Origin of the sequence: Thioclava sp. DLFJ4-1 (genome assembly GCF_002020145.1) — a bacterium.
Classification (GTDB): Bacteria; Pseudomonadota; Alphaproteobacteria; order Rhodobacterales; family Rhodobacteraceae; genus Thioclava; species Thioclava sediminum.
Map to the genome: position 1 here is coordinate 113,105 of NZ_MPZT01000004.1, position 56,281 is coordinate 169,385.

54 protein-coding genes and 3 tRNA genes (2 of these 57 cut by a window edge) are annotated in these 56,281 nt (G+C 65.4%); 36 read left to right on the forward strand and 21 right to left on the reverse strand.

Going from position 1 to position 56,281, the window contains the following annotated elements; genetic code table 11:
* The 6 genes from BMI85_RS13475 to BMI85_RS13500 all read right to left on the reverse strand — a co-directional run.
* Positions 1-404 carry the 5' portion of an MBL fold metallo-hydrolase gene (locus BMI85_RS13475; RefSeq protein WP_078601659.1) on the reverse strand. Its footprint begins 400 nt before the window's first position, so the window shows 404 of its 804 coding nt (coding positions 1-404); the start codon lies at positions 402-404; the stop codon falls past the left edge of the window.
* Positions 401-1,219: a TatD family hydrolase gene (locus BMI85_RS13480; protein ID WP_078601660.1), complete on the reverse strand. Its 819-nt coding sequence runs from the start codon at positions 1,217-1,219 to the stop codon at positions 401-403. Before BMI85_RS13480 ends, BMI85_RS13475 begins: the two co-directional genes overlap by 4 nt.
* Before the next feature lie 22 nt (positions 1,220-1,241).
* A complete protein-coding gene (locus BMI85_RS13485) occupies positions 1,242-2,366 on the reverse strand; it encodes a DNA polymerase III subunit delta' (protein WP_078601661.1) in 1,125 nt (374 codons plus the stop codon).
* A 215-nt stretch (positions 2,367-2,581) separates the two neighbouring features.
* Entirely contained in the window at positions 2,582-3,196 is a 615-nt protein-coding gene (tmk, locus tag BMI85_RS13490) for a dTMP kinase (RefSeq protein WP_078601662.1), read from the reverse strand.
* A gap of 6 nt (positions 3,197-3,202) precedes the next feature.
* Positions 3,203-4,378 carry a D-alanyl-D-alanine carboxypeptidase family protein gene (locus BMI85_RS13495; RefSeq protein WP_078520229.1) on the reverse strand — a complete coding sequence of 392 codons (1,176 nt, stop codon included), beginning with the start codon at positions 4,376-4,378 and terminating at the stop codon, positions 3,203-3,205.
* 15 nt (positions 4,379-4,393) lie between these two features.
* On the reverse strand, positions 4,394-5,359 hold the full coding sequence (locus BMI85_RS13500; RefSeq protein WP_078601872.1) for an SPOR domain-containing protein: 966 nt from the start codon (positions 5,357-5,359) through the stop codon (positions 4,394-4,396).
* Between the two features lie 182 nt (positions 5,360-5,541).
* Here BMI85_RS13500 and BMI85_RS13505 point away from each other — a divergent pair.
* The 10 genes from BMI85_RS13505 (at position 5,542) to BMI85_RS13550 (ending at position 15,377) form a co-directional block, all read left to right on the forward strand.
* A tRNA-Ser gene (locus tag BMI85_RS13505) sits at positions 5,542-5,631 on the forward strand.
* A 372-nt stretch (positions 5,632-6,003) separates the two neighbouring features.
* Complete coding sequence (locus BMI85_RS13510) at positions 6,004-7,164, forward strand: transporter substrate-binding domain-containing protein (RefSeq protein ID WP_078601663.1); 1,161 nt, start codon at positions 6,004-6,006, stop codon at positions 7,162-7,164.
* Positions 7,161-7,817 (forward strand): ANTAR domain-containing protein, encoded by a 657-nt coding sequence (locus tag BMI85_RS13515; protein ID WP_078601664.1) that lies wholly within the window; start codon positions 7,161-7,163, stop codon positions 7,815-7,817. The genes BMI85_RS13510 and BMI85_RS13515 overlap by 4 nt, the downstream gene beginning before the upstream one ends.
* Positions 7,818-7,858: 41 nt before the next feature.
* Positions 7,859-9,094, forward strand: coding sequence for an urea ABC transporter substrate-binding protein (locus tag BMI85_RS13520; RefSeq protein WP_078520575.1), 1,236 nt, complete (start codon positions 7,859-7,861; stop codon positions 9,092-9,094).
* 105 nt (positions 9,095-9,199) lie between these two features.
* Positions 9,200-10,072, forward strand: coding sequence for a branched-chain amino acid ABC transporter permease (locus tag BMI85_RS13525; RefSeq protein ID WP_078520226.1), 873 nt, complete (start codon positions 9,200-9,202; stop codon positions 10,070-10,072).
* 1 nt (position 10,073) lies between these two features.
* Entirely contained in the window at positions 10,074-11,144 is a 1,071-nt protein-coding gene (locus BMI85_RS13530; RefSeq protein WP_078520225.1) for an ABC transporter permease, read from the forward strand.
* A complete protein-coding gene (locus tag BMI85_RS13535) occupies positions 11,144-11,860 on the forward strand; it encodes an ABC transporter ATP-binding protein (RefSeq protein ID WP_078520224.1) in 717 nt (238 codons plus the stop codon). Before BMI85_RS13530 ends, BMI85_RS13535 begins: the two co-directional genes overlap by 1 nt.
* The gene (locus BMI85_RS13540) at positions 11,853-12,566 is read left to right on the forward strand and encodes an ABC transporter ATP-binding protein (RefSeq protein WP_078520223.1); all 714 of its coding nucleotides are present in this window, start codon (positions 11,853-11,855) and stop codon (positions 12,564-12,566) included. Before BMI85_RS13535 ends, BMI85_RS13540 begins: the two co-directional genes overlap by 8 nt.
* 45 nt (positions 12,567-12,611) lie before the next feature.
* Positions 12,612-13,610, forward strand: a complete 999-nt coding sequence (locus BMI85_RS13545; protein WP_078601665.1) for an acetamidase/formamidase family protein — start codon at positions 12,612-12,614, stop codon at positions 13,608-13,610.
* Between the two features lie 228 nt (positions 13,611-13,838).
* A complete protein-coding gene (locus tag BMI85_RS13550; protein WP_078601666.1) occupies positions 13,839-15,377 on the forward strand; it encodes an amidase in 1,539 nt (512 codons plus the stop codon).
* A gap of 79 nt (positions 15,378-15,456) precedes the next feature.
* Here the strand turns inward: BMI85_RS13550 and BMI85_RS13555 are convergent, their stop codons facing one another.
* The 5 genes from BMI85_RS13555 to BMI85_RS13575 form a co-directional block, all read right to left on the reverse strand.
* Positions 15,457-16,533 (reverse strand): alcohol dehydrogenase family protein, encoded by a 1,077-nt coding sequence (locus tag BMI85_RS13555; RefSeq protein ID WP_246832561.1) that lies wholly within the window; start codon positions 16,531-16,533, stop codon positions 15,457-15,459.
* 107 nt (positions 16,534-16,640) lie between these two features.
* On the reverse strand, positions 16,641-18,935 hold the full coding sequence (locus tag BMI85_RS13560) for an arginine/lysine/ornithine decarboxylase (RefSeq protein ID WP_078601667.1): 2,295 nt from the start codon (positions 18,933-18,935) through the stop codon (positions 16,641-16,643).
* A gap of 130 nt (positions 18,936-19,065) precedes the next feature.
* Positions 19,066-19,797, reverse strand: a complete 732-nt coding sequence (locus BMI85_RS13565; RefSeq protein ID WP_078601668.1) for an anti-sigma factor — start codon at positions 19,795-19,797, stop codon at positions 19,066-19,068.
* Positions 19,794-20,348, reverse strand: coding sequence for a sigma-70 family RNA polymerase sigma factor (locus BMI85_RS13570; RefSeq protein WP_078601669.1), 555 nt, complete (start codon positions 20,346-20,348; stop codon positions 19,794-19,796). The genes BMI85_RS13565 and BMI85_RS13570 overlap by 4 nt, the downstream gene beginning before the upstream one ends.
* 143 nt (positions 20,349-20,491) lie before the next feature.
* Entirely contained in the window at positions 20,492-21,379 is an 888-nt protein-coding gene (locus BMI85_RS13575; protein WP_078601670.1) for a LysR family transcriptional regulator, read from the reverse strand.
* 102 nt (positions 21,380-21,481) lie between these two features.
* On the opposite strand from BMI85_RS13575, the gene BMI85_RS13580 reads away from it, so the two are divergent.
* The 7 genes from BMI85_RS13580 to minE all read left to right on the forward strand — a co-directional run bounded on the left by BMI85_RS13580 (position 21,482) and on the right by minE (position 27,439).
* On the forward strand, positions 21,482-21,979 hold the full coding sequence (locus tag BMI85_RS13580) for a lactoylglutathione lyase family protein (protein ID WP_078601671.1): 498 nt from the start codon (positions 21,482-21,484) through the stop codon (positions 21,977-21,979).
* Between the two features lie 179 nt (positions 21,980-22,158).
* On the forward strand, positions 22,159-22,938 hold the full coding sequence (locus BMI85_RS13585) for a DUF4394 domain-containing protein (protein WP_143595086.1): 780 nt from the start codon (positions 22,159-22,161) through the stop codon (positions 22,936-22,938).
* 220 nt (positions 22,939-23,158) lie between these two features.
* Positions 23,159-24,475, forward strand: coding sequence for a hypothetical protein (locus BMI85_RS13590; protein ID WP_078541783.1), 1,317 nt, complete (start codon positions 23,159-23,161; stop codon positions 24,473-24,475).
* Between the two features lie 3 nt (positions 24,476-24,478).
* The gene (locus tag BMI85_RS13595) at positions 24,479-25,288 is read left to right on the forward strand and encodes a hypothetical protein (protein WP_078601672.1); all 810 of its coding nucleotides are present in this window, start codon (positions 24,479-24,481) and stop codon (positions 25,286-25,288) included.
* A 230-nt stretch (positions 25,289-25,518) separates the two neighbouring features.
* Entirely contained in the window at positions 25,519-26,283 is a 765-nt protein-coding gene (gene minC / locus BMI85_RS13600) for a septum site-determining protein MinC (RefSeq protein WP_078547897.1), read from the forward strand.
* Positions 26,280-27,122, forward strand: a complete 843-nt coding sequence (minD, locus tag BMI85_RS13605; RefSeq protein ID WP_078520208.1) for a septum site-determining protein MinD — start codon at positions 26,280-26,282, stop codon at positions 27,120-27,122. Before minC ends, minD begins: the two co-directional genes overlap by 4 nt.
* On the forward strand, positions 27,119-27,439 hold the full coding sequence (minE, locus tag BMI85_RS13610; RefSeq protein ID WP_198453191.1) for a cell division topological specificity factor MinE: 321 nt from the start codon (positions 27,119-27,121) through the stop codon (positions 27,437-27,439). Before minD ends, minE begins: the two co-directional genes overlap by 4 nt.
* A gap of 6 nt (positions 27,440-27,445) precedes the next feature.
* Here the strand turns inward: minE and BMI85_RS13615 are convergent, their stop codons facing one another.
* From BMI85_RS13615 to BMI85_RS13625, 4 genes are all read right to left on the reverse strand, one after another.
* Entirely contained in the window at positions 27,446-28,357 is a 912-nt protein-coding gene (locus tag BMI85_RS13615) for a DMT family transporter (RefSeq protein ID WP_078601673.1), read from the reverse strand.
* A gap of 134 nt (positions 28,358-28,491) precedes the next feature.
* On the reverse strand, positions 28,492-28,656 hold the full coding sequence (locus tag BMI85_RS21440; protein WP_167376014.1) for a hypothetical protein: 165 nt from the start codon (positions 28,654-28,656) through the stop codon (positions 28,492-28,494).
* Positions 28,653-29,783, reverse strand: a complete 1,131-nt coding sequence (locus tag BMI85_RS13620; protein ID WP_143595087.1) for a YeeE/YedE family protein — start codon at positions 29,781-29,783, stop codon at positions 28,653-28,655. The genes BMI85_RS21440 and BMI85_RS13620 overlap by 4 nt, the downstream gene beginning before the upstream one ends.
* Before the next feature lie 2 nt (positions 29,784-29,785).
* The gene (locus tag BMI85_RS13625) at positions 29,786-30,727 is read right to left on the reverse strand and encodes a rhodanese-like domain-containing protein (protein ID WP_078601674.1); all 942 of its coding nucleotides are present in this window, start codon (positions 30,725-30,727) and stop codon (positions 29,786-29,788) included.
* Positions 30,728-31,077: 350 nt separating this feature from the next.
* Between BMI85_RS13625 and BMI85_RS13630 the strand changes: the two genes are divergently transcribed.
* The 10 genes from BMI85_RS13630 (at position 31,078) to BMI85_RS13675 (ending at position 43,872) form a co-directional block, all read left to right on the forward strand.
* Positions 31,078-32,706, forward strand: coding sequence for an FGGY-family carbohydrate kinase (locus BMI85_RS13630; RefSeq protein ID WP_078601675.1), 1,629 nt, complete (start codon positions 31,078-31,080; stop codon positions 32,704-32,706).
* A 134-nt stretch (positions 32,707-32,840) separates the two neighbouring features.
* Positions 32,841-33,575, forward strand: a complete 735-nt coding sequence (locus BMI85_RS13635; protein WP_078601676.1) for a DeoR/GlpR family DNA-binding transcription regulator — start codon at positions 32,841-32,843, stop codon at positions 33,573-33,575.
* A 132-nt stretch (positions 33,576-33,707) separates the two neighbouring features.
* On the forward strand, positions 33,708-34,763 hold the full coding sequence (locus BMI85_RS13640) for an autoinducer 2 ABC transporter substrate-binding protein (RefSeq protein ID WP_078601677.1): 1,056 nt from the start codon (positions 33,708-33,710) through the stop codon (positions 34,761-34,763).
* Positions 34,764-34,839: 76 nt separating this feature from the next.
* Positions 34,840-36,354, forward strand: a complete 1,515-nt coding sequence (locus BMI85_RS13645) for a sugar ABC transporter ATP-binding protein (protein ID WP_078601678.1) — start codon at positions 34,840-34,842, stop codon at positions 36,352-36,354.
* Positions 36,351-37,328, forward strand: coding sequence for an ABC transporter permease (locus BMI85_RS13650; RefSeq protein ID WP_078520201.1), 978 nt, complete (start codon positions 36,351-36,353; stop codon positions 37,326-37,328). Before BMI85_RS13645 ends, BMI85_RS13650 begins: the two co-directional genes overlap by 4 nt.
* Positions 37,329-37,344: 16 nt before the next feature.
* Entirely contained in the window at positions 37,345-38,367 is a 1,023-nt protein-coding gene (locus BMI85_RS13655; RefSeq protein WP_078570183.1) for an ABC transporter permease, read from the forward strand.
* Between the two features lies 1 nt (position 38,368).
* Positions 38,369-39,463 carry a DUF4432 family protein gene (locus tag BMI85_RS13660; protein ID WP_078601679.1) on the forward strand — a complete coding sequence of 365 codons (1,095 nt, stop codon included), beginning with the start codon at positions 38,369-38,371 and terminating at the stop codon, positions 39,461-39,463.
* Positions 39,456-40,388: a ribokinase gene (gene rbsK / locus BMI85_RS13665; RefSeq protein ID WP_078520199.1), complete on the forward strand. Its 933-nt coding sequence runs from the start codon at positions 39,456-39,458 to the stop codon at positions 40,386-40,388. Before BMI85_RS13660 ends, rbsK begins: the two co-directional genes overlap by 8 nt.
* 182 nt (positions 40,389-40,570) lie before the next feature.
* Positions 40,571-41,500 (forward strand): deoxyribose-phosphate aldolase, encoded by a 930-nt coding sequence (gene deoC, locus BMI85_RS13670; RefSeq protein ID WP_093477036.1) that lies wholly within the window; start codon positions 40,571-40,573, stop codon positions 41,498-41,500.
* A gap of 11 nt (positions 41,501-41,511) precedes the next feature.
* On the forward strand, positions 41,512-43,872 hold the full coding sequence (locus BMI85_RS13675) for an aldehyde dehydrogenase family protein (protein ID WP_210402360.1): 2,361 nt from the start codon (positions 41,512-41,514) through the stop codon (positions 43,870-43,872).
* A gap of 148 nt (positions 43,873-44,020) precedes the next feature.
* On the opposite strand, the gene BMI85_RS13680 is transcribed toward BMI85_RS13675, so the two are convergent.
* From BMI85_RS13680 to BMI85_RS13695, 4 genes are all read right to left on the reverse strand, one after another.
* A tRNA-Glu gene (locus BMI85_RS13680) sits at positions 44,021-44,095 on the reverse strand.
* 27 nt (positions 44,096-44,122) lie between these two features.
* Positions 44,123-44,197: transfer RNA gene (locus tag BMI85_RS13685), tRNA-Glu, on the reverse strand.
* 171 nt (positions 44,198-44,368) lie between these two features.
* The gene (gene recJ / locus BMI85_RS13690; RefSeq protein WP_078547871.1) at positions 44,369-46,111 is read right to left on the reverse strand and encodes a single-stranded-DNA-specific exonuclease RecJ; all 1,743 of its coding nucleotides are present in this window, start codon (positions 46,109-46,111) and stop codon (positions 44,369-44,371) included.
* A 54-nt stretch (positions 46,112-46,165) separates the two neighbouring features.
* Positions 46,166-46,864, reverse strand: a complete 699-nt coding sequence (locus BMI85_RS13695; protein WP_246832059.1) for a DUF599 domain-containing protein — start codon at positions 46,862-46,864, stop codon at positions 46,166-46,168.
* 84 nt (positions 46,865-46,948) lie between these two features.
* Here BMI85_RS13695 and BMI85_RS13700 point away from each other — a divergent pair, with 84 nt between their 5' ends.
* The 6 genes from BMI85_RS13700 to BMI85_RS13725 all read left to right on the forward strand — a co-directional run bounded on the left by BMI85_RS13700 (position 46,949) and on the right by BMI85_RS13725 (position 53,210).
* Complete coding sequence (locus tag BMI85_RS13700) at positions 46,949-48,382, forward strand: FAD-linked oxidase C-terminal domain-containing protein (RefSeq protein WP_078601680.1); 1,434 nt, start codon at positions 46,949-46,951, stop codon at positions 48,380-48,382.
* Positions 48,383-48,469: 87 nt separating this feature from the next.
* Complete coding sequence (locus tag BMI85_RS13705; RefSeq protein WP_078542781.1) at positions 48,470-49,549, forward strand: FAD-binding protein; 1,080 nt, start codon at positions 48,470-48,472, stop codon at positions 49,547-49,549.
* Positions 49,549-50,826 carry a glycolate oxidase subunit GlcF gene (glcF, locus tag BMI85_RS13710; protein WP_078601681.1) on the forward strand — a complete coding sequence of 426 codons (1,278 nt, stop codon included), beginning with the start codon at positions 49,549-49,551 and terminating at the stop codon, positions 50,824-50,826. Before BMI85_RS13705 ends, glcF begins: the two co-directional genes overlap by 1 nt.
* 69 nt (positions 50,827-50,895) lie before the next feature.
* Complete coding sequence (locus BMI85_RS13715; protein ID WP_078601682.1) at positions 50,896-51,693, forward strand: S1 family peptidase; 798 nt, start codon at positions 50,896-50,898, stop codon at positions 51,691-51,693.
* 5 nt (positions 51,694-51,698) lie between these two features.
* Complete coding sequence (locus BMI85_RS13720; protein WP_078601683.1) at positions 51,699-52,592, forward strand: serine protease; 894 nt, start codon at positions 51,699-51,701, stop codon at positions 52,590-52,592.
* 153 nt (positions 52,593-52,745) lie between these two features.
* Positions 52,746-53,210, forward strand: a complete 465-nt coding sequence (locus BMI85_RS13725; RefSeq protein WP_078601684.1) for an Hsp20 family protein — start codon at positions 52,746-52,748, stop codon at positions 53,208-53,210.
* 70 nt (positions 53,211-53,280) lie between these two features.
* Here BMI85_RS13725 and BMI85_RS13730 read toward each other — a convergent pair whose 3' ends face one another.
* Together BMI85_RS13730 and BMI85_RS13735 are read right to left on the reverse strand one after the other, a co-directional pair.
* On the reverse strand, positions 53,281-53,745 hold the full coding sequence (locus tag BMI85_RS13730; RefSeq protein WP_143595088.1) for a hypothetical protein: 465 nt from the start codon (positions 53,743-53,745) through the stop codon (positions 53,281-53,283).
* Positions 53,746-53,831: 86 nt separating this feature from the next.
* Positions 53,832-54,173, reverse strand: coding sequence for a LysR family transcriptional regulator (locus tag BMI85_RS13735; RefSeq protein ID WP_232621626.1), 342 nt, complete (start codon positions 54,171-54,173; stop codon positions 53,832-53,834).
* A gap of 173 nt (positions 54,174-54,346) precedes the next feature.
* Between BMI85_RS13735 and BMI85_RS13740 the strand changes: the two genes are divergently transcribed.
* The 3 genes from BMI85_RS13740 to BMI85_RS13750 form a co-directional block, all read left to right on the forward strand.
* The gene (locus BMI85_RS13740) at positions 54,347-55,537 is read left to right on the forward strand and encodes an MFS transporter (RefSeq protein WP_078601686.1); all 1,191 of its coding nucleotides are present in this window, start codon (positions 54,347-54,349) and stop codon (positions 55,535-55,537) included.
* A gap of 9 nt (positions 55,538-55,546) precedes the next feature.
* On the forward strand, positions 55,547-56,161 hold the full coding sequence (locus BMI85_RS13745; protein ID WP_078601687.1) for a glycosyltransferase family 29 protein: 615 nt from the start codon (positions 55,547-55,549) through the stop codon (positions 56,159-56,161).
* A 75-nt stretch (positions 56,162-56,236) separates the two neighbouring features.
* A protein-coding gene (locus BMI85_RS13750; protein ID WP_078601688.1) for an aspartate-semialdehyde dehydrogenase crosses the window boundary here: on the forward strand, positions 56,237-56,281 show its start. It continues 978 nt past the right edge of the window; only the first 45 of its 1,023 coding nucleotides appear in the window; it begins with the start codon at positions 56,237-56,239; its stop codon lies off the right edge, out of view.

Here is a 56,281-nt window from a genome sequence, read left to right on the forward strand (position 1 = left end):
ATCGGTTTGTAATTGCTGTCCGAGGGCTGGACGAAGGCATAGGCGAAACGGTCCAGAAGCGCGGCCTCGGTATCAGCATCGGCCCAGACGGGCAGGCGGGTGCGCATGTTGAAGACGATCTGGCGCAGATCGTCGAGCCCGTGGACGTGATCGGCATGGCTATGGGTGTAGACCACCGCATCCAGCTCGCCGACGCCCGCGGTCAGCAGCTGCTGGCGCATGTCGGGCGTGGTGTCGATCAGGACCCGCGTCGTGCCCGATTGCGAGACCCGCTCGACCAGCATCGAACAGCGCAGCCGGTGGTTCTTCGGGTTCGCCGGGTCGCACTCGCCCCAGTTATTGCCAAGGCGCGGCACTCCCCCCGAGGAGCCGCAACCGAGGATCGTGAAGCGCATCCGACTCATGCAGCGATGCTCCCGCGCTCGCCATGTTCGGCGGCTTTCCAGAACAGGCGGTCGAAATTGGCCTGCGTCGCGGCGGCGAATTCCTCCAGCGGCAGGCCGAAGACATCGGCGCCGACCTTGGCGGTGTGGGCGGTATAGGCGGGCTCGTTGCGCTTGCCGCGATAGGGCGGCGGCGCGAGATAGGGGCTGTCGGTTTCCACGAGGATCCGCTCGAGCGGCGCGGCGGCGAAGATGTCGCGCACTTCCTGGCTTTTCGGGAAGGTCGCGATGCCCGACATCGACAGGTAAAAGCCAAGATCGACCGAGACCTGCGCGAGGCGCGGCCCCGACGAATAGCAATGCATGACGCAAGTATAGGGCTTGGCTTTCATCCCCTCGGTCAGGATTGCTTCCATGTCCTCATCGGCATCGCGCGAATGGATGACCAGCGGCAGGCCGGTCTCTTGGGCTGCTTCGATATGCAGGCGCAGAGAGGTTTTCTGCACCTCGGCGCTCTCGGCGGTGTAGTGATAGTCGAGGCCGGTCTCGCCGATGCCGACGAATTTCGGGTGTTTCGCCAGTGCCACCAGCTCGTCCACCGTGGCCATCGGTTCTTCGGCCACGCTCATCGGGTGGGTGCCTGCAGCGTAGAAGACGCCGCGATGCGCCTCGGCGATGGCACGCACGGATGGCTCGTTCTTCAGCTTGGTGCAGATCGTCACCATCCGCGTCACTCCGGCGGCATTGGCGCGGGCGATGATATCATCGCGCTCACCGTCGAAATCCGGGAAATCGAGATGGCAATGGCTGTCTGTGATCTCGGGCGGGAGGGTCAAAATCGGCTCCTTTCGCGCCGCATCAGGAAGCGGCGGCTGTGATCTCCAAGACGATATCCATCACGAGCGCGGCAGGGTCAAGGTTGACCGCCCGACCGTGGGCGGCACGTGCCCCCATGCTCTGATGGAGGGCAGCCCATTTCATCGCTGCCTGATCGTCAGGCGACAATCGTGCGAGAAGCTGCGCCTCGCCGGGCGCCGCTTCGGGATGCGCCGGGCCCAACACACCCGCGCGCGCGGTACGCGAGAGAAAGAGGTCGATCAGGTTCAGGACGAGGATGAAGCGGTTCTCGTTCGCCTTGCCGACACAGCTTTCGGCCAGCGCCAACGCGCCCAGACGGTCGAGTCGGGGCAGGGTGCCCATCAGATCGACGAGCTTGGCATAGGTCGTCATGCCGTCCTGATTGATCAGCCGGATCGCGGCGCCCACGGATCCACCCGACAGCGCGGCCAGCGCGTGGTGGTCGAGATCTGGCGGCTCGCCTTCCTCTTCGGCGGCGGCAATGGCGGCTTCCATCTGATCGGGTGTGAGCGTGCCCAGCCGCAATTCGCGGCACCGCGAGCGGATCGTCGGCAGGAGCCGCGCGGGCTGATGCGCTATCAGCAGGAAGGTGACGCGCGGCGGCGGCTCTTCGAGCAGTTTCAGCACCGCGTTGGCGGCCTGGGTGTTCATCTCGTCGGCGGCGTCAATGATCACCACGCGCCGCCCGCCCTCGGCGGCAGACAGATGCAGGAAGGAGCGCAGCTTGCGCACCTCATCGACGCGAATGTCCTGTGACAGCGCGGATTCGGTGGCGTTCGCGCCGCGCTTGAGCACGAAGATGCCCGGCTCCGATCCGGCGTGGATACGGCTGAGCGCCGGGTGGTTCGGATCGGGATCGAGGCTGGTGGGTTGTTCCGGCTCGCCGAACAGGCCAGGCCCATTGTCCTCCGGCTGGGTCATCAGGAAGCGGGTGATCCGCCAAGCGAGCGTCGCCTTGCCCACACCGCGCGGCCCGGTCAGCAGCCAGCCGTGATGCAGCCGCCCCATGTTGAACGCGTCGAGGAAATCCTCTTCGGCCCGCGTCTGACCGACCAGACGCAGCGTGTCGCGCGGGTGTCGCGCACCTGGCGCAAGGGTTGGATCGGGAAGGTCGGCGAGGCTCATGGCGGCACTCTAGTTGCGCGCGCGGGCGGTTTCCAGCGGGGTTTTTGCGGAATGCTGTCGGCGCGGGGCGACCAGCCCCGGGCCGCGCCCGACCCTCCCACCGGGAGGGCGCATTGGCGATGACATCGAGGGCACGCGGGTTTTCCTGGGCTTTCGAGATAAAACGCCAAGCCACCAACGTTGCGAAGCGCCCACCCGAGGGTCTGGCGCTGCCCTTAGCTCTGCAGTTCCGCCTGCACGGCACTCAGCACATCGGCGGCAATCGCGTCGGCCTCGCGCGCGCCGTCGATTACGCGGAAGCGGGGCGCAAATTCTTTCGCCAGCGACAGGAAGCCCGCGCGCATCTTTTCCTGCAGGCCGACGCCGAAATCCTCGAACCGCTCTTCGGTGCCTTGCCGCCCCTTGGCGCGCGACAGCCCCACAGCGGGGTCGATGTCGATCAGCACGGTCAGGTCCGGCTCGCGCCCGATCATCAGGGCGTGCAGCTGATCGACCACCGCGCGCAGATCGCCGCGCGAGAGGCCCTGATACATCCGCGTGGAATCCGCGAAACGGTCGCAGATCACCACCTTGCCTGCGGCGAGCGCTGGTTCGATCACGCGCTCCAGATGGTCGCGGCGGGCGGCGGTGAACAGAAGGATCTCGGTCTCCGCGGACCAGCGGTCGGGATCGCCCTCAAGCACCAGACGGCGGATTTCCTCGGCCCCGGGAGAGCCACCGGGTTCGCGCGTCAGAACGACCTCGCGCCCCGCGTCCCGCAGGGTTTCGGCCAGCATCCGCGCCTGTGTGGATTTACCCGATCCGTCGATCCCCTCGAAGCTGATGAACATGCGCGCTTAGCTGTTCACCCGTTCCATCGCCGCCTCGAACGCCTTGCCCGACAGCCGTGCCAGCGCCGCTTTCACGCGCACGACAAAGCCGCCTTTCTTGACGTCCTCGGTGGCGACGAGCGGCACTTCGTTGGCATTGTCGAGGCCCGGCACGGTGATCACCAGCTTGCCGACTTCCTGACCCTGCTTGATCGGGGCCTGCAGCGGACCTTTGAACACGGCCTCGGCAGTCACCTTGTCCTTCGAACCCGCGGGGACCAGCAGCGACAGGTCGGTTTTCGGCGCAAGGCCGACGGTGGATTTGCCGCCCAGCCAGACCGGCGCTTCGGCGAGCTGGGTGCCCGCCTTCGCCACGTCCTTCATCACGAACTGACGGAAGGCCCAGTTCGCGACCGCTTCGCCTTCCGATCGGCGCGACTGCTCGGAGGGCATGCCTGCCAGCACGAAGACGATGCGGCGCTCGCCCATCACCGCGGAGCCTACGAGACCGTAGCCCGCTTCCTGCGTGTGGCCGGTCTTCATGCCATCGGCCTTCCAGTCGGCGGCGCGGATGTCCAGCAGAGGATTGCGGTTCTCGGCATTGGCCGGGGCGCGATCCTTATAGTTGAAATGGGTCTCGCTGAAGAAGTGATAATATTGCGGGAAATGGGTGATGATCCGGCTCGCGACGATGCCGAGATCATGAACCGACATGCGCTGGCCGGGGTCGGGCCAGCCGTTCGAGTTGGCGAACATCGAGTTCTTCATGCCCAGCTCATGCGCGCGCTCGGTCATCAGGTCGGCGAAGGAGGACTCGGATCCCGCCAGCCCCTCGGCCACCACGACGCAGGCGTCGTTGCCGGAGTTGATGATGATGCCCTGGATCAGATCGCGCACGGTGGGGCGGTCGGTCGTGTTGAGGAACATCGTCGAGCCGCCCATCGACTGCGCGTGTTCCGAGACCGGGAAGGTCGTGTCCATCGTGACCCGGCCGTCTTCCAGCGCCTCGAACAGCAGATCGAGCGTCATCAGCTTCGACATCGACGCCGGGGGCAGCGGGATGTCCGCGTTCTTCGCCATCAAAACGGTCTTGGTCGACAGGTCATAGACCCAAGCCGCATGGGCCTTGGTGTCGAAGGCGGCGGCGGGCAGGGCGAACAGGCAGGCTGCAAGCGTGGCGGCGATCAGGCGAATGAAGGTCATATCTTCTGCGTAGTCCTATTTCGAGACGGGGTAGGCGTCGGGATAGCCCAGCCCGTGAATTTTGGTCTTGAGCGCGTCGAGGTCGGATTTCGTGGGCGCAGGGCCCGCGATCACGCGCCAGAAGGTCTTGGAATGGCTCTGTTCCTTCTTGATCTCGGCGATAACGCCCGCCTTGGCCATCTGGCTCTGGGCGCGTTTCGCATTCGCCTCGACGGAGAAGATGCCGATCTGGATATAGCCCGCGCCGGTGCTCATTTTCGGCGTGCTCGGCTGCGGAGTTGCCGCAGCTACCGGGGCTGCGGGGGCGGGCGCCGGGGCAGGGGCCGCACCGATTGCGGGCTTGACTGGTTTCGCTGCGGGCTTCGGCGTGCCTTGGGCCTTGGCGATGCCGGCCGCTGCGGTCGAGGTTACCTCGTCGAGCGATTTCTGCTCCACCTCTTCAGGGGCCGCGATCACCGGCTTGTCGACGAGCGGCGCGGGCTTGTCTTCCTTGACCGGAACCGTCTCGCGGCGCAGCGCCACGACGGAGAGCTCGGTCGGCGCGCCCGCCAGCAGCCCCAGCGCATCGGCCGCATCCGAGCTGACCTGCAGTTTCGGCCCGGGATTGTCGGTCTCGCGCTTGAACAGCGCCCCGATCACGAATTTGCCGTTCGACGGGTTGCGGATGATCACCCGCTCGGGGTCTTTCACGTTCGGATGCGCGACCCAGACGCCGCCCAGCGAGGGACGCCCGTCCCAGAGGCCCTTTTCGTCGACCGAGAAGACCTGCGGCGCTTCGACGTCGCGCTCGATCATCTTCTGGCCGTTTTCGGTGACGGTCTCGGCGTCGCCGGGGCTTACGGTCTCGTCCGCAGGCTTCTTCTTGAACATCCCGAACGGGGAGCCGCCGCTTTCCTGACAGCCTGCCAGCGCGATCCCCGCGCCCAGCATCAGGGCAAAGCCCGTCACCCGCTTGCGCGTCATCTTCTTCTGCTCAGTCATCCTGTGCCCCTTTTCGCGCGGTTTGCCCGCCTCTTGCCTGCGCGTCAGCACCGCTTGCGCCATGCGTTACGCGCGATCCTAGCGATTTGCAGAGCCCGTGAAAAGCTGCCCCAACGCCCACGCGCGGAAAACGGCGCGCAAGACTTTCAGAATCGCGTGAAGCGGTCTAAGCGAAGCCGGTCGGAGGAGTGGCAGAGTGGTTTAATGCACCGGTCTTGAAAACCGACGTAGGTGAAAGCCTACCGTGGGTTCGAATCCCACCTCCTCCGCCAGCGCATCGCTTCCATGCCCAAGAACGATCCCGTCGTATGCCGGGAAAGCCTCCGCCAGCAGGGGGTGAGGGCTCATTCTCAGAACATCACACCTCGAAGGAGGGCGAGACCTGCCTGAGCATCCGGGTTGCGCTCAATTTGCGGGCAGTCTGCTTTGGGAACAGCTTCAATAACGTGCATGTGTGGGCATGAGAGGGGGGCGGCCACTGCGAAGTAACATGTCTATTGACACCTTCGTGATCGATTCCCTAGCTTGAGGTAAGCGCCGAGCAAATGTGCTCGTCATGGCGCGTTGAACCCTCAGATATGTCGGCAATTCCGCCTCCAAAGCAGTTTCTGCTTCTGGGGGTTTTTGTCGTTGGAAGATCGAAAATGACACGTCTCGACCTACAGATCGGCCTGCTTTTCTCGACCACCGGCGCATACGGTAGAGTTGCGCATACGCAGCTCAACGGCGCGCAGCTTGCCTGCGACGAGATCAATGCGGATCCGAGCGCGGCGGTCACGTTCCATCCCATCCATATCGACCCCGAGAGTGATCTGCACAAATACGCGCCGGCGGTGCAGAGCATGTTCGACCAAGGCATCCGCCATATCTGCGGGTGCTACACCTCGTCGAGCCGCAAGGAAGTGATCCCGCTCTTCGAGAAGCATGACGCGCTGCTGTGGTATCCGACCCATTACGAAGGCTTCGAGAGCTCGACCAACGTCATCTACACCGGTGCGGCCCCGAACCATCACATGTCGCCGCTCATCGATTTCCTCTGCGCCCGCTTCGGTCGCCGCGCCTATTGCATCGGCTCGAACTATATCTGGGGCTGGGAAAGCAACCGGGTGATGCGCGAAGAGCTGCAGCGGCGTCGCGGCGAAGTGGTGGCGGAGCGGTATCTGCCGGTCGGCGAGACCGATATGGCCGCCATCATCGAGGAGATCCTCGAGACCAAGCCCGATTTCGTGTTCAACGCGCTGATCGGCGAGTCCTCTTACGCGTTCTTCCGGGCGTTCCGGGAGACCTGCGAGGCGCGCGGGATCGAGCAGACCACGCGCTTCCCCATCGCGAGCTGTAACCTGTCGGAGCCCGAACTTCGCGCGATCGGCCCGGTCGGGGCCGATGGGCAGATCAGCTCCAGCGTCTATTTCTCGTCCCTCGCGGGCGAGCGCAACAAGCGCTTCGTCGAGGCCTATGGCAAAGCCTTCCCCGAGGGACCTGTCGTTTCCGCCGAAGCCGAAGCCGCTTATGTCGCCATTCATATGCTCGCGAAATCCATCGCCGATGCGGGCACCGCGTCGGTGGGGGCGGTTCTCGAAGCGGCTGCGGGTCAGGTGTTCGACGCGCCGCAAGGCCGGGTCACGATCGACCCTGAAACCTACCATGCCTCGCTCACGCCCCGCATCGGGCTGTCGCGCGCGGATTTCGAGTTCGACATCCTGCTCGAAGCGCCCGAACCCATTGCGGCCGACCCTTACCTTGTGTCCTCGACGACGACCTTCGAGCCGGCGGAGCGGCGCAGGAACGTGAGGGTGGTTCAATGAAGACACCCCGGATCGCGCAAAACTTCCGCGGCCGCAGGGCCGTCATCTTTACCACCGAGGGCCGCTCGCTGGGCATTCTCGAAACGACATTGCGTCGGTTGGGGCTGGAGCCGGATACCCGTCCCGTCTCGCCGCGCCAGGTTTTCGAACTGCCCGAAGACATGAGCCCGGAGTCCGACCTCGTCATCATCGACGGCGACCTGAACCTTCCGCAGGCCTGGCCCGAGAGTTACAATCTGTCGCCCCAGCATGCGCCGTGTCCGACGGTCGGGCTGGTCGGAACGGAAGCGCCGAGCCGTCTCAAGGCGATGCTCCAGCTCGGGGCCGCGTCCTTCCTGCAAAAACCGATCCATAGCGGCGCCGTCTATTCCGCTCTCTATCTGGGCGTGAACGCGTTCGAGCAAATCGACGGCCTCAAGGCGAGCCTCGACGATATGGGCGAACGCCGCCGCAAACGGATTTACGTCATCAAGGCTGTCGCTGCGCTCATGCGCCAGCGCGGGCTTAACGAAGATGCCGCATATGACCTTCTGAGAAAGGAGAGCATGCGCGCGCGCGTCAGCGTCGAGGACCACTGCGAGTCCCTGATGCTGGCAAACCCGGACAGCGATCTCGATCGCGGTGAAACGAAAAAGAGGTGTCAGGCGCGCTAGCCCAGCAAGGCACCCGGAAAAACCTCAACAAGGAGTTGAAAATGACCAGGAAACTGATCAGCACCGCTTCGGTGCTCGCTACCCTATTGTCTTTTGCAGGGCCCGTGATGGCTCAGGACGCCGAGCCGATCAAGATCGGTGTCCTCGAAGACCAGTCGGGGGATTTCGCCCTCGCGACCATCGGCAAGGTGCATGGCATCCAGCTGGCCACCAAGGAAATCAACGACGCGGGTGGTATCGCCGGTCGTCCGATCGAACTGGTGACCTACGACACACAGTCGGACAACACGCGCTATCAGGAATTCATGCGCCGCGTGCTGCAGCGCGACAAGGTGGACGTGGTCTTCGCGGGCTTCTCCTCGGCCTCGCGTGAAGCCTATCGCCCGATCGTCAACCAGTTCGACGGGCTGGCCTTCTACAACAACCAGTATGAAGGCGGCGTCTGCGACGCGAACATGATTGTCACCGGCGCGGTGCCGGAGCAGCAGTTCTCGACGCTGATCCCCTACATGATGGAGAAGTACGGCAAGAACGTCTACACCATCGCCGCCGACTACAACTTCGGTCAGATCTCGGCCGAATGGGTGCGCAACATCGTCAAGGACAATGGCGGCGAGATGGTGGGCGAAGAGTTCATCCCGCTCGGCGTGTCGCAGTTCTCGCAGACCATCCAGAACATCCAGGCGGCCAAGCCCGACTTCGTGGTGACGCTGCTGGTGGGCACGGCGCAGTCGTCCTATTACGAGCAGGCCGGTTCGGCGAATGTTGACCTGCCGATGGCGTCGTCCGTGAACGTGGGCCAGGGCTACGAGCATAAGCGCTTCACGCCCCCGAGCCTGAAGGACATGTATGCGACGGTGAACTATGTCGAGGAAATCGACACGCCGGAAAGCAAGGCCTTCGTCGAGAAGTTCCACGCGATGTTCCCCGACGAGCCCTACATCAACCAGGAAGCCGAGAACTCCTACGCGGCGGTCTATCTCTACAAGGAGATGGTCGAGAAAGCCGGCGGGTCCACCGCTCTGGAAGATGTGCGCGCGACGCTTGCCGATGGCAACCTGTGCTACGACGCGCCCGAGGGCGAGATGTGCATCGATCCGAAGAGCCAGCACACCTCGCACACGATCTATCTGGCCCATGTGCTCGAAGATCACTCGATCGAGTTCCCGAAGAAATGGGATGACATCAAGCCCTACTGGCTGGGCGATGTCGGCTGCGATCTGACCCAGAACGACCCGAGCGACCAGTACACCCCGTCGCACCTGCCGACGGAGTAATCCGACGCGTCGCGGATGCGGGGCCCCTTGGCTCCGCATCCGTCCCCTCCCGGATTTTCCTGCCCGGATTTCCCTGAACGACGGCCACCAAGAAAGGGACGGTCTATGGAGTTCCTCTACTCTCTTTTCAGCTTCTTCTATCAGTTCGGAGACGCGTTCGCCTTCCTCGTGCTCAGCGCCTGCGGCCTCGCGGTGATCTTCGGCATGATGGGCGTGATCAACCTCGCGCATGGCGAGTTCATCCTCTGCGGCGCCTATGTCTCGACGAGCGCCACCCATATGGGCGTGCCCCTTCCGATCGCGATCGCGCTGGGCTCTCTGGCCGCCGGTATCGCCGGGATGATCGTCGAGGTCGTGGTGATCCGCCCGCTCTACAAACGTCCCCTCGATACGATCGTGGCCACTTGGGGGATCTCGATGATCGTCACCCAAGGCACGCTGATCGTGCTGGGCACGACGATGGCCGGCAGCGGCACGCCCTTCGGCAGCTTCACCGTCGGCGACTATTCCTATTCGATCTATCGCATCGTGCTCGTGGTGATGGCGCTCGCGACGCTGGCCGCCTTGTGGCTGATGTTCACCAAGACGCGCTTCGGCATCCTTGCCCGCGCCACGATCCAGGTGCCGCATGTGGCCGAGGCGCTCGGGGTCAACACCAACCTGATCTACAGCCTGACCTTCGGTCTGGGCGCGGCGCTCGCGGGGCTTGCCGGTGGGCTTTACGCGCCGACGATGACGCTCGTGCCGACGATGGGGGCCGCCTTCATGGTCGAGGCTTTCGTGACCGTCGTCGTGGGCGGCGCAGACATCTTCCTCGGGACGGCGCCTGCCGCGGTCGTGCTTGGCTTCATCAAAGCGTCGCTGACCTCCTGGCAGGGCCAGCTTGCCGGCCAGATCGGCATGCTCATCGCCGTCATCATCGTGATCCGCATCCTGCCGCGCGGCATCAGCGGCAAGATCCTGAAAGAAAGGGCCTGACGTGAGCAGCGCATCCCGTTTCACTTCCATTCTGAAGCTCATCGAGGGGCCGCAAACCCTCGGCAAGGGACCGAAATTCTGGTCGGGCTTCACCGTCGTCCTGCTCGCCGCCTGCGCCTATCCGGCCTTCGCGGACAGTTACGACGTCGGCAATAACGTCTACTTCTTCAATTGGCTCTTCATGGCGATGGGGCTGAGCCTGATCTGGGGCTATGGCGGGGCGCTCAGCTTCGGCCAGACCGCCTTCTTCGGGGTCGCGGGCTACGCCTACGGGGTCCTGACGATCAACCTGGGCGACGCCTACGGCCTGACGCTGCTCTCGCTGGTGCTGGCGGTTGGCCTGAGCGCACTCTTCGCGGCGATCCTTGGCTACTTCCTGTTCTTCGGGCGTATCAGCGGCGTGTTCCTCGGCATCGTGACACTGTCGGTGACGCTGGTGCTCGAGCGCTTCATGGCGCAGACGGCGGGGCCCGAATGGGCGATCGGCAAGGCGCGTCTGAACGGCTTCAACGGCATGGGCGCGATGCCCTCGCTGACGATCCCGTGGCCGGGCGGCAATATCGTGCTCTATCCGGACGTGACCCTCTACTACGTCACGCTGGCGCTGCTGCTGGTCTGCTATCTCGGCCTGCGCATCCTCGTGAATTCGCGCTTTGGCAATGTCATCGTGGCGATCCGCGAGAACCCGATGCGCGCCGAGATGCTGGGCTATGACGTGCGCAAGTATCAGCTTGCGACCTTCGTCATCGGCTCCGCGCTCGCCGGGCTGTCGGGGGTGCTCTACACCTCCTGGGGCAATTACATCACGCCCGCCTCGATGGGGATGACGGCGGCCTCGCTGCCTATCGTCTGGGTCGCGGTCGGCGGGCGCACGGACCTCACGACCACGATCATCGGCACGCTCGCGGTGCTGATGGTGTTCCAGTCGCTCACGATCTACGGCAGCCAATACGCGCTGATCGTGATGGGGACGCTGCTGGTGATCACCGTTCTGATCGCCCCGCGTGGCATCGTCATCGCGCTGCTCTCACCCTTCATGCGCCGGAAATCCAAACTTGAAGGAGAGCGGTGATGGCCATTCTCGAAACACGCCAGCTCAACAAGCATTTCGGCGGGCTCCACGTCACGGGCAATGTCGATTTCGCGCTTCAGCCCGGAGAGATGCACTGCCTGATCGGTCCCAACGGGGCGGGCAAGAGCACCTTCTTCAAGCTGATCCTCGGCGAGCATCTGCCCGATAGCGGCGCGATCCTCTATGACGGCGAAGAGATCACCCGCGCGAAACCGTTCGAGCGCATCCGCAAGGGGATCAGCGTGAAGTTCCAGGTGCCCGGCATCTTCAAGGAACTGAGCGTCCAGCAGAACCTGACGATTGCGCTTCAGCACCATGTCGCGCCAGAGATCCTGCAAGAAGAGATCGACCGGCTGCTGGAGTTCCTCAAACTCTCGCAGGACCGCAAGCAGCTCGCGGGCAATCTCAGCCACGGTCAGAAGCAGTGGCTCGAGATCGGCATGGCGGTGGCGCTCAAGCCGCGCCTGCTGCTGCTGGACGAGCCGACCGCGGGGATGACGCCCGACGAGACTTTCGCCACCGGCGAGATGCTTCAGGAGCTGAACCGCGAGGGCATGACCCTGCTGGCGGTGGAGCACGACATGGCATTCGTGCGCCAGATCGCCCACCAGGTCACCGTGCTCCATTTCGGCAAGATTTTCGCGCAGGGCACCATCGACGAGATCACCGCCGATGAACGTGTCGCCGCCATCTATCTGGGAGAAGTCGATGCGTAAGGATGTCCTTCTCGACGTGATCGAACTCAATGCGGGCTACGGCGGCAAGCCGGTGCTGCAGGGCGTCGATTTTCAGGTCCGCGAGGGCGAGATCGTCGCCGTGATCGGGCGCAACGGGGTCGGCAAGTCGACCCTGATGAAAACGCTGATCGGGCTGCTGTCGACCGACAAGGGGTCGATCAACCTCGACGGCGCGTCGATCGATCTGCTCTCGGCGCATAAACGGGCGCGCAAGGGCATCGGCTATGTGCCGCAGGGCCGCGATGTCTTCCCGCGCATGACCGTGCTGGAAAACCTGCTCGTCGGCGAAAGCATCGCGGGCAAGTCCACGCCCGGTAAGGTCGAAGAGATCTTCCGCTATTTCCCGATCCTCAAGGAGCGCGCCGATCAGCGCGCGGGCACGATGTCGGGCGGTCAGCAGCAGCAGCTCGCCATCGGGCGCGTGCTGATGGGCGATCCGTCGATGATCCTGCTCGATGAGCCCTCCGAGGGGATCCAGCCGAACATCGTGCAGGACATCGCGCGCATCATGGTCGAGCTGAACCGCGAGACCGGCGTGACCGTCGTCTTCGTGGAGCAGAATGTCGACATGATCCGGGCGATGGCGCAGCGCTGCTACGTCATGGACAAGGGCCGGATCGTCGCCGAGCTCGACCGCGAGATGCTGCAGGACCGCGACACGATCCGACGATACCTGTCGGTCTGACCTCCCCGGAACAATCATGGAATTTGCAAGTAAAAGGAGCAACTTATGAGCTGGTTTGAAGAATCCATCATGGCGCGCAAGGGCGTGGCGAAAGGTCAGACCCTCGAGAAGCGCACGATCACCGAGGAAGAACAGGGAAGCTATCCCTACATCTACACCGCCGGGACCGAGCCGGTCCTGACCGTCGATCCGGGCACCGTCGTGAGCGCCGAGACCCATGACGCGTTCGAAGGCGCGATCAAGTCGGAGACCGACAAGCCGACCGAGATCCTGAACTTCCCGTTCCTGAACCCGCAAAACGGCCCGATCTACGTGAACGGCGCCGAGAAGGGCGACACGATCGCGGTCTATATCGAAAGCATCGTGCCGCGCGGGCCGCAGCCGCGGGGCACCACGGTGATCATGCCCGAATTCGGCGGTCTGGTTCCCACCTTCGAGACGGCGCTCCTGACCGCGCCGCTGCCCGAGGTGGTGCGCAAGCTCGACATCACCGTCGAGGAGGGCACCAAGTGGAACGACAAGATCAGCCTGCCTTACGAGCCCTTCATCGGCACGATCGGCACGGCGCCGATCGCGGAGGCGATCTCCTCGCTGGTGCCGGACTATTACGGCGGCAACATGGACCTTCCCGATGTCGCACCGGGCGCGGTCGTCTATCTGCCGGTGCAGACCGAGGGCGGGTATCTGTTCCTCGGGGATTGCCACGCAGCCCAGGGCGACGGTGAACTTTGCGGCGTCGCGGTCGAGCACCCGACCGTCACCACCGTGCGCATCGACCTGATCAAGAACTGGACGATCAGCACGCCGCGTCTGGAGAACGAAGAGTTCTACATGACGGTCGGCTCGGCACGCCCGATGGAAGACGCCGCGCGCGGCGCTTACCGCGAGCTGATCCGCTGGATGGCCGCCGATTTCGGCTTCGACGAGATCGACGCCTACATGCTGCTGACCCAATGCGGCCGCGTGCGCCTCGGCAACATGGTCGACCCGAAATACACGGTCGGGGCTTCGGTCCTGAAGTCGATCGTCGGCATCGCTGAATGAGCTTAGGGCCGCGCCCCTATCCCTTGTTGCGCGGTCTTTAACCTGTCGCCTCTGCCTTGGAGGGCAGCTTCTTGGGTGGAGGCGACCTTTTTCTTCCCGGCTTCGACCGTCCCTGCAGCCTCATCGGTTCGCGCCACGGGTCGAGCTTCGTCACTTTCGATCCACCCCGCCCGGCTCCGGCTCGGGCGATGGCGGCACCATGCCCGCCAAACGGAAAAGGAGTCTCTCATGTCCGCTCAAACGAAACCCGATTTGCCCGATCTCGGAACGCTCACCGTCGCCGCCGTTCAGGAGGGGCTGGCCTCGGGGGCGTTCACCGCAGAGGCGCTGACCGAAGCCTGCATCGCTCAGGTCAAGGCGCTGAACGGCAAATACAACGCGATCATCTTCGAGAATGACGCAGCCCTTGAGACCGCCCGCGACATCGACCGGCGGCGCGCTGCGGGCGAGGCGCTGGGGCCGCTGGCCGGGGTGCCGATCGTCGTGAAGGATCCGATGGACATGGCGGGCATCCCCACCACGGCCGGTTGGCGGCTGCTCTATTCCGGGACGGGCGGCGTCGATCTGATGCCCGAACGCGACAGCCCCGTGGTGGCCCGGATGCGCGCCGCCGATGCGGTCATCCTCGGCAAGACCAACGTGCCGATCCTCAGCTGGACCGGAACGCATGCCAATGACAGCTGGGCCGGTCCCACGATCAACCCCGCGATCGAGGACCGCGCGCCGGGCGGGTCGAGCGCAGGCACGGCGGCGGCGGTCGCTACCCATATGTGTGTGATGGGGCTGGCCGAGGAAACCGGCGGCTCGATCCAGAACCCGGCCTCGGCGCAGGGGCTGGTGGGTATCAAGCCGACCATCGGGCTGGTGCCGAATGCCGGTGTCGTGCCGCTCTCGGGCAATCGCGACGTGGTCGGGCCGATCGCGCGCACTGTCACCGATGCCGCCCTCGGCCTCGATGTGCTGGCGGGGTTCACCACCGAAGATCCCAAGACGCTCGCCTGCGTCGACAAGATTCCCGCGGGTGGCTATGCCTCGGGCCTGTCGAAGGACGGCCTGAAGGGCAAGCGGCTCGGGCTTTACGGGCCGGGCTGGCGGAAGAACGAACTCTCCCACGAGGCGTCGGATCTTTACGATCGCGCGAAAAGCGAGCTTGAAGACCTCGGCGCGGTTCTGGTCGACGACCCCTTCGCGGGCACCGATTTCGCAAGCTATCGCGAGATCACGCCGGGCACGCCCTTCTTCGACGGGCGGGGGCTGGAATCTATCCCCTATGACATGACGAAATATCTCGAGCGGCTGGGTCCGAATGCGGCGATCAAGACCTGGGAGGAGTTCGTCGACGCCACCAAGGAGGAAAACGTGCTCGCGAAGGGGGCGATCCTCGGCTTCCTCAACGAGCTGCCTGATTTCGTCGAGGCGGTGAAATCTCCGACCACGCCGCCTGCGCTGCCCGCGTTCACGGCCCTGAAGCGGACCTATCTGCTGCTGATGGAGGAAGTCTTCGCACGTCACGAACTCGACGCGCTCGTTTACCCGCAGATGCTCTGCGAATTGCCGGGCCTGCATTCGGGCGACGCGATCCTCGAGACCACCGTCGGGGAGCTGAACATCGCCGGTATCCCGGGTGTCACCGTGCCCGCGGGCTACTACGCTTCCGGCGCGCCGTTCGAGCTGATTTTCCTCGGCCAGCAGTGGAGCGAGCACGCCTTGATCCAATGCGCCTATGCCTATGAGCAGGGCACGCTGCACCGCAAACCTGCGGTCTGATCGGTGATTTCGGTTCGGTCTCGGCTGGTGCGCGAGACCGAACCGCGTAGCTCTATGCCTTCGGCGTAAGGCGCGCAGGTCAGGACGCCGGGATCAGCACGATCTTCCCGGCGTGGTGTTTTTCCTGAAACACTTTTTGCGCCTCGACGATCTGATCGAGCGGGTAGGTGGCGGCCAGCAGGGGCCGGATTTCGCCCTTCTCGACATAGGAGATCAGGTTGCCGAAGACCGGCGCGTCCCATGCGGTGCAGCCGATCAGCGTGATGTCCTTGAGATACATGTCGCGCATGTCCAGCTCCACGACTGGTCCGGCAATCGCGCCCGACGAGGCATAGCGCCCGCCGCGCCGGAGCAGTTTCAGCATCGTGCCAAATCCCGGCCCGGCGACGTTGTCGATCACCACGTCCACGCTGTTCTCGCCGATCGCCGCTACGGGATCGTCCTCGCGGCAGAGCACCTGATCCGCGCCGATCTCCAGCACGATCTCGCGCTTGGCGGCGCTGGTGATGGCAACGACTTCCGCGCCGCGCCGTTTGAGGAGCTGAATCAGCGCCGAGCCCACGCCGCCCGAGGCGCCGGGCACCAGCACGCGCTCGCCGTCCGTGACGCCTGCGCGGTGGATCATGTTCTCGGCGGTGCCGTAGGCGCAGGGCAGGGTGGCGAGTTCGGCGTCGCTCCAGTCGCTGTCGACGGCGAAGACCTCGCCTGCGGGCACTTTCACATATTGCGCGAAGGCCCCGTCGAAATTGGAGCCGAACCAGACCGTGTCCATCGAGGAGAAATCTTTCTCGCGCATGCAGGAGCGCACCAGAACGCGGGTGCCGATCAGAGCCGCATCGCCGCCGTCGCCCACCGCGACGACCCGGCCGCAGCAATCGGTGCCTTGGATCAGAGGGAATGGCGTGGCCCCGCTCCAGCCGCCATCGGCATGCTCGGCGTCTTCGCGCGACTCCTGCGTGCCGGATTTGACGTCAGAAGAGTACCAGCCCAGCCGCGTGTTGATGTCGGTATTGTTGATGCCCGCCGCGAGCACCTGCAGCAGCACCTCGCCGGGCCCCGGTTCGGGCATCGCGACCTCGCGGTAGTCGAGCCGCTCGTAGCCGCCCGTTCCCGTCGTGACCACGGCCATCATCGTGACTTTGGGCCTGTCGCTCATGCTGCTTTCCTCTCGAAACCGATCCGTCTGAGGAATGAGTTAGGGCGCGGTCGGGATAAACCGAGCCGCGCCCTGACATTGAGCCTCGAAGCTTGATCGGGCCCGCCTCAGCGCGCCACGCAATCCGCGAAGTAATATGTCTGGCCGTCCTCGCCGGCCTCCGTCACGAGGCCGTGGATATCGGTTTCGAAGCCGGGACATTCGCGGGCGAATTCGCGGTTGAAGCGCAGGTAATCCACGATCTTCGCGTTGAAGACCTCACCGGGGATCAAGAGCGGGATGCCCGGCGGGTAGGGGGTCACGAGGCTCGTCGTGATCCGGCCTTCCAGCTCGTCGATCGAGACGCGCTCGGTCTTGCGGCGCGCGATATGCGAGAAGGCCTCCGACGGGGTCATCTCGGGGTGATGGTCGGTCAGGTAGATCTCGGTCGAGAGCCGCGCGACGTCGTATTTCGCGTAGAGCGAATGGACGTGCTGGCTGAGATCCTTCAGCCCCATGCGCTCGTAGCGCGGGAATTTCGCCGAGAATTCCGGCATCACGCGCCAAAGCGGCTGGTTCTTGTCGTAATGGTCCTTGAACTGCTGCAGCGCGGCCAGCAGCGTGTTCCACCGGCCCTTGGTGATGCCGATCGTGAACAGGATGAAGAAGCTGTAAAGCCCGGTCTTCTCGACCACGACGCCATGCTCGGCGAGGTATTTCGACACGATCGAGGCGGGGATGCCGGTCTCGTCGAAGCGGCCCTCGATATCGAGGCCGGGAGTGATGATCGTGGCCTTGATCGGGTCGAGCATGTTGAAGCCCGGCGCCATGTCGCCAAAGCCGTGCCAGCTATCCGAGCCGGTGGTCTCGACGCCCTCGGCATCGGTCTTCTTGAGAACCCAGTCGCGGGTCGCGGCCATCCCGTCGCCATCGGCGCGGAAGTCGGTCGGGCCCCAGACCTGGAACCACCAGTCCTCGGGGCCGTATTCCTCTTCGACCTTCACCATCGCGCGGCGGAAATCGAGCGCCTCGACGATGCTTTCCTCCACAAGTGCCGTGCCGCCCGGAGGCTCCATCATCGCCGCCGCCACATCGCAGCTTGCGATGATCGAGTATTGCGGGCTCGTGGAGGTGTGCATCAGGTAGCTCTCATTGAAGAGATGCCGGTCGAGCTTTTCTTCCTTGCTGTCCTGCACCAGCACATGGCTCGCCTGCGAAATCCCGGCGAGCAGCTTGTGCACGGATTGCGTCGCATAGGTGATCGACTTGGTCGTGCGCTCGCGCTTGCGGCCCATCGCGTGATACTGGCCGTAGAACGGGTGGAAGGCGGCATGCGGGATCCACGCCTCGTCGAAATGCAGGTTGTCGACCCAGCCATCGAGAAGCGACTTGATCACTTCGGTATTGTAGAGAACCCCGTCATAGGTCGACTGCGTCAGCGTCATGATCCGGGGCTGGACATTGTCGGTGTCGTAATCGGCCAGTAGCGGGTTCGCCCTCATCTTGGCGCGGATCGCTTCCGGTTCGAATTCCGAGCGCTGGATCGGGCCAATGATGCCCCAGTGGTTGCGCGTGGGCTTGAGGAAGACCGGGATCGCGCCGGTCATGATGATCGCGTGCAGGATCGACTTGTGGCAGTTGCGGTCGACCACGACCACGTCGCCCGGCGCGACCGTGTGGTGCCAGACCATCTTGTTCGAGGTCGAGGTGCCGTTGGTCACGAAGAAGCAGTGATCGGAGTTGAAGATCCGCGCGGCATTGCGCTCGGAGGCGCCGATCGCGCCGTTATGATCGAGCAGCTGGCCCAGCTCCTCCACCGCGTTGCAGACATCGGCGCGCAGCATGTTTTCACCGTAGAACTGGTGATACATCTGCCCGATCGGCGATTTCAGGAAGGCGACGCCGCCGGAATGGCCCGGGCAGTGCCACGAGTAGGAGCCGTCCTCGGCATAGTCGAGCAACTGCTTGAAGAAGGGCGGCTGGATGCTTTCGAGATAGCTCTTCGCCTCGCGAATGATGTGCTTGGCGACGAATTCCGGCGTATCCTCGAACATGTGGATGAAGCCGTGCAGCTCGCGCAGGATGTCGTTGGGCAGGTGGCGCGAGGTCTTGGTCTCGCCATGCAGGAAGATCGGCACATCGGCGTTTTTCCAGCGCACTTCCTCGATGAAGGCGCGCAGCTTCTCGACCGCCGGGTCCAGTTCGGGGCCGGAGGAGAATTCCTCGTCGTCGATCGCCAGCACGAAAGCCGAGGCGCGGCTTTGCTGTTGGGCGAATTGCGACAGGTCGCCGTAGCTGGTCACGCCGAGCACTTCGAACCCGTCGGCCTCGATGGCTTGCGCGAGTGCCCGGATGCCGAGACCGGAGGTATTCTCGGAACGAAAATCCTCGTCGATGATGACAATCGGGAAGCGAAATTTCATCAGGGGGGTCCTCTCTCGGGCCTGTCTGGGTCGGGCGAATGGGGCGCGTGCGCCGCGCCCTGTTCATTTCAGCCGAATATAGGCAAGGTCAAGCCCGTGCGGGAGACCCTCTCGCACGGGCAGGGCCCGATCAGCTCTGGATATGGGCGAAGCCCTTGCCGAGGATCGGGCCGGTCGGGCGCCCTGTGGGCGAGCCGCCTGCGGGTTCCAGCGTGATCTCGTAGAGCTGCTGCGGCGCAGGAGCGGGCAGGTCGGGCCCGCTCAGTACCGCAGGCGCCACCCGGTCGAGCGTGCCGAGCGACACCGGGCCCGTTTCCGGCGAAGGAAGGGTCCAGGCCTGAATGGTCTTGTCCGAGGGCAGCGTCACATCGGCGACGAAGCGAATCTTGGCGTCGCGATTGCCATAATCCTCGATCACGGCCTGCGGCTCGCCCGATGCGTTCATCAGAACGGCGACCACGCGCGGCTCTGGCGTCGGGCGCAACGTGCCGGTGCCCAGACCCACCGCGAGACCGATGATCCCCGCCGCGATCAACCAGCGCCGCTTCGTGTGCGGGGCTTGCGGCAGGTTGTCGGCTTGCGGCGGGACCGGCGTGATCGTCACCCCCCGCGGGGTCGCATCGTCGCGCGCAGGTTCCGCCGCGATGCGTTCGCGCAGGCGCTCCATGAAATCATCCGGCAGGTCGGCCTTGGGCGCCGAGAGGTCGAGCGGGAGCAACCCGTCGCGCAGCGCCGCCACGCGGGCCTCCAGCGCAGGGTCGCGCGCCAGCAGTTCCTCGAACAACTCGGCCTCGGTTTCCCCGAGCAGGCCAAGGACGTAATCATCTGCGATGGCGTTGAGGTCGGTCCGGTTCAGGCTCATGACAGGCACTCCCTCAGGCTGGCCAATCCGCGCCGGATCCAGCTTTTCGCCGTGCCCAGCGGCACAGACTGACGCGCGGCGATCTCGCCATGGCTGAACCCGCCGACATGGGCGAGCAGGATCGAATGGCGGCTGGCCGGGTCGAGCGCCTCGAGGCAGTCGCGCAGGCGGCTGGAGCCTGCGAGCATCTGCCAGCCCTCTTCGGGCACGCTTTGCTCGCGCGCATCCTGCAACGCCCCCAATTCCTCGGGCGAGAGCAGGCTCAGCCGTTTGCCGTCGCGCAGAATGTTCAGGCAGCGGCTGCGCAGGACGGTATAGACCCAGCCCTTGGCCGAGCCGGGATTGCCGCTGAATTGCCCGGCCTTGCGCCAGATGCGCACCAGCGCCTCCTGCAAGGCTTCCTCGGCCAGATCGGTGCGGCCCAGGATGCGCTTGGCCACGCCCAGCATGCGCCCGCCTTCCAACGCCACCAGCCGCTCAAGCGCGCCCGCATCGCCCTCGGCGCACTCGTGCAGCGCCTGCGCAACGGGGCAGCTTTCCGCTTTCGTCATAAACGCTCCCATGTTCCGCCTGCCGCGCGGCGGTCTCTCCCGGACCAAGTTCTTCACGATTTTCTCCTGTTTCCAAGCTCTAGACCCGCGAAACAGTCGATTGGATGAAAATAATCTTGGATTTCGGTCGAAAAGCGTGGCGCTCAACGCAATTGCCGGGCGGCTTCGGCGATCATCTCTTGCGTATGGAGCACGCGCGCTGGGGCGCTGCGCCCGCGCCGGGAGGCCAGCCACAGCTCGTGCCAGCGACGCTTCGGCAACGGGGTGACGGAGAGCTGCGCCTTGTCCGCGAAGGCCTCGACCCCACTGCGCGGCAGGAGGGTGTAGCCGATCCCCTTTGCCACCGGGGCAGGGATCTGCCCGATCTGGTTGACCGAGCCGCGCAGGCGCAGCCGGTCGGCACCGGGATAGGCCTCGGGGAAGTTCAGCTTCAGCAGGTCGTCGGCATAGGCGTAGCCGTCTGGATGGGCGATGAAGCCGTGCGCGTCGAGATCGGCGAAGGTCTCGGGCGGCGCGGCCCCGGCAGGCAGCAGGAGGCACAGCTCCTCGCGCCCGATATGCTGCGCCTCGAGCCGGGCGTGATCCGGGTCCGCGCCGAGTACGCCGAGGTCGAACCGTCCCTCCAGCAGTCCCGCCAGAATATCCGCTTGTGGCGCGGCCTGCAGATGGACGCTCAGCTCGGGCGCGCTTTGCATCCACTCCAGCAGGATCGGGTAGAGCAGCATCGCGAAACTGCCTGAGCAGGCGATATGCACCGGCCCCGCATCCCGATCATCGGTTTCGATCGCGTCGCGCAGGCGTTTCTCCTCGGCCCGCCGCGACAGGCCGAGCGCGAAAACCGCCTCGCCCGCCGGGGTCAGCGTGAAGCTCTTGCCCTGCCACGTGATCAGCTTTTGTCCGACCTGAGCTTCCAGCTTCTTGAGGTGCTGGCTCACGCCCGGCTGGGTCATGTGCAACCGCTCCGCGGCGCGGGTGAAATGCCCGGCCTCGCAAAGCGCGGTGAAGGTTTCGAGCCAGGTTGCGTTCAGCATAAGAGATAACGGATCGTTATTGTTTGGATGAAGTATGATAATTTCACATGAGGGGTGCGGCAATCCATATCGCTGTCATCGCAACCTGAAAGGAGCCTTGAGATGGCAACCACCCCGCGCACCTTCTCCCATATCGGCCTGTCGGTTCCCGACCTCGAGGCCGCCGTGACGTTCTATTCCGAGGTTCTCGGGTTCTATGTCGTGATGGAGCCTTCCGAGGCCGTCGAGGATGACAGCGCCATTGGCGTGATGTGCACCGATGTGTTCGGGCCCGGTTGGGGCTCGCTGCGGATCGCGCATCTGTCGACCGCCGATGGCATCGGTATCGAGATCTTCGAGTTCCCTGGCAATTACGCGCCAGAGGACAAGCTGGAACACAAGCGCCACGGCACCTTTCATTTCGCCGTGCAGGACCCTGATGTGGAAGGGTTGACCCAGCGCATCGTCGACGCCGGCGGGCGGCAGCGGATGCCGATCCGGGAGTACTTCCCCGGCACCAAGCCTTACCGCATGGTCTATGTCGAAGACCCGTTCGGCATCGTCTTCGAGATCTACAGTCACAGCTATGATCTGACCTATTCGGCGGGCGCCTACGTCTGATCTTTCTCACCGGTCCCGTCACTCATGGGGCCGGTGTTTTCTTTGCCTCGCAGGGGGGCGCGCACGACCTCGCAGAAAAAATTTCGATTTCCTGCATCCAATCCGCATCTGGCCGGGTCTAGGGGGCATGGACGGCGCGAAAGGCGCTTGCCGCGAACAGGGAAACGAAAGGAATAACCATGCTGAAACTGACCCTCTCGACCGCTCTCGTCACCGCAATGGGCGCAAGCGGTGCCTTGGCGGCCTCGGCCATCGGCCTCGTGGGCGACAAGACGCTCGTGATGTTCGATACCGAGACGCTCGAAGTCACCGGCACGATGGATGTCACCGGCACCGCGAAGCTGCACGGGATCGACCTGCGCCCGTCGAACAAGACGCTGGTCGCGGTGGATGCCGATCAGGCGCTCTACACGATCGACATGGAAAGCGGCGCCGCGACGAAAGTCTCGCAGATGGACAAGATGCTGCCCGTGGACGGGCCGGTGATCGTCGATTTCAACCCGAAGGCCGACAAGCTGCGCTTCATGTCGGGCACCACCAATCACCGCGTGAACGTGGAAACCGGCGAAGTGACCGTCGATGGCAGCCTCGCTTATGAGGAAAAGGACATGCATGCGGGCGAGGCCCCGGCTATCGCGGCGGCCGCCTACGCCAACAGCTACGGGATGCCCGACAGCACCGCGATGTATGACGTGGATTCCACCATCGTCGCGCTGATCCAGCAGACCTCGCCCAATGACGGCACGCTCGCCGCCATCGGCAAGTTCGGCATCGACATGCCGGGCGAAGGCTATGCGTTCGACATCCAGACTACCGAAGACATGAAAAACACGGCGTGGCTCGCCACCGGGAACATGCTCTACACCGTCGACCTCGAGAGTGGTGAGGCGATGGGCAAGGGCATGGTCGAAGGGGCCGGCGGCGACATCCGTGACTTGACGATCCTGCCGGCGATGTAAGTGGGGCGCCGGTTGTGGCCGGTTCGTCAAGACGAGGCCACCCGGAGTCCCCCGGGTGGCCTCACCAATTCGGGTGCAGATCACGCGCGAAACCGCCGCAAGCGGGCGCGCGCAGGCGCAGGCTGAAGTAAACTATTCTTTCCAAACCCTTAAAATTCACCGTGCCGTGCCCCAATTGTGATCAATTCCCGATCCCAATTTCGAGAAGGGCGAGCCCCAGATGACCGAACCCACCAAACGACTGAGCGCGGCCGAGACCAAAGGCCTGCGCACCGCCAAGGAATTGGAGGGCCATCTGGCCTGGCTCGACACGATCACACCTGCGGCGCTGGGCGTGCTGGCGATCGCCTCGGGGATCTATACCTATCTCGGCGTGTCCTCGATCCTCGAGGATAACGGCGCGATGAGCTTCTTCGCGGCGCTGGCCTATTCCATCGCCGTCTCGGTCGGGATTTTCGTCTTCTGGAGCTACATGCTGCGGCTTCTGCCCGCGATGCGCACGGCGAGCGGGTTTCTGGGGCTGACGGTCTCGACCATCGTCGGCTCTCTGGCCATCGTCGCGATGTCGAGCTGGCTCAATGCGGCGGCGCTGGCGGGTTCGGCTGCGGTGGAGCAGCATCTGGACACCACCGTGCGCGACTACCAGTCCGCGCTGGAGCAGGCCCATGACATCGCGCTCTCGGCGCAGGCGCTGGGCCGCGAGGTCGAACGCGCGCGTGCCGCCTTCGAGGCGCTGGCGGATCAGGAACAATCGGGCCAGCTTTCGGGCACGGCAGGGCGGGGCGCGGTGTTCCGCGTGCTGACCCAGAAGACCGAGGAACTGGCCAATCTCGAAGAGCAGATCCGCGCGCAGCAGCCGCTGATCGACGACTCCTTCGAGACCGGCAACCAGATCCTCGGGCGGATGCGCGCGCTGATCGTGGCGCCCGGTCCGGTGGAGAAACGCTCGGTCGAATTCGCCGAGCAGAGCGTGCGACTGGCGGGCGTGATCGCGCGGCTTGATCAGCTGTCTGTCGCGCCGCTGGTGGCGCGGGCGGCGCAGGATCTGCCGGCGTCGGTCGTGCTGCCGGAACTCGACGGGCGCACCACCAATGTCCGCGATGCGCAATCTTCGACCATCGATTCCGTTCTGGAAGCGCTCGATCAGCGGGGCCGCACGCTCGAGCGCGCCGCCGACGAGGTTCTGGCCCGCGATCCGCCGATCCAGACGGCCTATAACCCGATCACCAGCGCCGAAGCCGTGATCCGCTACGCGGGCAGTTTCGTGCCTTCCTGGGCCGGTGCAATCGCGATCGACCTGCTGCCCGCTGTGCTGGTCTTCGTGCTGGCGGTGACGCAGGCCGCGATCCGTTCGGGCCGCGACGGGCTGCCGATCGAGGAGACGCTGACGCTGGCCGATCTGAAAGCCGCGCTGAACGCGATGCGCGATGTCGAGCAGACGATGGGGGGCGCCGATGCCGAGATGCTCAAGCGGGTGTCCGAAAAGGTCGATCCGCCTGCGCCCGCGGATCCGCCGCCGCGCCCTGCGGAGAGCTGAGCGATGCGCCTGTCGCTGCCAAACTTCGACCGGTTCGACGTGCGCCGATGGCTGCGCGTCGTCCTGCTGGTGCAGGTCGGCATCGCCGTGGTGATGATCGCGGGCGACTGGCTGGGGCGCTACCGCCCGCAGCCGCCCTCCGCCGTGCCGGAAATGACCGAGCCGGTCGCGCCGGGCGATCAGCGCCGCCGCTTCGATCCCGCACGCCCGACGCCGCGCCGCGATGCGCCTGCGCTGCCGCCGGGTATCGAATTGCCGTCGAACTATCCCGACCGGCTGACCTTCGAGCGCGAAGAGGTCGAGGGTATTGGCTCGGTGCTGCTGCTGAACGGCGCCATCGCGCCGGGCGATGCGGATCGGCTGGAAACCTATCTCGCGGGGCTCACCGAAGGCGACGCGCCCGAGGAGGCCCCGGCGACGATCGCACTCAGCAGCCCCGGCGGCGAAGTGAGCGAGGCGCTGGCGATTGGCCGCGTGCTGCGCGAGGCCGAGAAGAACACCGTGATCCTGCCCGGCATGGCCTGCATGTCGGCCTGTCCATATATTCTCGCCTCCGGACAGGAGCGCCGCGTCTCGCCCGACGGATATGTCGGGATGCACCAGCACTATTACGACGAGAACCTCTACATGCCCGCCTATTTCGCGGTCGAGGAAATCCAGCGCGGGCAGGGGCGGACGATGGAATATCTGATCGACATGGGCGTCGATCCCGGCGTGATGATCTATTCGCTGACCACCCCGCCGGAAGATATCTACATCCTGCTGCCCGAAGAGCTTCTCGACAGCCAGCTCGCGACGGCAATGCTTGAGTGATCCGGCGCGGCGATACCGCCTGACGACGTTGGGTCAACCTGCGATCCGAGCCTGCCTCTGCGCCTGAACACGAAAACTTCGTCTACTTCCGGTTGACGGCAGGATTTAGCCGAGTAGAGAGGCCATCGCGATTTTGTGCTGGCGTTTGCAGTGCGTGATCCGACACAACAAAGAAAAACAACGTGGGTGCACGATGCGCCCCGACTCCTGAGCAGAAGCGAGCTACCCTCGTGTCAGATACCCTATCTCCGACCGGGCAGAAGCCTGCGCCGGTCTCGGTTCAACCTTTCCAGTTCCGCGGTCTGTTCCTGACCGCCATCGCGCTACGGCTCGAGACAGACGCGCCCGATGACGTGTTCTATGCCGCGCTCGATGCGCAGCTCGCGAAGACGCCGCATCTGTTGGCCGGAGCGCCGATGGTGCTGGACTTCGCGCAGGTGCCGGAGTTCTCGAAACCGGCCGATGTGCGCGACATGATCGACAACCTTTTCGCGCGCGATCTGCAGATCTTCGGGGCGCAAAACGCCACCGAGGCGCAGCTAAACGCGGTAAAAGGCTACGGAATTATTCCGATCAAGGTGGGCCGCGAGACCGCGATGCCCGAGCCGAAGCCGCAAAAACCGCAAAAGCCGCAGCCCGCGGCGAAGCGGGCGGCCCCCCCGGTCCCGCGCAACAAGGTCGTGCAAACGCCGGTGCGTTCGGGCCAGATGATCGTGGCCGAACATGGCGATCTGACGGTGGTCGGATCGGTCGCGTCGGGCGCGGAACTGGTCGCGGCGGGCAACATCCACGTCTACGGCACGCTGCGTGGACGGGCGATGGCAGGCGCACATGGCGATGAGAGCGCGCGCATCTTCTGCCGCCAGCTCGACGCCGAATTGCTCGCGATCGCGGGCCTTTACAAAACGAGCGAAACCATCCCCGCGGAGCTTCGTCGCAAGCCCGTGCAGGTTTTCCTCGACGATGACAAACTCTGTGTGGAGGCGTTCGAATGACGCAACTCAAGGACGATTCGCCGCTCGGCAAGGTGATCGTGATCACCTCGGGCAAGGGGGGCGTGGGCAAGACCACTTCCGCCGCCGCAATCTCTGCCGGTCTCGCCAAGCGCGGCCATAAGACCGTCGTGATCGATTTCGACGTGGGCCTGCGCAACCTCGACATGATCATGGGCTGCGAGCGCCGCGTGGTGTTCGACTTCATCAACGTCATTCAGGGCGATGCACGGCTCAAGCAGGCGCTGATCAAGGACAAGCGGGTCGAGACGCTCTCGATCCTGCCGACCTCGCAGACCCGCGACAAGGATGCGTTGACGCAAGAGGGCGTCGAGAAGGTGCTCGACGAGCTGCGTCAGGAATTCGACTACATCATCTGCGACAGCCCCGCCGGGATCGAGCGCGGCGCGCAGCTCGCGATGTTCTTCGCCGATGAGGCAGTCGTCGTGACCAACCCCGAAGTCTCCTCGGTGCGCGACAGCGACCGGGTGCTGGGCCTTCTGTCGTCCAAGACCCGCCGGGCCGAAAGCGACGGCGAGCCGGTCAAGGCGCAGGTGCTGCTGACCCGTCACGACCAGTCGCGCATCGACAAGGGCGAGATGATGACGGTCGAGGACGTGCTGGAGCTTCTGGCGGTCCCGCTGATCGGTATCGTGCCCGAAAGCACCGCCGTTCTGCGTGCGTCGAACACCGGCATGCCGGTCGTGCTCGACGAGCCGTCGAGCGCGTCGGCGGCCTATGACGACGCGGTCTCGCGCCTGCTGGGCGAGGATATTCCGATGCGCATTCCGGGCGAGAAGCGTCCCGGCTTCATCGGTCGTCTCTTCGGGCGGTCCGCATGAGCCTGTTCGGTTTCTCGCTCAAACCCCGCCGCGCGAAATCGGCGCAGACGGCCAAGGACCGTTTGCAGATCCTGCTCGCGCATGAACGCGGAAGCGGGTCGGCGCAGGCCGACTACCTTCCCGATCTTCAACGCGACATCCTCGCGGTGATCCGCAAATACATGCAGATCGAAGAGGATGGCGTCGATATCCGGATGGAGCGCAACGACGATATCTCGAGCCTCGAGATCAATATCGAGATGCCCTCGGATTCGGAGAAAGCCGCCAAATCCGCGAAGTCCGCGAAACCGGCCGCCAAGTCGGCTGCACGGAAGTAAGCGTTACTAGAGATGCTCCGGCGCGGCGGATTGGCTGCGCCGGAGAACGCTTTGCCGATGGCCCGCGTGCCAGAGATAGAGCGCCAAGCTCCCGATCACGATCGCCCCGCCGATCAGCATCGCGCGGCTCGGAGCCTCACCCGTTCCCCACCAGACCCAGATCGGCCCGAGGATCGTCTCGAGCAGCATCAGCAGGCTGACATTCGAGGCCGAGGTGTAGCGCGAGGCAAACGACAGCGACATGAACGAGATCGGCAGCACCACGCCGCCCGCCAGCGCGATCGCCCAGATTTGACCGCCCGTCGCGGCCGCGCCTCCCGTCCAGAGCAGTGCTGAAAGTCCGGCCAGCCCGGCCCCGGAGCCGACGGCAAGCAGGATCGGCAAATGCGGATTGCGCCGGATCGTGACGAAGGTCGTCGACAGGCTCAACGCGACCCCAAGCCCCGCAAGCGCGCCGTAGATCGGATTGCCGCCCACGCTCGCCGGGGCAGGGCCGAAGACGGCCAGCCCGATTCCGCTGAGAACGGCGGCGATCGCGAGCCATGTGGACCAGTGGGTGTTTTCACGCAGGAGCAGCCGGGACAGCAGCGCCGCGAAGACCGGCACGGTCGAAACGCTGAACAGCACGACCGACACCGGGGCGGCGGCGATCCCCACGGCAAACAGCGTCATGTTCGAGAAATGGCAGGCGATCAGCACCAACCCCGCGCCGCTGGCGAGCGCGCGCAAGTCCCGCTTCAGGTGTCGTCTGCGCAGGGTGATGGAGGTCAGCCACATCGCGCCGCCCATCAGCAAGCCGCGCCACATCACCATCTGCGCGCCGCTCATCTCCGACCAGCGCATCAGCAGCGTGTCGGGCGAGATTGCCAGCGCGCCGAACAGCGCGAGGAATATCCCGAACATCGGATGTCTGGTCATGATGGGGCTCCCTTCGCGCGGACCGCGCGTCTGGCGATCTCTAGCGGTCCGCGCGCGCGGTTCCAAGGCCGGGCAAGAGAACACCGGCCCGAGGGAAGCGGGCCGGTGTCCCAGATCGCAAGGATTTTGGGAGATCAGTTCGGCAAGGCTCCGCAGAACCCGCCGCTTGCGACCTGACCGGATCCGAAGGCGAAGGCCGGAGGGGCTTGGTAGGGATTGAGCGGCGCTCCGATTAGATCGGCGCCGATCAGAAGAAGCAGGGCCGCGAGGGCGGTGAAGGCAGTCGCTTTCCGGGTCATGCGCGTGCCTCCAGTCCAAGGCGGGGCCGTAGCCAGATGCCCAGATAGGCGCCCGCGAAGGCTGCAGCGAACCATACCCAGCCATGAAGGCTGCCGGTCGAGATCCCCGAGAAGAACGCGCCCACGTTGCAGCCGAAGGCCAGTCGCGAGGAATAGCCCAGCAGGAAGCCTGCAATGATCGTCGCGGCCCAGGCGCGGGCCGGATAGCTCGGCAATTTCTGCGACAGCCCGCCCTGACGCCAAGCGGCGACCCCGAACGCGCCCGCGATCAGGCCGATATCGGTGAGCGAGGTGTAGTCGGTCAGCAGGCTCTCCTTCACACGGGTGATCGAGCCGGGGGCTGCGTAGAAGGCCGATTGCGTCAGGTCGAAGCCCATTCCGTTCACGCCCTTGGCGACCCAGAGGCCCAGCCCGTAGACCACGCCCCAAGGCTGCCCTGCGACCAGCAGGTTCGCGATGGCGAGCGCTGCGAGGACGAGGGCCGCGATGATGTAGCGCCGCGGCAGGCTTCGCGAGCCGCGCTTGCCGAGGAAGAAGACCGTGGCCGCGACCAGCCCGAGAAGAACCAGCGTCACGGCAAGTCCGCTCGTGCCACGCAGGGTCAGGATCGGCAGCGCGCCGAGATTGGTCCACCAGATCAGCCCGTAAGCGCCGAAGAAGCTGCCGATGGCGAAGAACGGCAGCGCGAGCAGCCCGATCGGGTTGCCCGAGCCTGCGTTCACAAGCGTGCCCGAGCCGCAGCCCATCACGACCTGCATCGCCGCACCGAAGACAAACGCGCCGCCGACCATCGCGAAGCCGATCGGGGCCTGCGCGCCGGTCAGCTCGCCCGGATGGCTCGAGATTGCCGGGATCGCGACGATGGACACCAGCGCGATCGCCAGAAGCTGCGCGAGGATGCCCGCAGGCTCACGCCGCACGATCATCGCGCGCCAAGGGCCCGCAAAGCCGAAGCGCAGCCCTTCGAGCGCGATGCCGAAGCCCAGCCCGATCGCAAGCATGAAGCCGTAGCGCGCGCCGCCGAACAGGGCGAGCGCACCGATCGCCACGAGAGCGGCGACGATCAAAGCACTGCGCCGGGCGATACCGCCCGACGCCGCCTGCCGTTCAAGAATGGCAGTATTCATCGTCAGCCTCCGGTGAGCTGGTTGAGCAGGTTGCGCAACAGGCCGGGCGTGTTCGCCATCTCACCGTCGGTCTTGGAATATTCCACCATCGAACCGGGGTAGAGCTTCACGTTCTCGATGCCTGCGAGCTCGGACATGGCGAACCAGTCGGTCGCCGCCCAGTGCCCGGTATTGCAGAAGGACACGACCTCTTCGCCGTCCTTGATGCCCAGCTGCTCTTTCAGAGCGGCCGCATCGGTTTTCGCGTCGATGACCGTCGCGCCCGAGCGGAAGAACTTGGTGTAGGGCAGGTTCTCGGCGCCGGGCAGGGTGCCGGGACGCGAAGCGGCGGAGTGCGCTTTCTTGCCCTCGAAGAAGGCGGGCGGACGCGCATCGACGAGCACAGCCTTGCCCTTGCCGTTGACGACATCGCTCACGGCGGGCGTTTCCGCCGTCCAGCGGTCGTTCCACGTCAGATCGAGATCGGTGGGCATCAGGTTCTCGGTCACGTCCGACATCGGCAGGCCAGCGTTGGCCCAGGCGGTCGTGCCACCATTGAGGATCGACAGCTCGGTGAAGCCCGTGCTTTTCAGCGTCCAGTAGACGCGCGCGGCTGCGCCGAAGTCAGTGTCGGTATCGCCCTGCGCGATGATCACGATGGGGCGGTCGGGCTCGAGGCCGATCTGCTCGAAGGACGCCTGCAGCTTCGTGATCGGCGGCACTTGGCCGGGATTGTTATCCGGGCCGCGGAACAGCGAATAGGGCGCATAGACGGCTCCGTCGATATGGCCTTTTTCATAGCTGCCGGTGCGGATGTCGAGCAGCACCGGATCGACCGTGTCGATCTCGGCGTTCAGTTCGCTCGGGGTGACGAGCGGGCCGAGGTCGCTGGCCATCGCAGAGCTGGCGGCGAAGAGAGCAGCGCCGGTCGCGACGGCTGCGGAAATACGTGCGAGACGGGTCATGGGTAACCTCGCTGGTTAGGGATTTTGTCCCAAATTGTTCAGGATTTTCGTGATGGCAAGCTTATGCGGTTCACTGCTTCTATTGCGCGTGAGGAAAATATTCCAAATTCGTGATCGTTCGTGAGATATGCGTCCCTTTCCGTGTGGTGGGGTGGACGCGCGGTCCATCGCGGCGCTGAACCGCACGACCGCGTTTTTATTCGCAGCGGCACGCCTTTCGGCCTCGATATCGGGGTTCCGGCGGCGCGGCTGCTCTGTGTTGCGAGAATCGCCTGCCGCGCCCCCGGGTTGGCAGTTCGCGCCCGATACCGTTAAGGATTGGGCAAGATGCGCGTCTGGGGAGGATCAACGTGAGCAAGTTATTCGTCGGTGTCGATGTCGGAACCGGTTCGGCGCGCGCCGGGATTTTCGATCGGGAGGGCACGCTTCTCGGCGTCGGCAAGCACCCGTTGGAGATGTGGCAGGACGATCATGGCCATGTCGAGCAATCGAGCGCCCAGATCTGGCAGGCGGTTTGCGATGCGGTGAAAGGGGCCTTGGCGGCCTCGGGGGCAGACCCGCGCGATGTCGCGGGGATCGGGTTCGACGCGACCTGTTCGCTCGCCGTGATCGGCCCGGAGGGCGGTTTGCCCGTGGGCGATCCTGATGCGCCCGAGCGCGATGTCATCGTCTGGATGGATCACCGCGCCCGCGATCAGGCGGCGCGGATCAATGCGGGCGATCACGACGTGCTGCGCTATGTGGGCGGCCGGATCTCGCCGGAGATGCAGACGCCGAAACTGATGTGGCTGCGCGAGGAGCTCCCCGAGATCTACGCGCAGGCCGTGCAATTCTTCGATCTCGCCGATTTTCTGACATGGAAGGCGAGCGGCGCGCTGGAGCGCTCCGCCTGCACGGTCACCTGCAAATGGACCTATCTCGCCCATGAGGGCCGCTGGGATCCGGACTATTTCCACGCGATCGGCCTTGGCGATCTGGCCGAGGGCGGCTTCGAACGGATCGGTGCGCGTATCGTCGATCCGGGCACGCCGCTTGGGGCAGGGCTGACCGAGGCAGCCGCCGCGCAGATGGGCCTGTCGCCCGGAACGCCGGTCGCCGCCGGGCTGATCGACGCCCATGCCGGCGGGATCGGCACCGTGGCGGCGCAGGGCGGGTCGGGCGATCCGGCGCACTGTCTGGGCTATGTGTTCGGTACCTCGTCTTGCACGATGACTTCGACGCGTGAGCCTGCCTTCGTGCCCGGCGTCTGGGGGCCGTATTTCTCGGCGATGATCCCGGGGATGTGGCTCAATGAGGGCGGCCAATCGGGTGCGGGGGCGGCGATTGCGCAGCTCGTGCAATTGCATCCCGCGGCGCAGGAGGCGCGTGACCGGGCAGAGGCCGCCGGCAAATCCGTGCCGGAATTCCTCGCCGATCTCGCGCTCGAGGCGGCGGGTTCACCTTCGGAGGTCGCAACGCTTGCTGATGGGCTGCACGTGGTGCCGGAATTTCTTGGCAACCGCGCGCCCTTTGCCGATCCCGATGCGCGGGCGGTGATCGTGGGGCAGGGGATGGAGACCGGGCTGGACTCGCTCGTGGCGCTCTACGTTGCGGGGGTTTGCGGGCTGGCCTATGGGCTGCGCCAGATCATCGAGGTGCAGGCCGAACATGGCGCGCCGATCTCGGAGATTTCGATCTCGGGCGGGGCGGGGGCGCATCCCGTCACCCGCCAGATCATCGCGGATGCGACCGGGCGCGACGTCGTGGTCACCCGCTGCGAGGAACCGGTCCTGCTGGGGGCGGCGATGCTTGGCGCGGTTGCGGCGGAGGGGTTCGACGACCTGCAGGCCGCGATGCGCGCGATGTCGCAGGTCGCATCCCGTTTTGCGCCCGCAGGCGGCGCGGTGGAGCGTTTGCATGCGGCCCGGTTCGAGGCGTTCCTGACGCTGCAATCGATGGCGCGTTCGGTGCGCGAGAGCATGGCCAAGGCGGCCGAGTGACGGGATTGGGTAACAAGGTGTGACGCTGCGGCGCAGTGCGGTTTGGAACGCAGTGCTTGCTTTCGCAGGTCCGGTTTCGGACACTCTGCGGATTATAGAATGCGTTTCGAAACCCAAACCTTGAAAGCCAAATCGTGACCAGACCCAGCCGCCAACAAGAGCGGATCGACCAGATAACCGCCTTGCTCGATGTCTCGCCCGCCCTGCGTTTGCGCGACCTGTCCGAGCAGATGGGCGTGACCGAGATGACCCTGCGGCGCGATGCGGCGCAGCCCGAAGCGGGGTTTGCCTGCCGGGGCGGCTATATCGTCACCACCCGCACGACTGAGCATTACGACTTCGACGCGCAGATGAACCGCGCCATCGACGCCAAGCGCGCGGCTGCGGGCCATGCGCTGGATCTGGTGCCCGAGGGGGCAGTCGTGTTCCTCGATACCGGCACCACGCTGCCCCATCTCGCGCGGCTTCTGGCGCAGGGCAAAGCGCGGCGAATCATCACCCATTGTCTGACCACGGCGGAGATCCTGCAGGGGCGCAGCAGCGTCCCGGTCGAGTTTCTGGGCGGCGAAATCAAGTCGAGCACGCGCTCCTGCCATGCGGGAAATCCGCACGACCGATTGGCGCCTTTGAACATTGATGTGGCGTTCCTGTCCGCGGGCGGGCTCGATTCCGACGGGGCGCTCAGCTGTTCGCACGACTATGAAGTCCCCTTGAAACGTGCGGCGATAGAGCTTTCAAAACAGTGTTTTGTTGTCATGGATGCCAGCAAGATCGGCCAGCGCAAGCCGGTCGTTTTCGCGTCTCTCGACGAGGTTTCCGGCGTCGTCACCGAGGCCGGACTTCTCGCTGCAGCGCAGCTTAAGATGTAGTTGACACTTCCCTTCATCCCCTAGATGGTCCCGAGTTATGTTGCGATCGTAACATTACTTGGAGGGCCGGTTTCGGCATGCGCCTGAACCGGGAAACGCGGACGAGGAGGTCCGCTTGAAGGGAGAATTATCATGAAGCTCGGATTCATTCCGGCCGCTGCATTCGCGGTCGCCATGGCCACCCCGGCACTGGCGCAGCAGGTCGTCGACACGAGCAATGTCGACAAGGAAATGCTCAGCTCCGACAAGACCTATCACATCGCGACCGTTGTGAAGGTGGACGGCATCGCGTGGTTCGACCGGATGCGTGACGGCGTGAAGCAGTTCGGCGACGACACCGGCAGCGACACCTGGATGGTCGGCCCCTCGCAGGCGGATGCGGCAGCGCAGGTGCAGCTGATCGAGAACCTAATCGCGCAGGGCGTGGACGCCATCGCCGTGGTGCCGTTCTCGGTGGAAGCGGTCGAGCCGGTGCTCAAGAAGGCCCGCGATCGCGGCATCGTCGTGGTCAGCCACGAAGCCTCGAACATCAAGAATGTCGATTACGACATCGAAGCCTTCGACAACAAAGCCTATGGCGCGGAGCTGATGGACCACCTCGCCAAGCAGATGGGTGAGAAGGGCAAATATGTCGCCACCGTCGGCTCGCTGACCTCGAAGTCGCAAAACGAGTGGATCGACGGCGCGATCGAGCGTCAGAAGGAAGCCTATCCGGACATGTCGCTCGCGACGGATCGTCTCGAGACCTACGACGACGCCAACACCGACTACAACAAGCTGAAAGAGGCGCTGACCGCGCATCCCGACATCGCCGGTGTCGTGGGTGGTCCGATGCCGACCTCGGCAGGTGCCGGTCGTCTGATCGCCGAAGGCGGTCTGCAGGGCAAACTGCATTTCGCGGGCACCGGTCTTCCGTCGGTCGCGGGTCAGTACATCTCGCAGGGCGATATCAGCTACATCCAGTTCTGGGACCCGGCGGTTGCAGGCTATGCGATGAACATGATCGCACTGGCCGAGCTGAAAGCGCGTGATGCGGGCAAGGACCATGCCGACATCAAGGCGGGCACCAACCTCGGTCTCGAAGGCTATACCGATCTCAAGGAAGCCGATAGCGCGGACGCGAAAGTGCTCTACGGGGCCGGCTGGGTCGGCGTGACCAAGGACAACATGGATCAATACGACTTCTGATCCCTGACGGTTCTCAAGCTCGGGTGGCGCGCGCGGTCGCGCCACCCGTTGCCGACCTGCCTGCGAGGAGACCCCCATGGCCACCGCTCCCCTGATCGAGCTGCGCAACATCTCAAAGCGCTTCGGCGGCGTGCGCGCGCTCGATGACGTGTCGCTGACGCTCGACGCTGCCCGCATCCACTGCCTCGCCGGCGAAAACGGCTCGGGCAAATCCACTCTCATCAAGATCGTCTCGGGCGTCTATCAGCCCGACGAGGGCGAGATCCTGATCGACGGCAAACCGGTCGGCAAGCTCGACCCCGCGACCTCGATCGCCCATGGCGTGCAGGTCATCTACCAGGATTTCTCTCTGTTCCCGACACTGACAGTGGTCGAGAACCTCGCGCTCAACACCTTCCTGCGCGAAGGCAAGACCCGGATCGACTGGACCCGGGCGCGCAAGATGGCGCGCGACGTGCTGGCGCGGCTCGATGTGACGCTCGACCTCGATGCGACCGTTGAGACGCTGCCCGCCGCGGGCCGTCAGATCGTGGCGATTGCGCGTGCGATGCTCGCCGATGCGCGGCTGATCATCATGGACGAACCCACGACGACGCTGACGGGCCGCGAAGTCGAACGCCTCTTCCGCATCGTGCGGGATTTGCAGGCCGACGGCATCGCCACGCTCTTCGTCAGCCACAAGATGCGCGAGATGCTGGAAATCTCCGAGCGTCTCACCGTCTTCCGCAATGGCAAGAAGGTCACCGAAGGCCCGATCTCGGATTATGACGAACGCTCGATCACCCGTGCGATGACCGGGCGCGATTTGCATCAGGGGCATTTCATAGCCCCCGATGTCAGCGGCCGCGAACCGCGTCTGGAGCTGCGTAACGTGACCGTCGGCGACAAGGCGCAGGGCATCAACCTGACGCTGATGCCGGGCGAGATCGTCGGCATGTCCGGCCTGATCGGCGCGGGACGCAAGGCCATCGCGCAGGCGATTTTCGGTCTGCGCAACGACATGACCGGCGAGATGCGGGTCGATGGCAAGCCCGTGATGCCGAAGAACGTCCCCGAGGCGATCGCGGCTGGCATCGCCTATGTGCCCGAGGATCGCCTGTCGGAGGGGCTGTTCCTGACCCGCTCGATCCGCGACAACGCCATCGTCTCCTCGCTGAGCCGCTTCGCGCCGCATCTGTGGCTCGATGCCGAGAAGGCGGGGGAGGAGACCCACAAGATGTTCGGCGAGATGGCGATTTCCGCGCCGGGGATCGACGTGCCGGTGGGCACTCTCTCGGGCGGGAACGCGCAGCGCGTCATGATCGGCCGCTGGCTGATGACCGATGCGCGCGTGCTGATCCTGAACGGCCCGACCGTGGGCGTCGATGTCGGCTCTAAAGAGCAGATCCACGGCATCATTCAGGACCTGACCCGCAATAACGATCTGGCGGTTCTGATGATCTCGGACGACCTGCCGGAGCTGGCTGCGAACTGCAACCGCGTGCTGTGCATGACCGAAGGCCGCATCACCGGAGAACTCGCGGGCGACGCGCTGACCGAAGAGGCGCTCGACGCGGCGCTGTCCAATGAAAAACAAGGAGAGCCCGCATGAGATTCCTGCGCAGCTCCGACGCGATCATTCTGGCGATCCTTGCGGTCGCGATGATCTTCATCGGGTTGGTGAACCCGGCTTTCTGGCAGATGTCCAACCTGTTCAGCCTGCTCAAGGAAAACGTCGTGATCGGCATCATGGCGCTTGGCGTTCTGCTGGTGATGATATCGGGCGGGATCGACGTGTCCTTCACCGCCTTCGCGGTCGCGGGGATGTATCTCGTGGTCCGCTCGATGGTGGCGCTCGACTATAACGGGCTGGTGCTGCCCTTTGCCTCGGCGATCATAATCGGCGGGCTTCTGGGCCTGATGAACGCGGGCATCATCCACAAGTTCAAGATGATCCCGCTGATCGTGACGCTCGGCACCGCGTCCGTCGTGCGCGGGCTGGTGTTGGGCCTCGTCGGCACCTCGAACGTGAACATCAACAAGATGCCCGAGGCACTGGTGAATTTCGGCAAGACCGATCTGTTCGTGCTTGAGCGTGCGAACGGCTCGACCTACGGGCTGACCGCGATGATCGTGATCTATCTGGGCCTCGCCGTCGCGCTGCATCTGGTGCTGAAGCACACGATGATCGGGCGCTCGGTTTATGCCTATGGCGCGGACCCGGAAGCGGCCAAACGCGTGGGCTTTTCGACTGGCCGCACGATGATCTTCGTCTATGTCACGGCGGGCGCGCTGGCGGGCTTTGCGGGGCTGTTGCACAGCTCGATGATCTGGCTCGCCAATCCGCGCGACTTCGTGGGGCTGGAGCTCGACGTGATCGCGGCGGTCGTGCTGGGCGGCGCGTCGATCTTCGGCGGGCGCGGCACGGTGCTGGGCACGGTGCTGGGCGTGTTCATCCTCGTGATGATCCAGAATTCGCTGATCCTGATGGGGATTGATACGACATGGCAGCGGGTCGTCGTGGGCGCGATGCTGGTTGCGGCTGTGACCGTGACGGCGCTGCGCGACCGTCGGGCTTTGGTGTGAGGCAGGGGAGATGATGATGAGCGAGACCAAGACCAACGCCACCTCCCGGCCCGGCCTGCGCGGCTGGCTCAAGGGCGAGGCGGCACAGACCAATGTCATGCTGGCCGTATCCTGCGTGCTGGTGCTGATCGCGATGACGGCGCTGCGGCCTTCGATGTTCCTGTCGTCTTATAACTTCGAGTCGATGGCCTTCTTCATGCCGGAACTCGGCATCCTGTCGATCGCGATGATGATCGCGATGCTGACTGGGGGGATCGACCTGTCCATCGTGGGCGTCGCGAACCTTGCGGGCATCACCGCGGGCACGCTGTTCGGCGCGATGGCGGGCGATGGCGGCTCGGGCGCGTTGGGCCTCGGCCCGGTGACGCTGGGCGTGAGCGCGGCCCTGATCGTGGGGCTGCTGGCGGGGCTGTTGAACGGCTTCCTGATTTCGGTGCTGAAGATCACGCCGATCCTCGCGACGCTGGGCACGGGCCAGGTCTTCATCGGGATGTGCCTGGTGCTGACGGGCGGGCCTGCGATCGTCGGCTTCCCGCCGGGTTGGAACGCGATCGGCAACGGCAAGCTGCTGGGCATTCCGGTGCCGCTGGTGATCTTCGTGCTGGTCTGCATCGCGCTGTCGCTGCTGCTCGCGCGGACCTCCTTCGGCCTGCGGCTCAAACTGATCGGGACCAACCCGAAAGCGGCGGTCTATGCGGGTGTGAAGCGCGGCCAGATGATCCTCTATTCCTATATGCTGACGGGGATGCTGGCCGCGATGGCGGGGATCCTGCTGTCGGCGCGGACCAATGCGGCGAAGTCGGATTACGGCGCGTCCTACCTGCTGCAGGCGGTGCTGATCGCGGTGCTGGGCGGGACCAACCCCGCAGGCGGTCGCGGCAATGTGCTGGGCGTCGCCCTTGCACTGATCTCGCTGACGCTGTTGTCCTCGGGCTTCCAGATGATGCGGGTCTCGAACCACCTGATCGATTTCGTCTGGGGCGCCTTCCTGATCGGGGTGATCGCCCTCAATTCCTGGCGCCGCCGGAAAGGAGCGTAAGATGAGCGTGATCATTCCTCTTCCGCGCGAGCGGTTCGGGCTGGCCCCGAGCGTGCTCGCCAAGACAGACAGCTTCACCGTCACCGGCTGGCGCACCGCGCTTGGCATCGAGATGATCGGCGTGGACACCCCGCGCGGCCGGGTCGAGATGCTGCCTTACATGGGCCAGATGCTCTGGGATGCGGTGTTCGACGGGGTGCGCCTGACGATGGACAGCGCCTTTGACGAGCCGCGCCCGGCGCAGGTGATCGTCGAGACCTATGGCTGCCTTGCCTATCACTCTGGGTTGCTGCGCAACGGCTGCCCCGGGCCGCAGGACGACCATCCCCTGCATGGCGAGATGGCCTGCGCCTCGATGGATGCGGCCCATCTGGAGATCGGCGAAGACGGGCAGGGCGCCTTTGTGCGCCTTGGCGGTCACGTCGATTACATCCGTGGTTTCGGGCCGCATTACCGGGCGATGCCCTCGATCACGGTGCGGGAAAACACGCTCATCGAGATGGCGATGGCGGTCGAGAACCGCTCCGCCCTGCCGATGGACCTGATGTATATGTGCCATGTGAACTTCGCCTTCGTGAGCGGCGGGCGCATTCATCAGGCGGCCCCCTTCACGCCTGAGCGTACCCGCGTCCGCCGCGACGTGCCCGCCCATGTGCAGCCGACGCGGGCCTATACCGATTTCATCGAACTGCTGGCCGAGGCGCCCGAAGACAGCGCCACGCTGGACGCACCCGAGAAATGGAACCCCGAGCAGGTTCTCTATATCGAGCGCCCCGCAGCCGATGCATCGGGCGAAAGCCATGCGCTTCTGGAGCGGCCCGCGGGCGACGGCTTCTCGATGAGCTGGCGGCCCGATCAATTCGACCACCTCGCGCGCTGGATACTAAACGGCGAGGATGCCTCGGTCGCGGCCTTCGCGCTGCCGTCCACCTGCGAGCCCGAGGGCTACACGGCGGAGAAGGCGAAGGGGCATGTCCGCAGCCTCGCAGCCGGAGAGACCGCGCAATTCGCGACCCGCTTCGGCTATACTGACAAGGCCGAGACCACCGCGCTCGCCAAGACGATTTCCGACCTGACGGAGAAAGAGAATGCCTGAGAAGATAGCCGTCGTCGGCTCGAACATGATGGATCTGGTGACCTATATCGACCGGATGCCGGGTCGCGGCGAAACCTTGGAAGCTCCCGATTTCGCAATGGGCTTCGGGGGAAAAGGCGCGAACCAGGCGGTTGCCGCCGCGCGTCTGGGCTCGGATGTGGCGATGGTCACCTGCGTGGGCGATGACGGGTTCGGCCCGCAAGTCCGCGCCAATCTGGAAACCAACGGGATCGACACGACCCATGTGCGCACCGTCGAAGGCTCGGCCTCGGGCGTGGCGCCGATCTTCGTCGAGCGCGATGGCGAGAATGCGATCCTGATCGTGAAAGGGGCCAATGCGGCGCTGGCGCCTTCGGATGTCGATGCGGCGGCCGAGACGTTGCGCGCGGCCTCCGCGATCCTGATGCAGCTCGAGGTCGACCTGGAAACCGTCTATCACACCGTGGCTTTCGGGGCGCGCGAAGGGGTGACGACGATCCTCAACCCCGCGCCTGCGCATCCCGATCTGGATATCGCGCGGCTCGACGGGCTCGACTGGTTCTGCCCGAACGAGAGCGAGCTGGCGATGCTTTCGGGGCTGCCCACCGGCACCGATGACGAAGTGATCGCCGCCGCGCGCAGCCTGATCGAACGCGGCATCCACAATGTCGTTGTGACGCTCGGCGGTCGCGGCGCGCGCCGGATCACCGCGGACACCGTCGAAGAGATCGCACCCGTCTCGGTAAGCCCGGTCGATACCACCGGCGCGGGCGACGCTTTCATCGGCAGCTTCGCGCATTTCCTCGGCCAAGGAATGGAGCCCACCGCGGCGCTGACCCGCGCCGCGCGCTATGCCGCATTGTCGATCACGCGTCGCGGCACGCAAACAAGCTACGCGACGCCCGCCGAATTCGACGACTTTCTTTCCGAGCATGGGCTCGGCTGACTTATGCTGATCTTGTCCCGATCGCGCAGGCCCGGGGAAATCCCCGGATGTGGCGGCGTGGGTGTGACGAGTCCCGATTTAGGAGACACGCAATGAAAACCGAAATGAAGACCGAGACGCGTGCGGAAGGGGCTTTGGTGCCCACCGCCGCGGCCGCAGGGGAGCATGCGCGCAACCCCGGCATGGCGCTCGATGTGGGCATGTTCGAAGGCCACCGGGTGAACCGCGCCGCCGCCGAGCGCCGCTGCGCGACGCTCACCACCCGGCGCAGCGTGAAGAAGGCGCATCAGGCGGCGTGGCTGGTCAACGCGGTGCGCTGCGTCGATCTGACGACGCTTGCGGGCGACGATACCGAGGGCCGGGTGAAACGCCTCTGCGCGAAGGCGCGCAAGCCCTTGGCTTCGCATATCGAAGCTGGGTTGGGCCTGAGCGCGGGCGAGCTGACCGTGGGCGCGGTCTGCGTCTATCCGACGATGGTGCCCCATGCCGTCAAGGCGTTGGAAGGGTCGAATATCCCCGTGGCCTCGGTCGCGACAGGCTTTCCGGCAGGTCTGATGCCGCTGCATCTGCGGCTCGAGGAAATCCGCTGGGCGGTGGCGCAGGGCGCAGCCGAGATCGACATCGTGATCAACCGCGAACTGGCGCTCACCCGGAACTGGCAGGGCCTGCATGACGAGATCGCGGCGATGCGCGAGGCCTGCGGCGACGCCCATATGAAGGCGATCCTGGCGACTGGCGAGCTGGAGACGCTCAACAACGTCTATTCCGCCTCGATGGTGGCGATGCAGGCGGGGGCCGATTTCATCAAGACCTCGACCGGCAAGGAAAGCGTCAACGCCACGCTGCCCGTCAGTCTGACCATGCTGCGCGCGCTGCGCGATTACGGGATGGCGACCGGCCACCGCATCGGCTTCAAACCCGCGGGCGGGATGAAGCAGGCGAAAGAGGCGCTGGCCTGGCAGATCCTGATGAAAGAAGAACTGGGCCGCGACTGGCTCAACCCCGACCTGTTCCGCTTCGGCGCAAGCTCGATGCTGGGCGATATCGAGCGCCAGCTGGAGCATTACGTCACCGGCCGTTACGCCGATAGCAGCCGTCACGCGCTGGCCTGAGGAGAGACAAAATGACCATTCAGAACATCCTCGAAACGATGGAGTACGGCGTGGCCCCCGAAGACGATAGCCAGGCGCGCAAATGGCTCGCCAAGCATGAGGGCGGCTTCGGCCATTTCATCGACGGCGCGATGACCAAGCCGGGCGATCTGTTCGAGGTCCGCGATCCGGCGAGCGACACGGTGCTGGCGCGCGTCACGCAGGGCACGGCGTCGGACGTGGATGCCGCCGTCTCCGCCGCGCGCAAGGCGCAAAGCGGTTGGGCGAAGCTGTCGGGCCATCAGCGTGCGAAGCACCTTTATGCGCTGGCCCGCCACATCCAGCAGCATTCGCGCCTTCTGGCGGTGCTGGAGACTCTCGACAGCGGCAAGCCGATCCGCGAGAGCCGCGACATCGATATCCCGCTGGTCGCGCGCCACTTCTATCACCATGCGGGCTGGGCGGAGATCTTGGAGGACGAGCTGCCGGGCCACACCGCGCAGGGCGTCTGCGGCCAGATCATCCCGTGGAACTTCCCGCTGCTGATGCTGTCGTGGAAGGTCGCGCCGGCGCTCGCCGCTGGCAATACGGTGGTGCTGAAGCCCGCCGAATATACGCCGCTGACCGCGCTGGCCTTCGCCGAGATTGCGCAGGAATGCGGCATCCCGAAAGGCGTGATCAACATCGTCACCGGCGACGGCGAGACCGGCGCTGCCATTGTCGGCCATGAGGGGATCGACAAGCTGGCCTTCACCGGCTCGACCGATGTGGGCCGCATCCTGCGCGAACGCACCGCCGGGTCCGGCAAGGCGCTGACGCTGGAACTGGGCGGCAAATCTCCCTTCGTTGTCTTCGAGGATGCCGATCTGGACGCCGCCGTCGAAGGCGTGGTGGATGCGATCTGGTTCAATCAGGGTCAGGTCTGCTGCGCAGGCTCGCGCATCCTCGTGGCTGAGGCGGTGGCCGAGCGGTTCGAGACGCTGCTGCGCGCCCGGATGAAGACGCTGCGCACCGGCGATCCGATGGACAAGAGCACCGATATCGGCGCGATCGTGCATCCCTCGCAACTCGCGCGTATCCGCGATCTGGTCGAGAAGGGCGCAAGCGAGGGCGCGACGCTGACCCAAGGCTCCGCGCCGCAGGGCTGCTTCTTCCCGCCGACGCTGGTGACGGATGTGGAGCCTGCGAGCGTTCTCGCGACCGAGGAAATCTTCGGCCCCGTGGTCACGCTCACCACCTTCCGCACGCCGTCCGATGCGGTCGCGCTGGCCAACAACACGCGCTACGGGCTGGCGGCCAGCATCTGGTCGGAGAACGTGAACCTGTGCCTCGACATCGCGGGGCAGGTGAAAGCCGGGATCGTCTGGATCAACTCCACGAACATCTTCGACGCGGGCGCGGGCTTCGGCGGCTATCGTGAGAGCGGCTTCGGCCGCGAGGGCGGGCGCGAAGGCATGCGCGCCTATCTGCGCAACCCGGCGGCGGCAACCGGCAAGGGTAAGGGCACGACGCCCGCCGAGCTGGAAACCGGCCCCGCCGACACGATCAAGGGCGGCGATATCGACCGCACCGCGAAGCTCTATGTCGGCGGCAAGCAGGCGCGGCCCGATAGCGGCTACAGCTATCAGGTGAAGGGCGGCAAAGCGGTCGTGGGGCTTGCAGGGCTCGGCAACCGCAAGGACATCCGCAACGCGGTCGAGGCCGCGCATAAGGCCAAGGGCTGGGGCAAGACCACGGGCCATAACCGGGCGCAGGTGCTCTATTATATCGGCGAGAACCTCTCGGCGCGCGGCGCGGAATTCGCCGCCCGTCTGGAAAGCTTCGGCGCCTCGCGCAAAGCCGCCGAGGCCGAGGTCGAGACGGCGGTCGCGCGCTGCTTCTGGTATGCAGCCCAGGCCGACAAGTTCGACGGCGCGGTCCATGCGACCAAGTCGGACTTCGTGACGCTGGCGATGAACGAGCCGATCGGGGTGATGGGGCTGGTGGCCCCCACCGCGCAGCCGCTTCTGGGGGCGATCTCGCTGGTGCTGCCTGCAATCGCGATGGGCAACCGCGTGGTGCTGGTCCCGAGCCAGACGCATCCGCTGGCCGCGACCGACCTCTATCAGGTGCTCGACACGTCCGACGTGCCGGGTGGCGTGGTCAACATCGTCACCGGCCCGCGCGACGAGCTGGCGAAGACGCTGGCCGCCCATGATGGCGTCGATGCGATGTGGTATTTCGGCAATGCCGATGGCTGCCAGATGGTCGAGGCGCAAAGCGCCGGGAACCTCAAGCAGACCTGGGTCGAAGCCGATGACGCCCGCGACTGGGGAGCCCGTGCGGGTCAGGGGCGTCTGTTCCTCGACCGCGCGACGCAGGTGAAGAACATCTGGGTGCCCTACGGCGCGTGAGGCCTCTGAATGGGAAACGAGAAAGCGGCCCCGAAACGGGCCGCTTTTTCATGCGGGATCGGCGCGCGCAAAGGCACGCCAGGCGATAAACGCAAACACGCGCGACCAGGTGGCGCGCGACAAAATCGTTTTTAAATCAGGGGAGTATTGGCAGTCCGTAGGGGAATCGAACCCCTCTTTCCAGGTTGAAAACCTGGCGTCCTAACCGATAGACGAACGGACCGCACAACGCTCAGTCAGGGCTCGGAAGTGGCAGTCCGTAGGGGAATCGAACCCCTCTTTCCAGGTTGAAAACCTGGCGTCCTAACCGATAGACGAACGGACCACTCTGAACCTTCCGGGCATACCTGCCTAAGGTGGAGCGGTGTTTAGGCCAGAGAACCGTGACTCGCAAGAGGGTAATTGCGGATTTTCGGAAAGTTTTTGTCCCTCCGTTACGGCAGCGGCGAAGCCTTGGAAATATAGCCCTTTTCCGCGTGCGATGGCGGGGTGGCGGTTACGCTTCGGCGGCGTCTTCGAGGCGCAGCTGCACCTTGTTGCGCCCGCCCCATGTGTTGATCTCCAGCCGCCCGGCGAGGTGGAAGCGCTGCGCGCCCGGCTGGCTCAGCGCGGGGCCGAGCGGGCCGTCGAAGGCGCCGAAGCAGATCGCCTCGATCCGCCCGCCCATACCGTCGCCGAAATTGAAACGCAGGTGGCTTTCTCCGATCCGGCGCGCGCCCACGACCTCCATATCTGCGAAGGCGAAACGCGGGGCAGGGGCGCCCTGGCCGAAGGGGCCTGCGCGGTCCAGATCCTCGATCAGCTGCGGCGTCGCGGCGCCCGGCATCAGCATCCCGTCGAGGCGCAGGTCGCGCGGTCCGATTTCGCCCGCGCCCTGTTTGGCCAGAAGCTCCGACAGGCGCGCCATCGCGGGCTCCAGCTTGTCTTCCTCGACCGTGAGGCCCGCCGCCATCTTGTGCCCGCCGCCTTTCAGCAGCAGTCCCTCGGCAGCGACGCGTTGGATCGCGGCCCCGATATCGACGCCCGCGACCGAACGGGCCGAGCCTTTGCCGATCCCGTCATCCACGCCGATCACGACGGAGGGGCGGTTCGTCGCCTCTTTCAGCCGCGCGGCCACGATGCCCACGACGCCCGGGTGCCAGCCAGCACCCGCCGCCCAGACCAGTGGCGCGTTCAGGCCACGCTCCTCGGCTTGTGTCAGTGCGGCTTCCCGCACGGCGTTCTCGACCTCTCGGCGCTCGGTGTTGAGCTGGTCGAGCCGCTCGGCGATGGATTGCGCCTCATGCGGGTCGGTTGTCGAGAGCAGCCGCGCGCCCAGATCGGCCGCGCCGATCCGTCCGCCCGCATTGATCCGAGGTCCCAGCACGAAGCCCAGATGATAAGCGGCGGGCGCGCGGTCGAGCCGGGCCACATCCGACAGTGCCACGAGGCCGGGCCGCTCGCGCCGCGCCATGATCTTGAGGCCCTGACGCACCAGCGCCCGGTTGCAGCCCGTGAGCGGCGCGACATCGGCCACCGTCGCCAGCGCCACCAGATCGAGCAGCGTCATCAGCGGCGGTCCCTGCACGCCTTCGTCGCGCAGTTGCCGGTTCGCCTCCACCAGCATCAGGAAGACGACCGAGGCCGCGCAGAGATGGCCCAGCTCGCCGGTCTCGTCCTGACGGTTGGGGTTCACCACGGCCAGCGCGGGCGGCAGGGTCTCGCCGCCCAGGTGGTGGTCGAGAATGACGACATCGGCGGGTTTCGCGGCGGCCACAGGTTCGTGGCTCAGCGTGCCGCAATCGACGCAGACGATCAGCGGATGCTCGGCGCCGAGACTTTCCATCGCGGGCACGTTCGGCCCGTAGCCCTCGTCGATCCGGTCGGGAATATACAGCGTCGCCTCGCGCCCCATCGCGCGCAGCCAGTTGATCAGCAGCGCCGCCGAGGACCCGCCATCGACGTCGTAATCGGCGAAGACCGCGATCTTCTCGCCGGACTTCACCGCCTTGAGAAAACGTGCGGCTGCCTGCTCCATGTCGCGTAAGCTGCGCGGATCAGGCAGCAACTCGCGGATCGTGGGCTCGAGGAAGCCCTCGCTCTCCTCCGGCGTGACGCCACGCGCGACGAGGATACGGGCAAGCGGCAAGGGCAGGCGCGTCTGTTGCGCCATCGCCTCGGCCAGCCGATCGGCCTCGGGTGTGGGGCCGATCCAGCGGCGGCCTGTCAGGGATTGCTCGACGGAAAGGAAACTGCTCATGCCTTCGGGTGTAGCCAAATCATGCGAGCCCTGCCAGCCACTATGAAGCGGAGCTCACTCCGGAATGTCTTGCAGCAGAGCTTGGCGCGAGTCCGAGGCGAATTCGCGCCGCCAGAGCATCCCCGTCGTGAACAGCGTCGCCGCAATGAGCGCATAGGGCCCAAGCAGCCACGCCAGCGTCGCCAGCGCGAAATAGACCGAGCGCAGCCCGCGATTGAAGCTTTTCGCGGCGTTGATGTTCACCTGCGCCGCCTGCTCGGCGCGCGGATAGGCCAGCGGGTCCTCTGGCTCGTTGGGCACCGCCGCCATCGCAATCGCGGCATAGGAAAACAGCCGGTGCGACCAGACGAATTTCAGGAATGCGTTCGCGCCGAACAGAACGGCCGTGAGGATGCGCGCCTCCCAGAGCAGATCGGGGCCGCGCGCGATGTCGAAATCATCGGCGAGATTCGCGAGCGGCTGCGGATTCGCGATCAGCGCCAGCCCGGCGCCGATGGCGATCAGCGAGGAGGAGGCGAAGAAGGTCGTCGATTGTCGCAGCCCGTCCACCATCGCCGAATCGAAGATCCGCGGCTGGCGCGTCACAAGCTGGCGCATCCATTCGCGACGGTAACTCTCCATCAGCTTACCCATCGAGGGGCGGGCGGCGCTCGGATGCTCGGTCGTCCAGCCGATCCCCATCCAGCAGGCGACCAGAAGGGCGAGGGCCGCGAGGTCGAGCGGCCCCAGCGGGCCGATATGAAACGTTGTCATCATATCGACAGTTAGCGCGATGCGGCTTCTCTTGTCACCGGGGCTTATTGGTTATATTTTCTGACCAACCGGGAGGAGTTTGCCATGGAAATGCCCAAGCCGAAGGAGGATCTGCTGGCGCGCAAGCCGCAGATCATCGCCCGCCTGCGTGAGGTTCTGCCCGCGGATGCGGTGATCGACGATCCGAGCGAGACGCGTGCTTATGAGTGCGATGCGCTTTCGGCCTATCGCTGCCAGCCGCTGGGCGTGGTTCTGCCGCGCTCGACGGCGGAGGTCGCGGCGGCGCTGAAGGCCTGCCACGAGCTGGGCGTGCCGGTGGTGCCGCGCGGCGCGGGCACCTCGCTTGCGGGCGGGTCGATGCCGCAGGCGGATTCGGTGGTGCTGGGCCTCGCGCGGATGAATGCCGTGCTCGAGACCGATTACACCAACCGCTTCATCCGGGTCGAGGCGGGGCGCACGAACCTCTCGGTGACCGGGGCGGTGGAAAGCGACGGCTGGTTCTACGCCCCTGATCCCTCGTCGCAGCTGGCCTGCGCGATCTCGGGCAATATCGCGATGAATTCCGGCGGCGCGCATTGCCTGAAATACGGGGTGACGACGAATAACCTGCTCGGTGTAACGCTGGTCACGATGGAGGGCGAGGTGGTCGAAGTCGGCGGCCCTTATCTGGACGCGGGCGGGCTCGATCTGCTGGGTCTGATCTGCGGCTCGGAGGGGCAGCTGGGTGTCGTCACCGAAGCCACGCTGAAGATTCTGCCCAAGCCCGAAGGCGCGCGCCCCGTGCTGATCGGGTTCAACTCGAACGAGGTCGCGGGCGCCTGTGTCGCCGATATCATCAAGGCGGGCATCCTGCCGGTCGCGATCGAGTTCATGGACCGCCCCTGCATCGTCGCGACAGAGGCCTTCTGCCACGCGGGCTATCCCGATTGCGAGGCGCTGCTGATCGTCGAATGCGAGGGCAGCCCGGCCGAGATCGACGAGCAGATCGGCATGATCCGCCAGATCGCGACCCGTCACGAGCCGGTCGAGTTCCGTGAGGCGCAATCGGCCGACGAGGCCGCGCGGATCTGGCTGGGCCGGAAATCCGCTTTCGGCGCGATGGGGCAGATCAACGATTACATGTGCCTCGACGGGACGATCCCGGTCTCGGAGCTGCCCTTCGTGCTGCGCCGGATCGGCGAGCTGTCGAAGGATTACGGGCTGGACGTCGCAAATGTCTTCCATGCGGGCGACGGCAATATGCACCCGCTGATCCTGTATAATGCCAACGAGCCGGGCCAGCAGGAGCAATGCGAAAAGCTGGGCGCCGAGATTCTGAAGCTCTGCGTCGAGGCGGGCGGCTGCCTGACCGGCGAGCATGGCGTGGGGATCGAGAAGCGCGACCTGATGGATGTGCAGTTCGAGCCCGCCGATCTTGAAGCGCAGATGCGGGTGAAGGACGTGTTCGATCCGAAATGGCTTTTGAACCCGGCGAAGGTGTTCCCGCTGGGCGCGAGCGCGAGCCGCCGTGCGAGCTGACGGCGCGAGCTGAGGGCCGGGAGGGGCGCTGCCCCGCTCGCTGACGCGAGCCCCCGGGATATTTTTGCCAAGAGGAAGGCAGATTTCATGAGAGTTGAGAGCGAGGCGCAGCTGGCCGAGGCCGTCCGGGATGCGGGTGGCGCGCTGGCGGTGCGCGGAGGCGGTACGCGGCCTGTGGGCCGGTGTCTGGGTGAGCCGCTGGAAGTCGGGATTTCGGGCATCACGCTCTATGAGCCGGGCGCGCTGACGCTGGTCGTGGGCGCGGGGACGCCCTTGGCCGAAGTCGAGGCGGCGATTGCTGCCGAGGGCCAGCGCCTGCCCTTCGAGCCCGCGAATTGGGGGCCGGTTCTGGGTGTGCCGGGTACGAGCACCGTGGGCGGTGTCGTGGCGGCGAACGTCTCGGGGCCGCGTCGGGTGCAGGCTGGGGCCTGTCGCGACAGCCTGATCGGGACGCGTTTCGTCGACGGGCGCGGGCAGATCGTGAAGAACGGTGGCCGGGTGATGAAGAACGTCACCGGCTACGATCTGGTTAAGCTGATGGCCGGAAGCTGGGGCACGCTCGGGGTGATGAGCGAGGTGGCCTTCAAGCTGCTGCCAGCAGCCCCGTCTCAGGCGACGGTTGTGATCGACTTGCCCGCAGGGGCCGCGCAGGTGGCTCTGGCGGCGGCTTTGGGCTCGCCCTACGACGTGTCCGGTGCGGGCTGGCTGCCCGGTCACGGTGCGGTGGTGCGGGTCGAGGGGCTGGCCGAATCCGTCGCCTACCGGGCGGAGCAGTTGCGCAAACTGATGGAGCCTTTCGGCCCGGTGCGGGTCGAGGAAGAGGGCTCGGCCGCGATCTGGCAAAGCCTGCGCGATCTGGAGCCGTTTATCGGCAAGGACGGCGATCTGTGGCGGCTTTCGGTGAAGCCGTCGGAGGCCTCCGAGATCGTCGCGCGTCTGGGTGGCGAGGTGCTGCTCGACTGGGGTGGCGGGCTGATCTGGGCGCTTCTGCCCGAAGGCAGCGACGCCCGTGCGTTGGCCTCGCTCTATACCGGCCACGCGACCTGCATGCGCGGCGCGGCGGGCGTGACCTTCGAGCCCGAACCCGCGCCGATCGCCACGCTGACCACCGCGCTGCGTGCGCAATTCGACCCCAAAGGTATTCTGAACCCCGGAAGGATGGGCTGATGCAGACGAATTTTTCGCCCGAACAGCTGAAAGATCCCGGCGTCGCGCGCTCCAACGAGATCCTGCGCGCCTGCGTCCATTGCGGGTTCTGCACCGCGACCTGCCCCTCCTATCAGGTGCTGGGCGACGAGTTGGACAGCCCGCGCGGGCGCATCTACCTGATCAAGGATATGCTGGAGAACGACCGGCCCGCGGATGAGAAGACGGTCAAGCATCTCGATCGTTGTCTGAGCTGTCTGGCGTGCATGACGACCTGCCCCTCGGGCGTACATTACATGCATCTGATCGACCATGCCCGCGCCCATGTCGAGAAAACCTACAAGCGCCCGATGATGGATCGGTTGCTGCGCTGGACGCTGGCGAAGATCGTGCCCTATCCGGGCCGCTTCCGTCTGGCGATGGGCGGGGCGAAACTGGCGAAACCCTTCGCGGGGCTGCTGCCGGACAAGCGTTTACGCGCGATGGTGGGCATGGCGCCCAAGACCATCCCGCCGGTCAGCCGCAACGATGACGCGCAGGTCTTCGCGCCGATCGGCGAGAAGAAATACCGCGTGGCGCTGCAGATCGGCTGCGCGCAGCGGGCGCTCAACACCGATATCAACGACGCGACGATCCGGCTGCTGCGGCGGCTGGGCTGCGAGGTGGTGATCCCGAAGAACCTGGGCTGCTGCGGGGCGCTGTCGCATCACATGGGCCGCGAGGACGAGAGCCATTCGCAGGCCGCGCGCAACATCCGCGCCTATCTGAGCGAGGGCGATCTGGATGCGGTGATCATCAACACCTCGGGCTGCGGCACGACGGTGAAGGATTACGGCCATATGTTCCGCAACGATCCGATGGCCGAGGAGGCGGCGAAGGTTGCGGGTCTGGCCTGCGATGTGTCGGAGTTCCTTGTGAAGATCGGTCTGCCCGAGGGTAAGGGCGGGATGCGTGTCGCCTATCACGCGGCCTGTTCGCTCCAGCACGGCCAGCAGATCAAATCCGCGCCGAAGGACCTGCTGAAACGTGCTGGCTTCGAGGTGGTCGAGCCTGCCGACAGCCATCTGTGCTGCGGCTCGGCGGGCACCTATAACCTGCTGCAGCCCGAGATTTCCGACGAGCTGAAGAAGCGCAAGGTGGCGACGCTCGAGGCGAAGCAGCCCGAGGTGATCGCGGCGGGCAATATCGGCTGCATGGTGCAGATCGGCGGCGGCACCGAGGTGCCCGTTGTCCACACTGTCGAACTTTTGGACTGGGCTACGGGCGGGCCGAAGCCGCCGGCGCTTGCGCAGGCCTGATCCACGCCACAATCTGGCCGCATCGGGGCGCTACGAAAGGCAAAACGCCCCGCAATCTTCGGAGCCCCGATGCGCCTTCTTGCTCTCGCTCTTGCCTGTCTGACCGCGCTGCCTGTGCTGGCGCGGGCCGAGACGATCACCCATGCGACGCCCTTGCGCGCGCTGGAGACCGGCGACGATACGCGCGGCTGGCAGGCGGTGGGGCGGCTCGATCTGGGCCATGGCAGCTTTTGCACCGGCACGCTGATCGCGCCCGATCTGGTTCTGACGGCGGGGCATTGCCTCTATGACAAGCGCAGCGGCGCGCTGATCGATGCGCGCGAGATCGAGTTTCGTGCGGGCTGGCGCAACGGCCGCGCCGAGGCCTATCGCAAAGTGTCGCGCGCGGTGCTGCACCCCTCCTATCACTATGGCGGGCCGGTGGGCGTGAAGCGTTCGGAATTCGATCTGGCGCTGATCAAGCTCGCGCAGCCGATCCGCCTGCCGCAGCTTCAGCCCTTTGAGGTGTCGCGCAGCGCGCCCTATCGCGGCGAGGAAGTGGGCGTTCTGTCCTATGCGCAGGGCCGCTCGGAGGCGCCGTCGCTGCAACGCAATTGTTCGGTGCTGGAACGTGCGGGCGCGACGGTGGTGATGAGCTGCTCGGCCGATTTCGGGGCCTCCGGCTCGCCGGTTTTCAGCTTCGCCAATGGCCGCCCCGAGATCGTCTCGGTGGTCTCCGCCAAGGCCGAGATGGGCGCGCGCCCGGTCTCTATCGGGGCGCTGGCCAGTGGGGTCGCCGATCTGCGGCAGGCCATCGAGAGCCGCGACAACGTCGCCACCACCCGCGAAATTCGCGCGGGCGGGGCAAAATTCATCAAGGCGAAATAAGCGCGATGGGTGTTAAGCGGATCATCTTCGGCGTGGTGGCTCTGGCTCTGCTGGGTGGCATGGGCGAGGCGCAGGAGGCGCGCAATTCCGCGCTCGACCGACTGTCGCAACGCGCCGATCTTTTTGGCTGGGAGGCGGTGGGCAAGGTCACCATCGGCGCTGACGGCTACTGCACCGGCGTTCTGATCGCGCCCGATCTGGTGCTGACGGCGGGCCATTGCATCTTCGACCGGCGCGCCAAAGGGCCGCGAGACCCGGCGACGCTTGGTTTTGCCGCAGCCCAAACCGACGGGGCGGAGATCGCCGCGCGCCCGGTCGCCGCGATGGTCGTCGATCCGGAATATAACCCGTTTGTCCCGCTCTCGGTGGACACCGTGCGCCATGACGTTGCCCTTCTGCAGCTCTCCGCGCCGATCCCGACTTCGATCGCCGCACCTTTTCGCGTCGGCGATGTGCCCGCCGCAGGGGCCGAAGTGTCGGTGGTGTCTTACGCGCAGGGCCGGGCCGATGCGCTGTCCTGGCAAAAGGCCTGCAGCGTGTTCGGTCGCGCGAAAGGGTTGATCGGGTTCGATTGCGACGTCGACCATGGCTCCTCGGGCGCGCCGGTTTTCGACCGCTCGGGGCTGGCCGCGGGCGGGCGGGCGCAGATCGTGTCGCTGGTCTCCTCGGGCTCGCGCAAGAATGGCGTCTCGCGCGCCTATGGGATGGAATTGCCCGCGATCGTCGCGCAGCTGAAATCCGCGCTGCGCTCGGGGCGGGGCGTGATCCGCGCCGTATCCCCCAGCGCTGGCCCCAGCGCCTCCGCCGCACCGCAAATCCGGGGCACTTTGCCCGCGCAGGGCCAGCCGCGCATCCTGTCTGGCGGGGGCGCAACCGGGGCGAAATTCCTGCGCCCCTAAGGGCTTGGCCCGAAGCGGCGCCCCTCTTGAAACGTCGCGAGAGATTTCCCAAATTTATGAGTGCCGGAATGCCTGATGAGGGTTCTGGCGTCCAACTGCCCGGCCCCGGAAAGGGGCGGGTTTCATAACCATCGCTCAAGAGAGGATGATGATATGCGAAACTTTGATCTTTCGCCCCTTTACCGTGCCACCGTGGGCTTCGACCGCGTGGCTGATATGATGGACCGTGCGCTGACCAGCGATCTCGCGCAGCCGACCTATCCGCCCTACAATATCGAGAAGACCGACGAGAATGCCTATCGCATCTCGATCGCCGTTGCGGGCTTCGGGTCGGAGGAGCTGAGCGTCGAACTGAAAGACGGCGCGCTGATCGTGACCGGTCGCAAGGCTGAAGACGATTCCGGCCGCACCTACCTGCATCGTGGTATCGCGACCCGCGCCTTCGAGCGCCGCTTCGCGCTGGCCGATCATGTGAAGGTCACCGGGGCCACCCATGAAGACGGGATGCTCCATCTCGATCTCGTCCGCGAAGTACCCGAGGCGCTGAAGCCGCGCCGGATCGAGATTGCAGGCCCGACCAAGTCGGAGGCCAAGCAGGTCGAGACGGTCGACGCCTGAGGCATCTACGATCGGTAAAAATGACGGGCGCGGGGGGTAACTCCCGCGCTTTTTGCTGTCTGGGGGCAGGTCAGGGCGGCGTGAGATCGGTGCCGCCGCGCTGGAACACCATCACATGGTCGCCGCTGCCGGTGAAGGTGACAGCCGCGCCTTCGACCTGCGCCTGCTTCATGTCGAAGAACAGCTGCACGAGGCCCGCATCTGCCTTGAACTCCGGCGTTTCCTGCTCGCAGGCGAAAGTGGGCGAGGCCGATGTCGGCCGGATGCCAAGCGCGGGGTAGGGGGCGAACATCACTCCGGTCACGCAGAGGCAATGCCCGCAGACGGCGAAGCGCGAATTCTCCCCGATATAGAAGCGGATCGCCCGCGCGGGCGCCTTGCCGTCCACCGTGGCGAGGTCATAGGCGCGCAGGGTCTCCACCTTCGAGGCGAGCGTCTGGGCGTCCGAGGTGCCGCTCGGCATACAGGCCGCAAGCGCGGCTGCGAGCCCGAGGGGTGCGATGCGCGCGGCCATCTTTCTTGGAAGATCGGTCATGGTTTTGGTCCGTTACTGGCGACTGCCAGCAGGATGCGTGGTCCCGACCATAGGCGCATTGATCCGGCGCAAGGACCTTGGGGACCTCAGTCGGCGACCATCGCGCCGATCAGGGCGATCTCTTCGCTGCCCGCCTCGCGGGCTTTCTCCTCCAACCGCCGATAGGCTGCGAGGACCGCTTCGCCCTCGGGGGTCAGCGACGCACCGCCGCCCTTCGCGCCACCGCGCGCGCGATCCACCAGCGGCGACTTGAAACCCGCATTCATCTCTTCGACCAGCGACCACGCACGTTTGTAGCTCATCTTCATCGCGCGCCCCGCCGCCGAGATCGAGCCGTGTTCGGCGATTTCCTCCAGCAGCCGGACCTTGCCGGGGCCCAGCATCGCCTTGTCGAAATAGAGGCGCATCATCAGGCGGGTCAGTTCCATTCGGGCATCCCTCGCGCTCGTCACGTCATGCGTCCCTTATCCTGATCCTGTGCACGGGCCAAGACAAGGGGGCGGGGCGAATAGGAAAGGGGGCGAGGGCGCATGCGACAGGGCTCGTGCGCTCTTGCCATTGCCCGCGCCTTGGGCGAGCGTGCGCGCGAAGGAGCCCCCGCATGTATATCTCGATCGCCTCGCTTGTGGGCGCCTATCTTCTGAGCCAGTTCTACCGCACTTGCCTCGCCGTTCTGACGCCCGTTCTGGGCAAGGAAATCGGTGTGACGCCAGGCGATCTCGCCGTGTCTCTGGGGCTTTGGTACGGGGCGTTTGCGCTGATCCAGATCCCGATCGGCGAAGCGCTGGACCGGATCGGGCCGCGCCGCACCGTGGGCGTACTTATGGCGCTTGGCGGGGGCGGGGGCGCTGCCGTCTTCGCGATGGCGCAGGGGCCGATGGGGATCCACATCGCGATGATCCTGATCGGGGCGGGCTGCGCGCCGGTGCTGGTGGGCAGCTATTTCATCTTCGCGCGCAGCTTCAAGCCGGCGCTGTTCGGCACGCTCGCGGCCTCGATGATCGGGGCGGGGAGCCTTGGCAATCTCGCAGGCGCGGCGCCGCTTGCGGCCTCCATCGAGGCTTTCGGCTGGCGTCCGACGCTTTGGGCGCTCTCGGCGCTGACGCTGCTGGTGGCGGCGCTGATCCTGTGGCTCGCGCGCGACCCCGAGCGGGTGGAGCAGCCTGCAGGCCGTCGGGGCACCGCACTCGATGTGCTGCGCCTGCCGGGCTTCTGGGTGCTGCTGCCGCTGACGGTCGCGAATTACACCGCCGCCGCCGGGATCCGCGGCGTCTGGGCGGGCTCCTATCTGGCCGATGTCTTCGGAGCCGATGCGCAACTGATCGGCAAGGTGACGCTGGTGATGGGCCTCGCGATGATCGCGGGCAATTTCGCCTATGGTCCGGCGGACAAGATTTTCGGCAGCCACAAGCGGGTCGCGCTTTACGGCAACGCGGTGCTCGCCGTGGCCTTGGCGGTGCTCTTCGTGCTGCCGGGACAGTCGCTGTGGTTGGCGACTGTGCTTCTGGCGGCGATCGGCTTCTTCGGCGCGTCCTTCCCGGTGATCATGGCGCATGGCCGTACCTTCTACCCGCCGCATCTGACGGGCCGAGGAGTGACGCTGCACAACATGTTCTCGATCATGGGGGTTGCCGCGATGCAATTCGCTTCGCGCCCCGTGTTCGATGCGGTCTCGGTGGGGCACACGCCTGCGGTGGCCTATGGGCTGCTGTTCGCGTTCTTCTTGGCGCCGCTGATGATCGGGCTGGTTTTCTACGTTTTCGCCCGCGACAGCGGCGATGGCATGAGCTAAACCCATCGCATGACCCGGCTCGGATTTCTGATCAATCGCACGCTGCGGCGCGAGGCCCCGCTTGCCGCGCTCTCCGTCTCGCAAAAGGCATTGCTGGGCGATATAGCGGGCAAATCCGTCGCACTTGTCGGCAATGCCCGCGCACTGGCCGAGGGGCAGGCGGGGGCGGAGATCGACGCGCATGACGTGGTGATCCGGATCAACCGGGCGCCGATGCCCTCGGCGACAAGCCACGGCACGCGCACCGACTGGCTCGCGCTTGCGACCTCGCTTCCCGAGGCCGAGCGTGTCCGCATCGCGCCGTCGCGCATCCTGTGGATGAGCCATAAGCGCAAGCGGCTCGATTGGCAGACCGCCACGAGCCCCGGTTTCTACCTGCATCCGCTGGACGACTACGAAGGGCTGAAGCTCAAGCTCGGCGCGCAACCCACGACCGGCGCGATGCTGATCGAGATGCTCCTGCGCTCGGATCTGGCGCGGCTCGACCTCTACGGCTTCGATTTCTTCGCCTCGCTTTCGCTGTCGGGACGACGCTCGGCCGACAAGGTGCCGCATGATTTCGCCGCGGAAGCGGAGATGGTTGGCGGGTTTCTTGCTTCCGATCCACGTATCATTCGGAACTAACGGGGCGTCGAACCCCTTTCATTTCCTGACGTAAAGCGGTAGGAAGCCGCGTTCTATTCGAGCAAGGAGGTCCTCATGGGCTATAAAGTCGTCGTTGCGGGCGCCACGGGGAACGTGGGC

Bases quoted from the DNA above. Each gene is read 5' to 3' on its own strand.
- BMI85_RS13485 (WP_078601661.1), bottom strand. From the start codon at position 2,366: ATGAGCCTCGCCGACCTTCCCGATCCAACCCTTGCGCCAGGTGCGCGA.
- tmk (WP_078601662.1), bottom strand. From the start codon at position 3,196: ATGTTCATCAGCTTCGAGGGGATCGACGGATCGGGTAAATCCACACAG.
- BMI85_RS13495 (WP_078520229.1), bottom strand. From the start codon at position 4,378: ATGACCTTCATTCGCCTGATCGCCGCCACGCTTGCAGCCTGCCTGTTC.
- BMI85_RS13500 (WP_078601872.1), bottom strand. From the start codon at position 5,359: ATGACTGAGCAGAAGAAGATGACGCGCAAGCGGGTGACGGGCTTTGCC.
- BMI85_RS13510 (WP_078601663.1), top strand. From the start codon at position 6,004: ATGACACGTCTCGACCTACAGATCGGCCTGCTTTTCTCGACCACCGGC.
- BMI85_RS13515 (WP_078601664.1), top strand. From the start codon at position 7,161: ATGAAGACACCCCGGATCGCGCAAAACTTCCGCGGCCGCAGGGCCGTC.
- BMI85_RS13520 (WP_078520575.1), top strand. From the start codon at position 7,859: ATGACCAGGAAACTGATCAGCACCGCTTCGGTGCTCGCTACCCTATTG.
- BMI85_RS13525 (WP_078520226.1), top strand. From the start codon at position 9,200: ATGGAGTTCCTCTACTCTCTTTTCAGCTTCTTCTATCAGTTCGGAGAC.
- BMI85_RS13535 (WP_078520224.1), top strand. From the start codon at position 11,144: ATGGCCATTCTCGAAACACGCCAGCTCAACAAGCATTTCGGCGGGCTC.
- BMI85_RS13540 (WP_078520223.1), top strand. From the start codon at position 11,853: ATGCGTAAGGATGTCCTTCTCGACGTGATCGAACTCAATGCGGGCTAC.
- BMI85_RS13545 (WP_078601665.1), top strand. From the start codon at position 12,612: ATGAGCTGGTTTGAAGAATCCATCATGGCGCGCAAGGGCGTGGCGAAA.
- BMI85_RS13550 (WP_078601666.1), top strand. From the start codon at position 13,839: ATGTCCGCTCAAACGAAACCCGATTTGCCCGATCTCGGAACGCTCACC.
- BMI85_RS13555 (WP_246832561.1), bottom strand. From the start codon at position 16,533: ATGAGCGACAGGCCCAAAGTCACGATGATGGCCGTGGTCACGACGGGA.
- BMI85_RS13560 (WP_078601667.1), bottom strand. From the start codon at position 18,935: ATGAAATTTCGCTTCCCGATTGTCATCATCGACGAGGATTTTCGTTCC.
- BMI85_RS13565 (WP_078601668.1), bottom strand. From the start codon at position 19,797: ATGAGCCTGAACCGGACCGACCTCAACGCCATCGCAGATGATTACGTC.
- BMI85_RS13570 (WP_078601669.1), bottom strand. From the start codon at position 20,348: ATGACGAAAGCGGAAAGCTGCCCCGTTGCGCAGGCGCTGCACGAGTGC.
- BMI85_RS13575 (WP_078601670.1), bottom strand. From the start codon at position 21,379: ATGCTGAACGCAACCTGGCTCGAAACCTTCACCGCGCTTTGCGAGGCC.
- BMI85_RS13580 (WP_078601671.1), top strand. From the start codon at position 21,482: ATGGCAACCACCCCGCGCACCTTCTCCCATATCGGCCTGTCGGTTCCC.
- BMI85_RS13585 (WP_143595086.1), top strand. From the start codon at position 22,159: ATGCTGAAACTGACCCTCTCGACCGCTCTCGTCACCGCAATGGGCGCA.
- BMI85_RS13590 (WP_078541783.1), top strand. From the start codon at position 23,159: ATGACCGAACCCACCAAACGACTGAGCGCGGCCGAGACCAAAGGCCTG.
- BMI85_RS13595 (WP_078601672.1), top strand. From the start codon at position 24,479: ATGCGCCTGTCGCTGCCAAACTTCGACCGGTTCGACGTGCGCCGATGG.
- minD (WP_078520208.1), top strand. From the start codon at position 26,280: ATGACGCAACTCAAGGACGATTCGCCGCTCGGCAAGGTGATCGTGATC.
- minE (WP_198453191.1), top strand. From the start codon at position 27,119: ATGAGCCTGTTCGGTTTCTCGCTCAAACCCCGCCGCGCGAAATCGGCG.
- BMI85_RS13615 (WP_078601673.1), bottom strand. From the start codon at position 28,357: ATGACCAGACATCCGATGTTCGGGATATTCCTCGCGCTGTTCGGCGCG.
- BMI85_RS21440 (WP_167376014.1), bottom strand. From the start codon at position 28,656: ATGACCCGGAAAGCGACTGCCTTCACCGCCCTCGCGGCCCTGCTTCTT.
- BMI85_RS13620 (WP_143595087.1), bottom strand. From the start codon at position 29,783: ATGAATACTGCCATTCTTGAACGGCAGGCGGCGTCGGGCGGTATCGCC.
- BMI85_RS13625 (WP_078601674.1), bottom strand. From the start codon at position 30,727: ATGACCCGTCTCGCACGTATTTCCGCAGCCGTCGCGACCGGCGCTGCT.
- BMI85_RS13640 (WP_078601677.1), top strand. From the start codon at position 33,708: ATGAAGCTCGGATTCATTCCGGCCGCTGCATTCGCGGTCGCCATGGCC.
- BMI85_RS13645 (WP_078601678.1), top strand. From the start codon at position 34,840: ATGGCCACCGCTCCCCTGATCGAGCTGCGCAACATCTCAAAGCGCTTC.
- BMI85_RS13650 (WP_078520201.1), top strand. From the start codon at position 36,351: ATGAGATTCCTGCGCAGCTCCGACGCGATCATTCTGGCGATCCTTGCG.
- BMI85_RS13655 (WP_078570183.1), top strand. From the start codon at position 37,345: ATGAGCGAGACCAAGACCAACGCCACCTCCCGGCCCGGCCTGCGCGGC.
- BMI85_RS13660 (WP_078601679.1), top strand. From the start codon at position 38,369: ATGAGCGTGATCATTCCTCTTCCGCGCGAGCGGTTCGGGCTGGCCCCG.
- rbsK (WP_078520199.1), top strand. From the start codon at position 39,456: ATGCCTGAGAAGATAGCCGTCGTCGGCTCGAACATGATGGATCTGGTG.
- deoC (WP_093477036.1), top strand. From the start codon at position 40,571: ATGGCGCTCGATGTGGGCATGTTCGAAGGCCACCGGGTGAACCGCGCC.
- BMI85_RS13675 (WP_210402360.1), top strand. From the start codon at position 41,512: ATGACCATTCAGAACATCCTCGAAACGATGGAGTACGGCGTGGCCCCC.
- recJ (WP_078547871.1), bottom strand. From the start codon at position 46,111: ATGAGCAGTTTCCTTTCCGTCGAGCAATCCCTGACAGGCCGCCGCTGG.
- BMI85_RS13695 (WP_246832059.1), bottom strand. From the start codon at position 46,864: ATGACAACGTTTCATATCGGCCCGCTGGGGCCGCTCGACCTCGCGGCC.
- BMI85_RS13700 (WP_078601680.1), top strand. From the start codon at position 46,949: ATGGAAATGCCCAAGCCGAAGGAGGATCTGCTGGCGCGCAAGCCGCAG.
- BMI85_RS13705 (WP_078542781.1), top strand. From the start codon at position 48,470: ATGAGAGTTGAGAGCGAGGCGCAGCTGGCCGAGGCCGTCCGGGATGCG.
- glcF (WP_078601681.1), top strand. From the start codon at position 49,549: ATGCAGACGAATTTTTCGCCCGAACAGCTGAAAGATCCCGGCGTCGCG.
- BMI85_RS13715 (WP_078601682.1), top strand. From the start codon at position 50,896: ATGCGCCTTCTTGCTCTCGCTCTTGCCTGTCTGACCGCGCTGCCTGTG.
- BMI85_RS13720 (WP_078601683.1), top strand. From the start codon at position 51,699: ATGGGTGTTAAGCGGATCATCTTCGGCGTGGTGGCTCTGGCTCTGCTG.
- BMI85_RS13725 (WP_078601684.1), top strand. From the start codon at position 52,746: ATGCGAAACTTTGATCTTTCGCCCCTTTACCGTGCCACCGTGGGCTTC.
- BMI85_RS13730 (WP_143595088.1), bottom strand. From the start codon at position 53,745: ATGACCGATCTTCCAAGAAAGATGGCCGCGCGCATCGCACCCCTCGGG.
- BMI85_RS13735 (WP_232621626.1), bottom strand. From the start codon at position 54,173: ATGGAACTGACCCGCCTGATGATGCGCCTCTATTTCGACAAGGCGATG.
- BMI85_RS13740 (WP_078601686.1), top strand. From the start codon at position 54,347: ATGTATATCTCGATCGCCTCGCTTGTGGGCGCCTATCTTCTGAGCCAG.
- BMI85_RS13745 (WP_078601687.1), top strand. From the start codon at position 55,547: ATGACCCGGCTCGGATTTCTGATCAATCGCACGCTGCGGCGCGAGGCC.